Source organism: Sinorhizobium terangae (assembly GCF_029714365.1).
In the GTDB taxonomy this organism is placed as follows: domain Bacteria; phylum Pseudomonadota; class Alphaproteobacteria; order Rhizobiales; family Rhizobiaceae; genus Sinorhizobium; species Sinorhizobium terangae.
Genome location: NZ_CP121659.1, coordinates 3,467,842 through 3,525,512, shown reverse-complemented (window position 1 = coordinate 3,525,512; position 57,671 = coordinate 3,467,842). Strand labels below are relative to the sequence as shown.

The window sequence follows — 57,671 nt, the reverse complement described above, 5'->3', positions numbered from 1 at the left end:
CGCTTGGAGACCGGCGTGTAGCGCGGGCCCTTGCGCTTGGAGTCCGGAACGCGAACCTTCGGTTCGGAGAGCTTGAGCTTGTGGTTCGGGTTTGCCTCGCCGCGCGCGATCTCGTCGCGAGAAAGCTGACCGGTGGCGATCGGATCGAGGCCCTTGATGCCCTGCGCCGATTCACCGTCGGCGATCGCTTTCACTTCGAGTGGGTGCAGCTTGCAGAACTGCGCGATCTGGTCGAATGACAGCGCTGTGTTGTCAACAAGCCAGACGGCGGTTGCCTTGGGCATAAGCAGTTGCTGAGCCATGGATATAGTCCTTTTGTCCGTCCGCGCCGGTGTCGCGGGCCGTGGAGTCTACCACTGATTTCCGGGAATTGAGCGCCTCTATACCGTCACTGTCGCGAAATTGCAATTCTTTCAGTGGCGATGTCCTTTTGTCTAATTGCGGGCGGGTTTTGACCTGCTATGAATTGTGACGGAACCATGGGCGGCTAGGAGTGTCGTCCCGGAGGGGGAAAAGTGTGTGCGGTTTTCCGCCGGCCCCCGCTGTCATTAAGAAACGATCACAAACGTGATCTGGCGAGGAATGCTCAGGGAGGAAACACATGTCCGTAAAGACCTATCCGGTTCCGAAATCCGCCAAGAGCCGGACGCTGCTCGACAACGCTGACTATCTGAAGTGGTACGAGGAGAGCGTTGCCGATCCGGACAAGTTCTGGGGCAAGCATGGCAGGCGGATCGATTGGTTCAAGCCCTACACCAAGGTCAAGAACACGTCCTTCAAGGGCAAAGTCTCGATCAAGTGGTACGAGGACGGCATTACCAACGTCTCCTACAACTGCATCGACCGCCATCTGAAGACCCATGGCGAGAAGACCGCGATCATCTGGGAGGGGGACAATCCCTACATCGACAAGAAGATCACCTATAACCAGCTTTACGATCAGGTCTGCCGTCTCGCCAACGTGCTGAAGAAGCATGGTGTCAAGAAGGGCGATCGCGTCACCATCTACATGCCGATGATTCCGGAAGCGGCCTATGCGATGCTCGCCTGTGCCCGTATCGGCGCCATCCATTCGGTCGTCTTCGGCGGCTTCTCACCGGACGCGCTCGCCGGCCGCATCGTCGACTGCGAATCCACTTTCGTCATCACCTGCGATGAAGGCGTGCGTGGCGGCAAACCGGTTCCGCTCAAGGAAAACACCGACACGGCGATCGATATTGCGGCCAAGCAGCACGTGATCGTCAACAAGGTACTGGTCGTGCGCCGCACCGGCGGGAAGACGGGCTGGGCACCAGGGCGCGACCTCTGGTACCACCAGGAAATCGCGACCGTGAAGCCGGACTGCCCGCCGGTGAAGATGAAGGCCGAGGATCCGCTGTTCATCCTCTACACCTCGGGCTCGACCGGCAAACCCAAGGGCGTGCTGCACACGACCGGCGGCTATCTCGTCTATGCGTCGATGACGCATGAATATGTCTTCGACTACCGCGACGGCGATATCTACTGGTGCACGGCCGATGTCGGCTGGGTCACCGGCCATTCCTACATTGTCTACGGCCCGCTCGCCAATGCGGCGACGACGCTGATGTTCGAAGGCGTGCCCAACTTCCCGGATGCCGGCCGCTTCTGGGAGGTCATCGACAAGCACAAGGTCAACGTCTTCTACACGGCGCCGACGGCGATCCGCTCGCTGATGGGTGCCGGCGACGAGTTCGTCAAGCGCTCCTCGCGTTCGTCCGTGCGCCTGCTTGGCACCGTCGGCGAACCGATCAATCCGGAAGCCTGGGAATGGTACTACAATGTCGTCGGCGAACAGCGCTCGCCGATCGTCGATACCTGGTGGCAGACGGAAACGGGCGGCATCCTGATCACCCCGCTGCCGGGCGCGACCGATCTCAAGCCCGGTTCGGCGACCCGGCCCTTCTTCGGCGTCCAGCCGCAACTCGTCGACAACGAGGGCAATGTGCTCGAGGGTCCGGCCGACGGCAATCTCTGCATCACCGACAGCTGGCCCGGCCAGATGCGGACGGTCTATGGCGACCATGCCCGCTTCATTCAGACCTATTTCTCCACCTACAAGGGCAAGTATTTCACCGGCGACGGCTGCCGGCGCGACGAGGACGGCTACTACTGGATCACCGGCCGCGTCGATGACGTGCTCAATGTTTCCGGCCACCGCCTCGGCACGGCCGAGGTCGAGTCGGCGCTCGTCTCGCACCATCTCGTCTCGGAAGCGGCGGTCGTCGGCTATCCGCACCCGATCAAGGGACAGGGCATTTACTGCTATGTCTCATTGATGGCCGGCGAGACCGGCAACGACGATCTTCGCCAGGCCCTCGTCAAGCATGTCCGCTCGGAAATCGGACCGATCGCCACGCCGGACAAGATCCAGTTCGCACCCGGGCTGCCGAAGACTCGATCCGGCAAGATCATGCGGCGCATTCTCCGCAAGATCGCCGAGGACGACTTTGGTTCTCTGGGCGACACTTCGACGCTTGCCGATCCCGCGGTGGTCGACGACCTGATTGCCAACCGCCAGAATCAGGCGTGATTTGAGTATAAGGGGTACGGCTGCCCCTCATCCGGCCTGCCGGCCACCTTCTCCCGCTCACGGGGCGAAGGAGACTCGAGGCACCGCCCGGCGCCAAAATCCCTCTCCCCGCATGCGGGGAGAGGGCTAGGGCGAGGAGCCGCCTCGGATAATTTGAGCAGTGACGATCCGAAACGTCGGGCACCGCTTCATTAGCCGGAGTCGTATAGATATTTGACGTGCCGAGAGGCGACTCCAGCAAGCTACGATCTCCGCAGCGTCATCGAATCGCCGATGAAATGATGATTCACTCTATCGAGACATGGCGCCTCAGAAATCGATCGCCCGACCCTTGATCTCCCAATCGCCGAAGCGCGCCGGATCAAGGCCCCCGCGGCCGCCAAGCTCGGTCGGCATGACTTGTGGTTCCGCAGCGCGTCTTCTCTCCTCCGCCTCCTTCAGCGCACGAAGGGCGGCAGGCGGCAGCGGGCGCTTGGGGCGGTCGGGCGAATTGTCGTTGTCGTTCTGCATGGGATCCCGGATTTCCGTGATATTGAAGAGCGTCGGGTTTATACCCATCATATAAGCGGTTCCGTGCGAACGGAAACCCTGATTCACGTGAAACGTTCGTGAGAAACGGGCGGAACAGCCTGGATTCCATCGCCGAACGGATGACGAGACAAATATGCCTGGAGCTCATCCATGAACCTCATGCGCACCGCAATGCTGCTTGCCGTCATGACCGTCCTCTTCATGGCCGTCGGCTACGCCATCGGCGGCCGAGGCGGCATGATGATCGCCCTTGTCATTGCCGCAGGCATGAACTTCTTCTCCTACTGGAATTCCGACCGCATGGTCTTGAGCATGTACCGGGCCCAGGAAGTCGATGAACGCACCGCGCCCGAATACTACGGGATCGTCCGCGGCCTGGCGCAGAATGCCGGTTTGCCGATGCCGCGTGTCTATGTCATCGACAGTCCGCAGCCGAACGCCTTTGCCACCGGCCGCAACCCTGAGAACGCCGCGGTCGCCGCCTCCACCGGCCTCTTGCAGTCGCTTTCCTACGAGGAAGTCGCCGGCGTCATGGCGCATGAGCTTGCGCATATCCAATATCGCGACACCTTGACGATGACGCTGACGGCGACGCTTGCCGGCGCGATTTCGATGCTCGGCAACTTTGCCTTTTTCTTCGGCGGTAACCGCGACAACAACAATCCGCTCGGCTTCATCGGCGTCCTTGTCGCGATGATCGTCGCGCCGCTCGCGGCGATGCTGGTGCAGATGGCGATCAGCCGTACCCGCGAATATTCCGCTGACCGGCGCGGCGCAGAAATCTGCGGCAATCCGCTCTGGCTGTCCTCGGCACTGCAGAAAATCGCCGGTGCCGCTCACGTGATCCACAATGACGACGCCGAGCGCAACCCGGCGACCGCGCATATGTTCATCATCAATCCGCTTTCCGGCGAACGGATGGACAATCTCTTTTCGACCCATCCGAATACCGAAAATCGCGTGGCGGCGCTGGAGGAGATGGCACGTGGGATGTCGACGGGCTCGACGCCGGCGGTCCGCACTGATAATCCCGTGCGCAAATCGCGCTCTGTCCCGAAAACTGGCTGGGGTCGCGGTGGTTCCGAACCGCCCAAAGGTCCCTGGTCCTGATGCCCGAGAAAAACGATTCACGCCCGAAACGAACCCGAGCTCAGAAGGCAGCGCCGAGCCGCACCGGTGCCGCGATGGCGGAGAAGCCGGGGTTGAAGAGCCGCCAGGCGGCGGCGAAGATCCTGGCGGCCGTCGTCGACCGCAAGACCTCTCTCGACGGCATGCTCGACCAGGAGCACGGCAATCCGGTCTATCGCGAACTCAATGACGCCGATCGGGCGCTGGTGCGCGCCATCCTCAATTCGGCGCTCCGGCATCTGCCACGCATTCGGGCGGCAATCGATTCTCTGCTGCAGACGCCGCTGCCGGAAGGGGCGCGTGCGCTCGATCACGTACTGACGGTTGCCGCGGCGCAGATCCTCTATCTCGACATTCCGGATCATTCCGCCGTCGACCTTGCCGTGGAGCAGGCGCAGGGCGATCCGCGCAATCGCCGTTTCGCGAGTCTCGTCAATGCCGTTCTTCGCCGGCTCTCGCGCGAAAAGGACGCCATTCTCGACAAGATGAAAACCATTCCGGCAATGCCGGACTGGTTTTACGAAAGGCTCGTGGTACATTACGGCCGGGACGAGGCCGAGCGCATATCGGCGGCGCAAGAGATTTCGGCCGCAATCGATCTGTCGGTGAAGTCAGACCCCGACGCCTGGGCCGAGCGTCTCGCGGGCACGGTTCTTCCGACCGGTTCGGTCCGGCTTGGAACCTTCTCGGGCACCATTCCGGCTTTGCCGGGATTTTCGGAAGGGGAGTGGTGGGTCCAGGACGCGGCTGCCTCGATTCCGGCGCGCCTCTTCGGCGATCTGGCCGGCAAGAGCGTCGTCGACCTCTGCGCGGCTCCGGGCGGCAAGACGGCACAGCTGATCCTCGCCGGAGCAAACGTGACGGCGCTCGATCAGTCGTCAAGCCGCTTGCGGCGCCTGAAGACCAACCTCGCGCGGCTTGGGCTTGAGGCCCGGACGAAGGAAGTCAACATGGCTGACTTCCAACCGGAGGAACTCTTCGATGCGGCGCTGCTCGACGCTCCCTGCTCCTCTACTGGAACGACGCGCCGTCATCCGGATGTGCTCTGGACGAAGGGGCCGGAGGACGTCGAGAAGCTTGCCGGGCTGCAGGAGCGGTTGCTGCGCCACGCGCTGACCGTGGTGAAGCCCGGCGGGCTGGTGGTCTTTTCCAATTGCTCGCTCGATCCGCGCGAAGGCGAGGAGGTTGTCGCGCGCGTCGTCGGCGACGGCGAGGATTGTGAACGCGTGCCCATTGCTGCTGCCGATTGGCCGGGTCTCGGCGAGGCGATCACAGAACTCGGCGAGTTTCGCACGACGCCCGCCATGCTGCCGCTTGCAGCACCATTCGCCGGCGGGCTCGACGGTTTCTATGCCGCGGTGCTTCGCCGCAAGCGTGCCTAAAGATCAACCGATGTCGACGCAATGGCCGCCGTCAACAGGCTGTTTTGCCGCGACAATTGACGCTATCGGGCCGTCGGCCTATCAATATTTACAGGATTGATAAAAGTTTAATGGTCTTTCCGGCACCATCTGCTGGAAAGGGATTCTGGCGCGAGCCGGGCATGCGCTGCAGCGCCGCGCGTCTTTCTGGGCGCCAAGGTCGCTGTAGCACTTGGAATTGCTGCATGTCCCCTGAATCGGAGTAGATTTTAGGACGTGCAGCAGCCTCAGGCGCTTCGAAAGGGTCCGTTGCAGGCATAAGGAAACCGACGGGCGCTGATGGTGTTTTCCGGTAAGCAAAGGCTTCTTTACCTGTATCTGCGGGAGGGCTGGCGCCGATTTTCGCGCCGCATCGCGCTCGGCCGCTCGACGGCGATGCGCTTTGCCGGATCAACGCCCGATCGGCTGATCGTTGCGCCGACCGACTTGAGGGCGATCGATCCCTTCGTTGCCGAAGAGATCCTTGCGGGCCGCTTTCCGCTCGCCGGCCGCGTGCTCGATACTGAAGGTGAATCCCCCTTCGAGATCGATTTGCCGTCGCACGAGTTTGCGGTCCGGCTCCATTCCTTCGGCTGGCTCAGGCATCTGCGCGCGATCCGTGACGATGCCGGCTATGTCAGGCTCCGACAGATCGTCGACGACTGGATCGGCAGCCACGGCCGCACCATCGGCGGCATCTCCTGGGAAGCCGACGTAATCGCCCAGCGCATCATCGCCTGGCTGTCGCATTCGCCGGTGGTGCTCAGAAACGCCGAACACGGGTTCTACCGCCGCTTCCTTAAAAGCCTGGCTTTCCAGGTTCGCTACCTTCGGCACATTGCGGATACGGTCTGCGACGGCGAGGCGCGCCTGCGCGTGCGCATGGCGCTCGCCATGGCATCCGTGTCGATGCCGGCGTCCGCTTCCGCCATCCGTAAGGCCTCCCGCAATCTCGATTTGGAACTCGATCGCCAGATCCTGCCGGACGGAGCGCATTCTTCGCGCAGCCCCAGAGCGGGGCTCGAGCTTCTGCTAGATCTGCTGCCGCTCAGGCAAACCTATGTCAATCTTGGCCACGATGTGCCCTCGCGGCTTATTCCCTGCATCGACCGGATGTATCCGGCCTTGCGTTTCTTCCGCCACCAGGGCGGCGAACTCGCGCTTTTCAATGGCGCGACCTCCGTTCTGGCGCACGAACTCGCCTCGGTGCTGCGATATGACGAAACGGCCGGCGAGCCGTTTCACTCGCTGCCCCATGCAAATTATGAGCGGCTGTCGCTCGGCGAAACCGTCGTCATCATGGATACCGGGCGCCCGCTTTCGATCGACCTTTCGCGCAGTGCCCATGCGGGCTGCCTCTCCTTCGAGATGTCATCGGGCAGGAACCGCTTCGTCATCAACTCCGGCGCACCGAAGTTTGCCGGCGAGCGATTCCGCCAGATGGCCCGGGCGACCGCCGCGCATTCCACGGTGACGGTCAACGATACGTCCTCGTGCCGCTTTTCCCATTCGCGTTTCCTCGGGCCGATCATGACGTCCGGGCTCTCGGCGGTGCTGGTCGAGCGAAAGGACGAGCCGGGCCGCATCCAGTCCATCTGGGCCAGTCACGACGGCTATCTCGCCTCTTTCGGCCTGCTTCATGAACGCGATATCAGCGTCTTGAACGGAGGCCGGCTGCTTCGTGGCCGCGATCGCCTTTCGCGAGGGGATGGCGGCGATCCGGATGCCGCCAGCGCCGCCATTGCAGTCGCCCGCTTTCATATCCACCCCGCGATCGCGATGCGGCGGGCGAGCGACAGCGAGGTCTATCTCGCCGCGCCCGATGGTGAAGCCTGGCTCTTCGCCTGCCGGGATGGGGAACTGGCGATCGAGGAGGATATCTTCTTCGCCGACCCCTCGGGTGTGCGCGCCTCCTCGCAGATAACCGTCACCTTTGCCGTCGCTGCACAGCCCGAAATCCAGTGGACCCTTACCCGCGAGAGCTAGGTCCTGAGCCTAGGGCGTCGCCTATTTTCCGCTGTTGGCCGTGGCGAAGGTTTCTTCACGGGGCAAGCTATGCTAACGGGCAGCCATCCCAATCGCCGGCACCTTTCCTCCCCAAGCGTCCGGCGCCGCCAAAGGAGCATGGTTGATGGCTGTCGCCTCCAAGAAAATCCCCGCCCCGGACGAAGTCCGGATCCGCACCGCCCTCCTCTCGGTTTCCGACAAGACCGGCATCGTCGAGCTCGCGCGTGCTCTTCATGACAAGGGCGTACGCCTTGTTTCCACCGGCGGCACGCACAAGGCACTGTCGGACGCCGGGCTTCCGGTCAGCGACGTTTCTGAACTGACCGGCTTTCCGGAGGTCATGGATGGCCGCGTCAAGACGCTTCACCCCGGTGTTCATGGCGGCCTGCTCGCCATTCGCGATGATGCCGAGCACGTCGCGGCGATGGGCAAGCACGGCATCACCGCCATCGATCTCGCCGTCATCAATCTCTATCCGTTCGAGGAGGTTCGCGCCAAGGGCGGCGATTATCCGACGACGGTCGAGAACATCGACATCGGCGGTCCGGCGATGATCCGGGCTTCGGCGAAGAACCATGCCTATGTGACGATCGTCACCGATCCTGCCGACTATGCGCCGCTGCTCGAAGAAATCGCCGGCGGCACGACGCGCTATGCCTTCCGCCAGAAAATGGCCGCAAAGGCTTATGCCCGCACGGCCGCCTACGATGCCGCGATCTCCAACTGGTTCGCCGACGTTCTCGATACGCCGATGCCGCGGCATCGCGTGATTGGCGGCGTGCTCAAGGAGGAGATGCGCTACGGCGAAAACCCGCATCAGAAGGCAGGCTTCTACGTGACCGGCGAAAACCGGCCGGGGGTCGCGACCGCCACGCTGCTGCAGGGCAAGCAGCTTTCCTACAACAACATCAACGACACCGACGCCGCCTTCGAGCTCGTGGCCGAGTTCCTGCCGGAGAAGGCGCCGGCCTGCGCCATCATCAAGCACGCCAACCCCTGCGGCGTCGCGACGGCGCCGTCGCTTGCGGAAGCCTACCGCCGGGCGCTTGCCTGCGATTCCACCTCCGCCTTCGGCGGTATCATCGCGCTCAACCAGGAGCTCGATGCCGAGACGGCGGACGAGATCGTCAAGCTCTTCACGGAAGTCATCATTGCACCGTCGGTCAGCGACGAGGCGAAGGCGATCATCGCGCGCAAGCCGAACCTTCGGCTGCTCGCGACCGGCGGCTTGCCGGATCCGCGCGTGCCGGGTCTTTCCGCAAAGACGGTCGCAGGCGGCCTGCTCGTCCAGACGCGCGACAACGGCATGGTCGAGGATCTCGAACTCAAGGTCGTGACCAAGCGCGCACCGACCGCGCAGGAGCTCGAAGACATGAAATTCGCCTTCAAGGTGGCGAAGCACGTCAAGTCGAACGCCATCGTCTATGCCAAGGACGGCCAGACGGCCGGCATCGGTGCCGGTCAGATGAGCCGCGTCGATTCGGCCCGGATTGCCGCCATCAAGGCGGAGGAAGCCGCCAAGGCGCTGGGACTCGCCGAACCGCTGACCCGCGGCTCGGCTGTCGCATCGGAGGCCTTCCTGCCCTTCGCCGACGGCCTCCTGTCGGCAATCGCCGCCGGCGCCACGGCCGTCATCCAGCCGGGCGGCTCGATGCGTGACGAAGAGGTGATCGCCGCGGCAAACGAGCACAACGTTGCCATGGTCTTCACCGGCATGCGCCATTTCCGGCATTGAGTGGCTCAAGCGTCACTACGCAAGCGGGCGCAGCGCTGTAACAGTTGAGCACCCCCGCTCGCCTCTCGTCATCCTCGGGACAAGCCCGAGAATGACGGCCGAGTGGTGCGCGGACACTATTCACGCCGTTCACCCTTCGAGGTGGCAACGCCCCCGCGCCTGCCGCGCAACGGGCCTTTTTTATGCCGGGCGATGCGCCGGATAGGGTGTGCGCAGAAGGATGAAGAGACCCATGGCGAGGAAAGCGACCAGCGCCATCATGCCGATGCGCGCGGAATCGGTCATCACCGTGATCGTTGCGACGGAGGCGGGAGCGAGAAACGAAGTCGCGCGCCCGGAAAGGGCATAGAGGCCGAAATAGCGGCCGGCTTCCTCGACCGCGACGCTTCGGGCGAGGTAGGAACGGGACGAGGCCTGAACTGGCCCGAAGGCGATGCCGACCAGGAGGCCGTAGAGAATATATGCCTTCTCCGCCGTCGTGCCGAAGAGGCCGCCGGAGTCTTCTGTCGGAAGCGTCAGCAGCCCGAACAGCGTAAAGCCTGGCCCGGTCGAGACGATGCCGAGCGTGGCGATGGTGAGACAGACGAGGCTGGCAACGACAATCGTTTTCGAGCCGAGCCGTGCGTCAAGCCGACTCGCATAGAGGCAGCCTGCAATCGCAACAACGTTGAGAATCATTCCATAGAGGCCGAGTTCTATCGTCTGCCAGCCGAACATTCCGGCTGCGAAGGTGCCGCCAAGCGCGAGCAAGCCGTTAACACCGTCCTGGAAGATCATCCGCGCGATCAGAAAACGCAGGATACCTGCTCTCTCCTTTAGTTCCCGGAGTGTGCCCTCAAGTTCCTTGAGTCCACTGGCCGTCGCGTTCCACAGCGACATCGTCGCCTTCTCCGCATCCGGGGTGAACAGGAACATCGGCAGAATGAATATCAAGTACCAGACGGCCGAGATCGGTCCGGTGATGCGGGCGTCTTCCCCCTTGGACGGATCGAGGCCGAAGATCGGGTCGAGGCCCAGTGCCGTCTTGCCCGTCGCGGGATTTCCGGCAATGAGCGCTACGACGGCAATCAAGACGATCATGCCGCCGAGATAGCCGAGCCCCCAGGCAATGTTCGAGACGCGGCCCACTTCTTTTTCGCTCACCAGCCGCGTCATCATCGAATCATTGAAGACGATCGAAAATTCGGCAGCGACGGTCGCCAGAGCGAGAAAGATCGCGGGATAGAGGATGGGCGAGCCCGGGGCGGCGAACCACAGCATTGCGAGCGAGGCGATCTTGATGACGGCGAAAAAGCCGATCCAGGGCTTGCGTGGTCCGGTCGCGTCGGCGATCGCGCCAAGCACCGGCGAAAGAACCGCGATGATGATGCCGGAGACGGTAAGCGTATAGCCCCAGATCGCCTGCCCTTGCACATGGTCGGCCGTGAGCCGGGATACGAAATAGGGCGCGAAGATGAAGGTGGTGATGACGGTGAAGAAAGGCTGCGCGGCCCAGTCGAACAGCATCCAGCCGATGATGCCGAGGCGTGACGCCCCGGGCTGCTCTCTCGCTTCGGCCGTAACGTCCAATTTCCCCTCCCGGAATTTATCGGCCCTCGTCGACTGTTTGGCGAGGGCCGATAACGCGTTGAAATCGCGATTAAACCCGAAGCGGAATCAGTCCTCCGGGCGGATTGCCCGGACGGACTGTGTCATTTCGCCTTGGCGCGTGCAAGGTCGTTGAGCAGGCCGGCGGCGACAGTAATCTTGGCGAGTGTCGTCTCGCCCTTTTCGGTGAGCAGCTTCAACTGGTCGCCGACGCGAGAGACACGTTGGCGATCGCTTTCGTGCCAGGCGAGCACGGGATTGCGTTCGCCCTTCTGCTCGACGAGAGCCGCGATCGTGATGTCGCGCCTTGCGACGCCAATATCGGTGACGGCGCGCGAAAGCGCCATCGCTTCGAACTGCTCCGTGGCCGGAACCCGGTCGGCGGCGGCGAGCAGCCGGTTGATTCCGAGGTTCTCCGTCACCGTGAAATAGCTCTGCGCGGTACGGCTCAGCGTTTCCTTGGTTTCGGTGGCGATTTGCATGATCTCCGGCACCAGGGTCATCAGCGACAGTTCGGCAATTTCCTCCGCGAGCTTTGCCGGTACGCCGCTTTCGATGAAGGCCGCGGCCTTCAATCGCGCTTCTTCGGAAATCGCGGCGCGCATCGTGCCGCGCAGCTTCTGCAGGCCGTCACGCAGGCGCGAAACCGCATCCGAAACCGGGCCGCTTGCGGCGCGCGTGCGCAATGCCCTCTCGGTGACGAGGGTGAAGATGTGGCCCACTTCCTGGTAAAGCGCGTTCTGGACCGCGCCGCTGATCTTGTTGTCGAGCGCGTCGATCTCTGCGTAAATCCGCTGCAGGTCGAAGCCGTCGAGCGCCAGCACGGCCGCCTTGACGACATCGCTGGAAAGGAAGCCGGTCGCGTCCGTCAAAGTCGAAACGAAGGCGGGACCGCCGCGGTTGATCGTTTCGTTGCCGAGGACAGTCGCGATGATCTCACGGCGCAGCCGGTGCCCGCGGATGTCGCCGGCATAGGTCTTACGCATCTTTGCCGGGAAATAGCGCTCGAGCGTCGCAGTGAAATAGGGATCGTCCGGCAGATCGCCGACGATCAGCTCATCGAACAGCACCAGCTTCGCATAGGAGAGCAAAACGCCGATCTCGGGCCGTGTCAGCGGCTTGCCCGCCTGGTAACGCTCGCTCATGGCGAGCTCCGTCGGCAGCGTCTCGACCTTGCGGTTGAGATGGCCGTCGGCCTCGAGCCGCGCCATCAGCCGTGCAAGCGACGTGCGGTTCGCGAGCCCTTGCATTTCCGTGAGCGAGATCGCCAGCGATTGCTGGTAGTTGTTGCGCAGCACGAGATGCGCCACCTCGTCGGTCATCGACGCCAGAAGCGTGTTGCGCTTCGCCCTCGTCAGACGATCGTCCCGCATGGCCGAGGCAAGCGCGATCTTGATGTTGACCTCGACGTCGGAGGAGTTGACGCCGGCCGAGTTGTCGATCGCATCGGAATTGCAGCGCCCGCCAGCGAGCGAGAAGCCGATGCGCCCCTTCTGGGTGACGCCGAGATTGGCGCCCTCGCCGATGACGCGGGCACGCACTTCTTCCGCCGTGACGCGGATCGCGTCGTTGGTGCGGTCGCCGACCTCGGCGTCCGTTTCATTGCTGCCGCGCACATAGGTGCCGATGCCGCCGAACCAGAGCAGGTCGACCTGGCTCTTCAGGATGGCGTTCATGATCTCGAAGGGGGTTGCCTTCGGCTTGTCGATGCCGATTATCGCCATCGCTTCCGGCGTCAGCGTTACGGACTTCTCGGCGCGCGAGATGATCATCGCGCCCTGCGACAGCGCCTTGCGGTCGTAGTCCTGCCAGCTCGAGCGCGGCAAGGCGAACATGCGCTTGCGCTCGGCGAAGGAAAGGTCGGTATCCGGATTCGGATCGATGAAGATGTCGCGATGGTCGAAGGCGGCGATCAGCCGGATCTTCTCCGAAAGCAGCATGCCGTTGCCGAAAACGTCGCCGGACATGTCGCCGACGCCGGCGACGGTAAAGGGCGTCGTCTGGATGTCGATGTCCATTTCGCGGAAATGACGCTTGACGGCTTCCCAGGCGCCGCGGGCGGTAATTCCCATCTTCTTATGGTCGTAGCCCGCCGAGCCGCCGGACGCGAAGGCATCGTCGAGCCAGAAGCCGGCTTCCTGGGCGAGCCCGTTGGCCGTGTCCGAGAACGTTGCGGTGCCCTTGTCTGCCGCGACGACGAAGTAGGGATCGTCGCCATCGAGCCTCAGCGTATCGGCCGGCGGCACGACGTCCTGGCCGACGATGTTGTCCGTTACTGACAGCAGCGTGCGGATATAGGTCTTGTAAGCCTCGGTACCGGCCTTGAAAATTTCATCGCGCGTGCCGCCGACCGGCAGCTGCTTCGGATAGAAGCCGCCCTTGGCGCCAACCGGGACGATGACAGCATTCTTGACCTGCTGCGCCTTGACGAGACCAAGCACCTCGGTGCGGTAGTCCTGCGCCCGGTCGGACCAGCGAAGGCCGCCGCGCGCCACCTTGCCGAAGCGCAGGTGCACGCCTTCGACCTCGGTGCCATAGACGAAGATCTCGCGGAAAGGTCGAGGTTCGGGCAGGCCGTCGAGCTGCTTCGGATCGAGCTTGAAAGCAAGGACAGCGCGTGGATTTCCGTCCGCGTCCCTCTGGAAATAGTTCGTCCGGAGCGTCGACTGGACAACGTTGACGTAGCGGCGCAGGATCTGATCATCGTCGAGGCTCGGCACGGCCGAGAGCGCATCCTCGATCGCCGAAAGCAAGGCATTGCTTTTCTTCGTGCGCGCCTTCACCTCGGTCTTCGGATCCATGCGCGTCGCAAACAGCCGGAAGATATCGGCAGCGATCGCCGGGTATTTGTTCAGCGTGTCGGCGATATAGCCCTGCGAATAGGTGATGCCGGCCTGGCGCAGATAGCGCGCATAGGCGCGCAGCACCGTGACCTCGCGCGCGGTGAGTCCCGCAAGCAGGATCAGCCGGTTGAAGGTGTCGTCCTCGGTCGTGCCATTCCAGGAGGCGAGGAACGCCTCTTCGAGCGCCGCACCCGTTTTGGCGAGGTTGAGCGCATGCCCGTCCCGGTGGACGAGTTCCATGTCGTGCAGAACGACGAGCCTCGGCTCTTCTGCATGTGCGCTGACGCCGATGTCGTAGGTCTGCTCGCTGATGACGCGGAATCCGAGATTTTCGAGGAGCGGCACGCGACGCGAGAGCGAAACCGGATCCTGTGCGTGAAAGATCTTGAGTTCCAGCGTGTCCGGCCGCTCTTTCTGCTTGTGATAGAACGAGATGCGGATCGGGTCGTCGAGCTTGCAGGCGGCGATGTCGTGGAGGTCGTCATAGGCCTCCGCCGGTGTGAAGGCGGCCTGATAGGCTTCGCCAACCGCAATTTCGATGCCGTCCTTGCGAGCAAGCAGATTGAAGCGATCGGTCCAGCGGGTAACGATGCTGCGAACCGCCTCCTCGAGTTTCGCCTGAGGAACGCGCGGTGTCTTGCCGGCGTAGCGGCCAATGATGAAATGGACGCGTGCCAGCCCGCCTTCGGGGAAGGCAGGGTAATAGGCGGAAACGCGCCCGTCATAGGCGGTCTTCAGATAGTTGCCGATCTTCTCGCGCACATCCGAGTCATATTGTTCGCGCGGCACGAAGACGAGGACCGAGACGAAGCGGTCGAAATGGTCGATGCGCGGCAACACCCTGATGCGCGGCCGGTCGCTTAGTTCGTTGATCTGCTCGCAGAAGGCGGCGAGCAGGCCGACGTCGATCTGGAAAAGGTCATCGCGCGGATAGGATTCCAGCGTGTTTGCCAGCATCTTGCCGGAATGGCTCTGGGGATCGTAGCCGAAATAGTCGATGATCTTTTCGATCTTGTGCCTGAGCAACGGTATTTCCGAAGCCTGGCGGGTGTAGGCCGTCGAGGTGAAGAGGCCGACGATGCGGAGTTCCCCGACCACGTTGCCGGAGGCGTCGAAGCGCTTGACGCCGATGTAGTCCATATAGGCACGGCGGTGGACGACGGATTTCACATTGGCCTTGGTCACGATCAGGAAGTCGGGGCCGTCGAGGAAGGCGAGGATTTCCGGCGTCGTCAGCACGGCGTCCTTGCCTTGACGCAGCACGCGGACGTCGGGATTGGAGAGAAGGCCGAGGCCCCTGCCCTTGCCGCGTTCGACCTTCGCCTTCTCGCCCTTGCCGGAATAGGTATATTCTCGCATTCCGAGGAAGGTGAAATTGTTGTCCCTTAGCCAGCGAAGGAAAGCGAGCGCTTCGTCACGATCGCTCTTCTTGCGCGACGCATTATACTCTTCCAGCTCCCGCATGGCCTGGTTGAGCAGCGCCGTCATCGCCGGCCAGTCGTGGACCGCCTGGTGGACCTGATCCAGCACCTCGGCAATGCGCTTGCTTAGCGAACGCGCTTCGAGCGGTGCGAGCTTGCTCAAGTGGATCTGGATATGGCTCACCCGGTGCGCCGGATCGCTTTGCTCGTCCGGATCGAACGGCTTGATGGGCTTGCCCGGTTCCATGACCAGAATGGGATGGATCGCGAGGTGGATGTCGCGGTGCGTGCTCGTCACCTCGCCCATGATCGAATCATAGAGGAATGGCATGTTGCGTTCGGTGATGGCGATGATCGTGACGTCTATGCCACCCGGCGCAACCCCCGGCACGGCCTCGACCGAAACCTGCGGCTTGCCGCCGTCCCAGCGCGCCAGTTCCTTGCGCGCATGCGCCGCGGTCAGCGCCAGCATGTCGGCAGTGTAGAGATCGAGGTCGTCGTTGCTTGCCCCGCCGAAGAGGATCTCGGGCGCCAGCGCGTCGGCGCCGATCTTCTCCGCAGCCGCCTTGGCCGCATCGATATGCCTGTCCCGTTTTGGATTGTATTTCACGCCCATGAACTCTCTCCCCATTCGTGATAGACGAGCCTATCAGAACCATGGCCAATGGCGACCGTTTTATGCCCGATTTCGGCAAAATCGAGCCGCATTTTGGAGAAATTCACGCAGTTTCGACCTAAATCCATTTAAATCGAAGGCAATTTTACGAATATTGCTCAAAAAACCTTAGAAACGCACGAAAACGCCGAAGGCCTGTCTCGTCCCTGTCTGGCAGGCCCTGTTGACAGGCCTGTGACAGTCGGGCGATCACACTTTTGATTCGAGGAAATGGAACTGCCCGATGCCCGAAATGCCCGCACCCGGCGCCGTCATCGTCATTTCAAGCCATGTGGTTCGCGGCACGGTCGGCAACCGGGCCGCGGTCTTCGCACTGGAGACGCTCGGGCATCGCGTATGGGCCGTGCCGACGGTGATCCTGCCATGGCATCCGGGTCACGGCCGCTCGACACGGGTGACGATCGCCGACACGGACTTCCATTCGATCGTGAACGACCTCGTCAATGCACGCTGGGCTGGTGAAGTGCGCGCCGTTCTGTCGGGCTATCTCTGCTCGCCGGCCCAGGTTGACGGTGTTGCGCAACTGGTGACGGCGTTGCGCGAGCGCAGTCCCGAGCTGCTATACGCCTGCGATCCCGTCATCGGTGATGGCAACGGCCTTTATGTTTCGGCGGAGATCGCGGCCGCGGTGCGCGACCGGCTGCTGCCATTGGCGACACTTGCGACTCCCAACCGGTTCGAACTCTCGTGGCTCGTCGGGGCAGCACTTGAAACGAATACGGCGATCCTCGACGCGGCGCTCGGTCTCGGACCTTCTCGCATGCTGGTGACGTCGGCGATCCCGATGATGACGGGTGGCACGGGCAATCTTTACCTCTCCGGCAGTCATGCGCTGCTGGCCGAGCATCGACTGGTCGACAATCCGCCGAACGGCACCGGCGATCTGCTTGCCGCCGTGTTTCTGGCGCGGCTGCTCCAGGGGCTCTCCGAAGAGCGGGCGCTGCAGATGGCGACTGCCAGCGTGTTCGAGATCATCGCGCGCAGCGCCCGGCGCGGCGCCGACGAACTGACGCTCGAGCAGGACGCGTCGAGCCTGGCGACGCCCATGGCCATGGTGCAGATGCGGCGCCTCTTGCACCCGAGCCAGGTGCGGAAGAAATAGGCGCGGATATAAAAGAAACGGCTCATAAGCGCGCTTCGCCCTTCCAGGCGCGCCACGGTCGCTGTAACACTTCGACGCTTCGTTGATCCTGCAGCGCCGCGCGTCTCACTCAGACGCGCAAAGGTCGCGGTAGCACTTTGGATTGCTGCATGATTTAAGGAATCATGCAGCAGGGGCGATGGAGCAATGAACGAGTGAGTGACGCGGGGTTATCGATGGATATGCAGGGTTTTCCGGAACATCTTCTAACCGGCTACCGCAACTTCATGAGCGGTCGCTTCAGCGAGCAGCAGCAACGCTACAAGACGCTTGCCGAGAGCGGCCAGAAGCCGAAGACGATGATTATCGCCTGTTGCGATTCTCGGGCCGCACCCGAAACGATCTTCGACAGCGGTCCCGGAGAACTCTTCGTCATCCGCAACGTCGCCAACATGATGCCGCCATACGAGCCGGATGGGCACTATCACTCGACCTCCGCCGCGCTCGAATTCGCGGTTCAGTCCCTGCGCGTCAGCAACATCGTCGTCATGGGACATGGGCGCTGCGGCGGCATCAAGGCGGCGCTCGATCCCGATGCCGAACCTTTGTCTCCCGGCGATTTCATCGGGCGATGGATGAACCTGTTGAAGCCGGCCGCCGAACAGATCCAGAGCAACGATTTCATGACCCAGGCGGAGCGCCAGCGCGCGCTCGAACGTGTGTCGATCCGCAATTCGCTCGCCAACCTGCGCACCTTCCCTTGCGTCCAGATTCTGGAGGCAAAGGGCAAGCTGCAGCTGCATGGCGCCTGGTTCGACATCTCAACCGGGGAGCTCTGGGTGATGGACGCCAAGACCGGCGATTTTGCGCGGCCGGGCATGTGAATTTTCGCCCCTCATCCGGCCTGCCGGCCACCTTCTCCCCGCAAGCGGGGCGAAGGGACTTTGCCGCGTCCTCTCAATCCACTCTCCCGCTTCAAAGGGGGACGAGAGCGCTCAGTTGAACAAGCGAACGCGGCGCCGCGCGTCCCTTCTCTCCGCACGCGGGGAGAAGGTACCGGCAGGCGGATGAGGGGTAAATCGTCGTGACCTGAGGGTCTTCTCAGTAGCCGTCGATCTCGGCGCCGATGATGGCGATTGCCTGCTGATAGACGCTGGCAGCGTTCCATCCCTGGATCGCGGCATAATTGACTTCGCCGGGCTGATAGCCGCCTCCCGGCTGCCAACCATGGCCGCGCAGGAAGTTTGCCGTCGAGGCGAGTGCATCCGCCTTGGAGCGGACCATGTCGATATGGCCGTCGCCATCGCCGTCCACGCCAAATCTCAGGACGTTGACTGGCAGGAACTGGGTCTGTCCGATCTCGCCATGGGCCGCACCCCGCGCAGCCGGGCTCAGGTCGCCGCGCTCGACGAGCTGCAGGGCCGCGTAGAGCTGGTTGGTGAAGTAGTCCGAACGCCGGCAGTCATAGGCAAGCGTCGAGACGGCCGAGAGCGTGTGTTCCTTGCCCATGAACGAGCCGAAGCCGGTCTCCATGCCCCAGATCGCGATCAGCGGACCGGCCGGCACGCCGAAGCGCTGCTCGATGTTGTCGAAGAGCCTGGCGTTCTGCGCCCGCATCTTCTTGCCGCGCGAGATGATCGTCTGGCCGCCACGCTTCTGCATGAACTGATCGAGCGAGAGCTTGAAGCTCTTCTGGCCGCGGTCGGCGCGAATCGTCGCCCTGTTATAGGCAACGCCGGAGAGCGCCTGGTCGATGACCGCGGGGCTGATGCCGTTGCCGGCGGCTTGCTGCTTGAACTCGGCCACCCAGGCCTGAAAGCCGCTGCCGTCATTGCCGCATTGGGCCGCCGCCGCGGTCGAGGAAAGGATCGTCGTTGAAACGAGGGCCGCAAGCCCCGCCACTACGCACTTTGCCCTGTGCATGAAATACCCCATCTGCCCGAACTATCGCTTGTCTTCAAAAAAACGCGCCCGCTTCTGCCGGCCATATTGTTGGCCCCCGCGTCACGGGATGTCCTGTTTCACGTGAATCCGCCCAACACCGGCGGAAGAACCAATGCCAAGCCCCGCGGGGTCCGCTTGCGGACCGGGCGGGGCTTCATTCAATGCTTAAGCGGGGCCGGTCAAGCGGCCTGCTTGCGTGGCTTGACCAGGCCGCGGTTGACGAGCAATTCGGCGATCTGGATGGCGTTGAGCGCGGCGCCCTTGCGCAGGTTGTCGGAGACGACCCACAGATTGAGGCCGTTCTCGACCGTCGCGTCCTCGCGGATGCGCGAAATATAGGTCGCATCCTCACCGGCGCATTCATAGGGCGTCACGTAGCCGCCGTTCTCATGCTTGTCGACAACCAGGCAACCCGGCGCCTCGCGCAGGATCTCGCGCGCTTCGTCAGCGGTAATTTCGTTCTCAAATTCGATATTGACCGATTCCGAATGACCGATGAAGACGGGAACGCGCACGGCAGTGCAGGTCACCTTGATCTTCGGATCGAGCATCTTCTTGGTTTCGGCCAGGACCTTCCACTCTTCCTTGGTGTAGCCGTCCTCCATGAACACGTCGATGTGCGGGATGACGTTGAAGGCGATGCGCTTCGTGAACTTCTTGCTCTCGATCGGGTCGGCAACAAAGACGGCGCGGGTCTGGTTGAAGAGCTCGTCCATGCCATCCTTGCCGGCGCCGGACACCGACTGATAGGTGGAAACGACGACGCGCTTGATCGTGGCGCGGTCATGCAGCGGCTTCAACGCGACGACGAGCTGGGCCGTCGAGCAATTCGGGTTGGCGATGATATTCTTCTTCGAGAAAAGCGTGATCGCATCGGGGTTGACTTCCGGGACGATCAGCGGGACTTCGGCGTCGTAGCGCCAGGCGGAGGAATTGTCGATGACGACGCAGCCCTGCTGGCCGATCTTCGGCGAATACTTCTGCGAAACCGCGCCGCCGGCCGACATCAGGCAGATATCGGTGTCGGAAAAATCATAGGTTTCGAGGTTGGAGACCTTCAGCGTCTTGTCGCCATAGGAAACTTCGGTACCGATGGAGCGCGACGAGGCGAGCGCCACGACTTCGTCCGCGGGAAAACCGCGTTCCGAAAGGATGTTCAGCATCTCCCGGCCGACATTGCCGGTGGCGCCTGCGACTGCAATCTTGAAACCCATGATCTAAGCTCTCTTTCTGTCTCTCCTCGTCTGGTGGAGGGGGAAGCCGCGCGGAACGCCCGCGAGGTTTCCTGTCCCCGGCCGGACCGGGGAGAGAGCGGAGGGCCAGAGACGTCAGACGGTTTTCGTCGTCGTTTTGGCCGTTGTTTTGCTAGCGAGCGAGAAATGGCGAGCCTCTCCGGCAGGTACCGGCAAGATCAGCGCAGCGATGGACGGACCGTTCGGTCGCATGGCAGTTTCCTCGTTCGCCGCTGCTCATACGCGGTTTTCGGCAAGAGTCAAGCCGCGGCCCTTGTCCGCCACCATAGCTTCCCGGCCATCAGCGCCGAAAGTGCGGGAGCCGCGCCGCACTTTTGCGTGATCCCCCCCGGCGGCGCGCCCGATCGCCGCATTAGACCAAAGTCATAAGCCGAAAGCATCGCTGCCTCGCGCACTACTTTTCTGACATCTTCATACAAGGCGCACCACGTCCGGATGTTCAGGGAGGAACGTCGGATCGGGGAATGGGCGCTCCAATATGCCAATTTGGAGTGGAGGATCATCAAAATGGCAAATGTCGCAACCGTGGACGGCGCAAAAGCCGGCCCCATGACCGGTGAGGAGAGGAAAGTTATCCTCGCTTCGTCGCTCGGTACCGTCTTCGAATGGTACGATTTCTACCTTTATGGTTCGCTTGCTCTTTATATCGGCGCGACCTTCTTCAGCCAGTATCCGTCCACAACGCAGTCCATCTTCGCGTTGCTCGCTTTTGCGGCCGGCTTCCTGGTGCGCCCGTTCGGCGCGCTTGTTTTCGGCCGTCTCGGCGACCTCGTCGGCCGCAAATATACGTTCCTTGTCACCATCCTGATCATGGGTCTGTCGACCTTCCTGGTCGGTGTCCTGCCGGGTTCGGCCTCCATCGGCATCAGCGCGCCGATCATCCTGATCGGTCTGCGCCTGCTGCAGGGCCTGGCGCTTGGCGGCGAATATGGCGGTGCCGCGACCTACGTTGCTGAACACGCACCGCACGGGCGCCGTGGCTACTTCACCTCGTGGATCCAGACGACGGCAACGCTCGGTCTCTTCCTGTCGCTGGTGGTGATCCTGCTCGTGCAGTTCGCGGTCGGCAAGGAAGCCTTCGCCGAGTGGGGCTGGCGCGTGCCGTTCCTGCTTTCCTGCGTGCTTCTCGGCGTTTCCGTCTGGATCCGCCTGAAGATGAACGAATCGCCCGCCTTCAAGAAGATGAAGGAAGAGGGCAAGGGCTCGAAAGCGCCTCTGACGGAAGCCTTCGGCCAGTGGAAGAATGCCAAGATTGCCATTCTGGCACTCTTCGGTGCGGTGGTCGGCCAGGCGGTCGTCTGGTACTCGGGCCAGTTTTACGCGCTTTTCTTCCTCACGGGCGTCCTGAAGGTGGACGGCCAGTCGGCCAACCTGATGGTGGCCGCATCGCTGCTCATCGGCACTGGTTTCTTCGTCGTCTTCGGCTGGCTGTCGGACAAGATCGGTCGCAAGCCGATCATCATGGCGGGCCTGCTGCTTGCCATGCTCACCTACTTCCCGCTGTTCAAGGCGCTGACCTGGGCCGGAAACCCGGCGCTTGCCGAGGCCCAGGAGAATGTCCGCGCCACGGTTACGGCGGCTCCCGGCAACTGCAATTTCCAGTTCAACCCGACAGGCGTGCAGAAGTTCACGAGCTCGTGCGACATCGCGACTGCTTTCCTGACCAAGAACTCCGTTCCCTATGACGTCGTGAGCACTGCGGCGGCGGGAACACCGGCGACCGTCAAGATCGGCGAAACGACGATCACCAGCTACGATGCGATTGCCGCCGGCGACAAGGCGAAGGCCGAGGACGCGGCCTTCAGCAAGCAGGTCAACATGGCGCTGCAGGCCGCCGGCTACCCGCTCGTGCGCGGTGTCGCCAAGGTGCCGGATTCCAAGCTCGACGCCTTCGTCGCGGCCAATCCGGAACTGGCGCTTGACGCCGCTGCTGTCCGCGCTGGCGAAAAGGCCATGGTACCGGCCGACAAGCTGGTTGCCGACAAGCTGCTGACGAAGGAAGAAGTCGGCGGCGCCAAGGAAATGGCGGTCTATGCGATCGACAAGGGCGGCGCCTTCACGATGGTGGCCGATCCGGCCCGCGTCAACTGGACGACGATCATCGCCGTGCTGAGCGTCCTCGTCATCTATGTGACGATGGTCTACGGCCCGATCGCGGCTCTGCTGGTCGAGCTCTTCCCGACCCGTATCCGCTACACCGGCATGTCGTTGCCCTACCATATCGGCAACGGCTGGTTCGGTGGGCTGCTGCCGGCAACGGCCTTCGCGATGAGCGCGGCCCGGGGCGACATCTATTACGGCCTCTGGTATCCGATCGTCTTCGCCGGCATCACACTGGTCATCGGCCTGTTGTTCCTGCCCGAGACCAAGGACCGCGATATCCACGCCATGGACTAAATCACGATGCGGGATGCGGGCGGAGAGCCCGTTCCTCATCCCGCCGGCGAACTCTCCTGACTCCGGCGCGGTCTTCCGCGCCGGCTTTTTTATTTTTCCTTTTGCTGGGAAATCGCTCTTTTCGGCGCCGGCCAGCCGCCTGCGTCCAGCCGGAAGAGCCAGCCTTGCCGGGCAAAAACGAAGGCGACCATAATCGCGACCCAAAGACCGAGCAGCAGGCCGGCGGCGACATCGCTCGGATAGTGCGCGCCGACGATCACCCGCGAGACGCCGATCGCCAGCGCCAGGATCAGAAACACGGGCCTCAACTGCGGCATCAGCATCGCGAAGGCACCGAACAGGGCGCCGGCGGCCGTTGAATGACCCGAAGGGAAGCTTTCAAACAGCCGGTCGCTCGTGAAGGGCGTGAGGCTGTAGGCGCCGTATTCAGCGAAAAGTTCCGGGCGTGCGCGGCCGATCAGGAATTTCAGTCCATGCACCACCGTGCTTGCCGTGCCGATCGTCAGAAGAAAATAGGCGGACAGATTGCGCGCGGTTCGAGCCTTGTGCCGAAGCGCGTCCTGATGCGCCGTACGTCGGACAATGAAGGCGACGAGCAGAAGCAGGGCCGACGTGTAGATCATCCAGGCCGCGCTGCCGATATCGGTGATCTCCCGGTTGAACTCGACGATCTCGTCCGGCAGGTTCTGAGCCCAATGCGACAATTGCGGATCGAAGGGGACGAATGCGAGCACGAGCAGCAGCGTCGTCAGGAAGATCCAGGCTGTGGAAGCAAGCGGTTGATTCATATCCGACCTGTTCGGCATCCTCCTGCATGTGAAGCCGATCGCGACGAAATCAAGACCCGAATGAAAAACACCTCCGGAAGCGTCTCCGGAGGTGTTTTTGTCGAACCTCATCGGCGTGAGCCGAAGGAAGAACGTCAGGCGTCGTTGTGCCGGATCAGGCCGAAAGCGCCTTGAACTCGGCGAGGATCGCGTCGCCCATCTCGGTGGTGCCGACCTGGCGAGCGCCTTCCGCCATAATGTCGCCGGTGCGGATGCCCTTGTCGAGCACGTTGGCGATCGCCTTTTCGAGGTTGTCGGCTTCCTTCACGAGGTTGAAGGAATAGCGCAGGCACATGGCGAAGGAGGCGATCATGGCGATCGGGTTGGCAATGCCCTTGCCGGCAATGTCCGGTGCCGAGCCGTGCACGGGCTCGTAGAGCGCCTTGCGCTTGCCGGTCTTCGGATCCGGCGCGCCGAGCGAGGCGGAAGGCAGCATGCCGAGCGAACCGGTGAGCATGGCGGCGACGTCGGACAGCATGTCGCCGAAGAGGTTGTCGGTGACGATCACGTCGAACTGCTTCGGCTGGCGCACCAGCTGCATGCCGCCGGCATCCGCCAGCATATGCTCCAGTTGCACATCGGCATATTTCGCCTTGTGCGTTTCGGTCACGACCTGGTTCCAGAGCACGCCCGATTTCATCACATTGCGCTTTTCCATCGAGCAGACACGGTTGTTGCGCGTGCGGGCGAGTTCGAAGGCAACGCCGGCGATGCGCTCGATCTCGTAGGTATCGTAGACCTGCGTGTCGATGCCGCGCTTCTGGCCGTTGCCGAGGTCGATGATCTCCTTCGGCTCGCCGAAATAGACGCCGCCGGTCAGTTCGCGCACGATGAGGATATCGAGGCCTTCGACCAGCTCCGGCTTCAACGAGGAGGCGTTGGCAAGCGCCGGATAGCAGATGGCGGGCCGCAGGTTGGCGAAGAGCTCCAGATCCTTGCGCAGGCGCAGCAGACCGGCTTCCGGCCGCACCTCGTAGGGTACCGCATCCCACTTCGGTCCACCGACGGCGCCGAAGAGCACGGCATCGGCGGCAAGCGCCTTCGACATGTCCCCTTCCGAAATGGCCGCGCCATGGGCGTCATAGGCCGAGCCGCCCACAAGGCCCTCGTCCGTCGCGAAGCCGGCGCCAAGCTCGGCATTCATGTAGGCGATGATTTTGCGGACTTCCGCCATGGCTTCCGGGCCGATGCCGTCGCCGGGCAGAAGGAAGAGTTTGCGCACAGTCATGGATAGTCCTTCTCAAGGGGAAACTCGGGCGCGTTCTTAGCGCAACTTCGTATCGAGGGAAATCTTTGTAACGAAAGATTTGTGCGCGGCGCGGCGGGTTCCCCGCGAAACAGGCGTGCTCGTCCGCCTGTGAGAAGGTGTTGGGCGACACCAGTTCCGGGTCGCGCAAAGGCGAAAGAAAGTCCCATGCGCAAATTCGTTCGGGCCGTTGCGGACCTGATCCGCGCTACGATCGACGCCCTCACCTTCCGCAACCCATCACGTGGCCGCTGATGATGCCACAAAATGCGGTGTCGCGCCGCCGTTTCACGATCCATTTCCGCTTGACGGAGTAACTGCCGGACGCTCGAATGGCCGGACTCTAAACGGGGATTCCAGATGTCCGAGACGCTTCTTGTCAGTGCCTTTCTCGCCGCGCTTTCCTATGCGCTGATCCCCGGCCCCGCCTTTCTGGCGCTGCTCGGCATCGGTGCTGGCCAGGGCCGGAAGGCCGGTGCGCTGTTCATGGGCGGGCATCTCGCCGGCGACATCGTCTGGTCGACGCTGGCGCTTGTCGCGATCGTCGGTGCGCGATCGATCGGCACGGCAATCTTCGACATTCTCGGCCTGTTCTGCGGCGCCTATCTCGCCTGGATCGGCTGGACCGCCCTTCGCGCCCGGCCGAAGGGCGAGAATCGCGCCCTGCTGACGGTGGAGCGACCGCTGCGCCGCGGGCTGATTTTCGGGCTCACCAATCCCAAAGGCTATCCGGTGGCACTGGCGACCTTCACGGCGCTGCTTGCCGGTTCCGCCAATGCGCTCGAGTTCAACGCCTTGCCGATGCTGCTCGCCGTGTCGCTCATCGGGTTCCTCGTCGCCGACGTGATTTTGATCGCGATCATCGGCGCGTCCGTCGTGCGCCGCTTCTATCGCCGTCACGAACTGGCCATTGTCCGGCTTTCCGGCCTCCTGTTCATCGGTTTCGCCGCGCAGGCGGTCTGGCATGCGGCGCCCGGTCTTTTCGGGGTGCGCAAGCCTTGACGTTGATCAGGTTGCCAACCACTTCAAACGTCTCCGCCGGCACGCCGATGATCTCCTGCGTCCGCCGGTCCTGCATGCGAAAGGAATTCTCATGACTGCAAGCGCTTCGGTCAACCCTGCCCTGGTGAACTGGACCGGACACGAAGGCCTGCCGCGCTTCGATGCGGTGAAGGACGAAGATTTCGCGCCCGCCTTCGACGCGGCACTCGCAGCCCATGAAGCGGAGATCGATGCGATCGCCCATAATCCGGAAGCGCCGACCTTCGAAAACACGGTCATCGCCCTCGAAATCGCCGGAGACGAGCTTTCTCGTGTCTCGGCGCTTTTCTGGAACAAGGCCGGCGCCCATACCAACGACGTGATTCAGGCCCTCGAGCGCGAGATCGCGCCGAAGATGTCGCGGCATTATTCGAAGATCGGGATGAATCCGGCCCTGTTCAGCCGCATCGACACATTGTGGGAGAAGCGGGAAGAGCTCGGCCTCGACCTTGAGGCGATGCGTGTCCTCGAGCGCCACTGGAAGGGCTTCGTCAAATCGGGCGCCAAACTCGACAAGCCTGAGCAGGAGCGGCTTGCCGCCATCAACGAGAAACTTGCCGGCCTTGGCGCCAAGTTCGGTCAGAACGTGCTTGCCGACGAGAAGAACTGGGCCCTGTTTCTGACGAGCGAGGAGGAACTCGCCGGCCTTCCGGAGTTCCTCAAGGATGCCATGGCGGCCGCCGCCCGCGACCGAGGCGAAGACGGCAAATATGCGGTCACCCTCTCGCGCTCGATCATCGAACCGTTCCTGACCTTCTCCGACAATCGCGAGCTTCGCGAGCAGGCCTTCAGGGCATGGACGGCCCGCGGTGAAAACGGCGGTGAGACCGACAACCTCGGTATCATCGCCGAGACGCTGTCGCTCCGGGCCGAGAAGGCAAAGCTGCTCGGCTACGAGAATTTCGCGGCGCTGAAGCTCGATGACACCATGGCAAAGACTCCTGATGCCGTGAACGGGCTGCTGATGCAGGTCTGGGAAAGGGCTGTGGTGCGCGCCCGCGAGGAAGAGGCGGATCTTGCCAAGATGATCGCCGCCGAAGGCCGCAATCATGAGGTCATGCCCTGGGATTGGCGCCACTATGCGGAAAAGCTGCGCGCCGAAAAGTTCAGCTTCTCGGAAAGCGAGCTGAAGCCCTATCTCCAGCTCGAGAAGATCATCGACGCCTGCTTCGATGTTGCCCATCGCCTTTTCGGCGTGACGGCCACGGAGAAGAAGGGCGTTCCCGCCTATCATCCCGATGTGCGCGTCTTCGAGATACGCGACGCCTCCGGCAAGCTGGTGGCGCTGTTCCTCGGCGATTACTTCGCCCGTTCCTCCAAGCGTTCCGGCGCGTGGATGAGTTCATTCCAGTCGCAGCACAGGCTGAAGCTGAAGAATGGCGGCATCGGCGAAATCCCGATCGTCTACAATGTCTGCAACTTTGCGAAGCCGGCCGACGGCAAGCCGGCGCTGCTCTCGATTGACGACGCGCGCACGCTGTTCCATGAATTCGGCCATGCCCTCCACGGCATGCTCTCCAACGTCACCTACCCGTCCGTCTCCGGCACCGGCGTTTCGCGTGATTTCGTCGAGCTGCCTTCGCAGCTCTACGAGCACTGGCTGACGGTGCCGGATATCCTCAGGACCTATGCGGTGCACTATCAGACCGGCGAGCCCATGCCGCAGGCCCTGCTCGACAAGGTGCTGGCGGCGAGAACCTTCAATTCCGGCTTCGCAACCGTCGAATTCACCTCCTCGGCGCTGGTTGACATGGCCTATCACACGGCGGAAACGCTCCCCGAGCCGATGGCGCTGGAAGCGGCGACGCTGGAAAGGATCGGCATGCCGAAGTCGATTGTCATGCGCCATCGCAGCCCGCATTTTCTGCACGTCTTTTCCGGCGATGGTTATTCCGCCGGCTACTATTCCTACATGTGGTCGGAGGTGCTCGACGCCGACGCCTTCGCCGCCTTCGAGGAAACCGGGAATCCGTTCGATCCGCAGACCGCGCAGAAGCTCAAGGACAACATCTATTCGGTCGGCGGCGCCATTGATCCGGAGGATGCCTACAAGGCTTTCCGCGGTAAGCTGCCGGATCCGGACGCGATGCTGAAGAAGAAGGGGCTGGCGGCTGTAGCGCCGCCCTCGCCCGCCACTTAGATCACGATGATTTAGGTCGAATCGACCTAAATCATAAACGTGATCGATTCTAATGAGTTAGAGAGCGGGATGCGGGCGGAGAACCCTCGGACTTTCCTCGTCCCGCTCTAGTCCGCCTGCTCGACGCCGAGGACGGCGAGAAAATTGCGCATCCGCGCCACTGCCAACTCCGGCTTGTCGAGCACATTGGCGCGGTCAGCCAGCCGGAAGATGTCAGCATAGTGCAAGAGCCCGCGGGCGGACTGCAGGCCGGCCGGCAGGGTGAAATGGCGCTGGTGGCCGTTCAGCCAGGCGAGGAAGACGACGCCGGCCTTGTAGTATTGCGTCGGCGCCTCGAAGATCTTGCGCGACAAGGGCACCGTCGGCTCGATCACACTGCGGAAGGTGGTGAGATCGCCGTCTGCCAGGGCGGCAAGCGCCTTTGAAGCCGAGGGCGCCACGGCGTCGAAGATGCCGAGCAGCGCATGGCTGTATTTCTGGCCGTCCCCCTCGATCAGTTCCGCATAGTTGAAATCGTCGCCGGTGAAGCAGAGCACGCCTTCTGGAAGGCCGTTGCGCAGCGCCACTTCCTTGGCGTTGTCGAGCAACGATATCTTGATGCCTTCGACCTTGGCGCTGTTCTCGGAGATGATCGACAGTACCGTTTCCAGCGCTTCCTCGAAATTCTCCGATCCCCAGTATCCCCTTAGCTGTGGGTCGAACATGTCGCCAAGCCAGTGAAGCACCACCTTGTCCTTGGCCTGGCGCAGGATATGGCCGTAGACACGGCGGTAGTCGTCGGTCGATCGTGCAATGCGGGCGAGAGCGCGGCTCGCCATCATGATCGCCCGGCCGCCCTCACCCTCGACGAATCCGATCTGCTCCTCATAGGCGGCGATGACGTCCTCGATCGAGCGCGCCGCGTCCGGAGAAAGATGGTCGGTGCCGGCGCCGCAGGCGAGATCGGCGCCCGCAACACTCTTCGCCTCGGCAAGCGAACGGCGGATCAGCTCCTGCGCGTCGGCCCAAGCAAGCCCCATGCCGCGCTGGGCAGTGTCCATCGCCTCGGCGATGCGGAAGCCGAGGCTCCAGAGGTGATGGCGAAAGGCCATCGTCGCTTCCCAGTCGATTGCCGGCCTTCCCCAAGGATCGCTGTCACGCAGCGGATCGGAAACGACATGCGCGGCCGCATAGGCGATGCGGTTGAAAGTCGGGACACTCGTGGGCCGGGCGATCGGCGTCCCCTGGAGCCGGTAGGTTTCTAGCGAGCCGTCTTGGCGCGGCAGGAGCAGGCTGGTCATGAGCGTGAATCCTCCTCAGGTTTGCGCCATGGAATAATTTAGAACGTTCCAAATATCAAGTTCGAAAATCAGCCACCGCATCTGATTGCGATCGTTTTAGATCCCGTCAAAGGCCGGCGCCTTTCATGTGGAAGGGTCGTCATGCTACCTAAGTGTCGAAAAAACAAGCGTATTTTCCGTTTAGCGTCGCGCTGACTGGTTCCCCAGAGCCAAGTACAGGGCCGTAAAAATGTGAACAAAAGCCTCTTGACGAAATTGGAACGTTCCAATTATTAAGTGGGAGAGAGATGAAATGCAGGTCGGGAGGATATTGATGGCAAAGGAGCGGGTGACGGTTATCGACATTGCGCGCGCCGCTGGCGTGTCGAAGTCGACCGTGTCGCTCGTCCTGCAGGGCAGCTCGCTGGTCAACGAGGCGACGCGGGCCAAGGTGAACGCGGTGATCCGCGAGCTCGGCTATGTCTACAATCGCAGCGCCGCCAACCTGCGCCAGGCGACATCGAAGATCATCGGCATCGTCGTTAACGACCTGACCAACAGCTTCTTCGCGGAACTCGCCGTCGGCGTCGATGCCGTGGTGCAGTCCGCGGGTTTCGTGCAGTTCCTTGCCAACACCGGCGAGAAGAGCGAGCGCCAGCGCGAGGTCATCGCGTCGATGCGCGAGCATGGCGTGTCAGGGCTCATCATCTCGCCGGCGCGCGGAACGGAAGCCGCCGATCTCGCGCCGCTCGTCGAGAGCGGCATTCCCGTGGTGCTCGTCGTGCGCGACATCGCCGGCGCGGGCGTTTCATCGCTGATCTCGGACAATCGCGCCGGGGCGCTGGCGGCGGTCCGCCACCTGATCGCGCGCGGCCATCGCCGCATCGCCTTTCTGGGCGGCTTTGCCGATACCGCGGTCTTCGAGGCGCGCGTGCGCGGCTATCGCGATGCGCTCCGCGAGGCGGGCCTTAACGCGGGAGATGACCTTGTGATCGGCTCCGCGCCGTCGCGCGCCGGCGGCGTGACTGCGATCGAACAGGCAATGATGCTGGAGGAGCGGGCGACCGCGGCGCTCTGCTTCAACGATGCCGTCGCCTTCGGGGTCTGCGACGGGCTCAGGGCGCGGCGGCTGGAGCCGGGCGCGGATTTTGCCGTGATCGGCTTCGACGACGTCATCGAGGCGAAGACGGCGGTGCCTGCGCTCACCACGGTCTCGGTCGATCCGCAGGGCATGGGCGAGCGTGCTGCGGAATTGCTCTTGAAGCAGATCAAGGCGGGCCGGGCGGAGCCGGAGGCAATTGTCAGTCCGGTGCGGCTCGTCGTTCGCCAGAGCTGCGGTGCAGCGATCGAACGAAGATTGAAGGAGGTTTCGTCATGATTCGCTGGGGATTGATCGGTGCGAGCACGATCGCGCACGAATGGGTAATCGGCGCCATCCGCGCCGCGGGCGGAGAGGCTGTTTCGGTGATGAGCTCCAGCGAGGAGCGCGGCCAGGCCTATGCTGCGGAAAACGGCATCGCCACGGCCGTCACCAGCGTCGCGGATCTTGTCGGCGATCCGGACGTCGATGCGGTCTATATCTCCACCACCAACGAACTGCATCACGACCAGGCGCTGGCGGCAATCCGTGCCGGCAAGCACGTGCTCTGCGAGAAGCCGCTGGCGATGAACCTCAATGACGCCTGCGAAATGGTGCTCACCGCATGCGAGGCCGGTGTCGTGCTCGGTACGAACCACCACTTGCGCAATGCCGCGACCCATCGCGCCATGCGCGACGCAATCGCCGCTGGCAGGATTGGTCGGCCGATCGCCGCACGTGTCTTTCATGCCGTCTATCTGCCGCCGCATCTTCAGGGCTGGCGGCTCGACAGGCCGGAAGCGGGCGGCGGCGTCATCCTCGACATCACCGTGCATGACGCCGACACGCTGCGCTTCATCTTGAACGACGACCCGATTGAGGCCGTGGCGATCAGCCACAGTGCCGGCATGGGCAAGGAGGGGCTGGAAGACGGCGTGATGGGGGTCCTACGCTTCCGTTCAGGCGTCATCGCCCAGTTCCACGATGCTTTCACGACGAAATATGCCGAGACCGGTCTTGAAGTGCATGGCACCGAAGGCTCGCTGATCGGCCGCAACGTGATGACGCAGCGGCCGGTCGGCACCGTCTTGCTGCGCAACGAAGAGGGCGAAAGCGAACTGCCGCTCGACCACAGCAATCTCTACGAAACGGCGCTTTCCGCTTTCCATGCGGCAATCGAAGGCAAGGGCGCCCCCACCGCCACCGGCGAAGACGGCGTTTGGTCGCTGGCGACCGGCCTTGCAGTGCTCAAGGCGGCGGCGACTGGCACGGCCGCGGCAATCGAAACGGGACTTTGAACTCCATGAACAAGCATATTTCCCCGGCGGAAGCGGCAGCCCTGATACCCGACGGCGCGGTCGTGTCGGTCTCCTCCTCCAGCGGTCTCGGATGCCCGGACTTGATGCTGAAGGCGATCGGCGAGCGTTTCGATGCGACCGGCCACCCGCGTGGCCTGACGACACTGCATCCGATCGCGGCCGGCGACATGAGCGGGATCAAGGGCGTCGACTATATCGCCAAGAAGGGCTTGCTGAAGAAGATCATCGGCGGATCCTATCCTTCCGGCCCGTCGAGCGCCGAGCCGCCGCTGATCTGGCAGATGATCGGGGCCAACGAAGTGGCGGCCTACAACATTCCTTCCGGCATTCTCTTCGACATGCATCGCGAGGCGGCGGCGAAACGCCCGGGGGTCATGACCAAGGTCGGGCTCGACACCTTCGTCGATCCCTCGCGCGAAGGCTGCGCCATGAACGCGTCCGCCGCGGCCGAGCCGGTGGTGAAGAAGATCGCCTTCGAGGGCGAGGAATGGCTCTATTTCAAGGCGATCGCGCCTCAGGTGGCGATCATCCGGGCGACGACCGCCGACGAGCGCGGCAATCTTACCTACGAACACGAGGGCGCCTATCTCGGCGGGCTCGATCAGGCGCTCGCCGCCCGCAACAACGGCGGCATCGTCATTGCCCAGGTCAAGCGCATCACCAAGGAAGGCTCGCTTAAGCCCCATGACGTGCGCGTGCCGGGCGTGCTCGTCGACTATGTGGTGGTCGACCCGGACCAGAAGCAGACGACGCAGACGCATTACGATCCCGCCATCTCCGGCGAGATCTTCCGCCCGCTCGACAGCTTTCGCGTTCCCGAATTCAGCATCCAGAAGGTGATCGCCCGCCGCGTCGCGCAGGAGCTCGAAACGGGGAGTGCGGTCAATCTCGGCTTCGGCATTTCTGCCAATGTACCGCGGATCCTGCTGGAAGAAGGCCTGCACGGCGCGGTCACCTGGGTGATCGAGCAGGGGGCGGTCGGCGGCGTGCCGCTCCTCGACTTCGCCTTCGGCTGCGCGTCGAATGCCGACGCCTTCATGCCGTCGCCCTACCAGTTCACCTATTTCCAGGGCGCCGGCTTCGATGCCTCGCTGCTTTCCTTCCTGGAAATCGACCGCACCGGCTCGGTCAACGTGTCGAAGCTCAGCTTCCGGCCGCATGTGACGGCGGGCGCCGGCGGTTTTGTCGACATCACCGCGCGGGCGAGAAAGATCGTCTTCTCGGGCATGTTCAATGCCGGCGCGAAACTCTCGGTCGCCGACGGTAAGCTTGTCATCGAAAGGGAAGGCAAGCTTAAGAAACTCGTCAATGCGGTCGAACACGTCACCTTCTCCGGCCGCCGGGCGGTCGAACAGGGGCAGGATGTCACCTATGTGACCGAGCGCTGCGTGCTGAAGCTGACGCCGGAAGGCGTCGTGCTCACCGAAATCGCGCCCGGCGCGGACCTCAAAGAACATATCCTCGACCAATCCGAATTTCCGCTGATCGTGTCCGACCGGCTGAAGCAGATGGATAGCGTGCTATTCAACGAGGCGCCGCTCGGTCTGACGCTGCCGGCGAAGGCTGCGCGGAAAATTGCGGGAGGCGCGCATGGCTGACGAGCGCATTCGGATTGAGGTCGAAGGCGCGGTCGCCATCATGACCGTGTCGAGGCCCGAAAAGCTCAATGCCTTCGACATCGATATGCTGAAGGCGCTCGCTGCCGCCTGCGACGCGGTCGAGGTGAAACGTGCTGTGCGCGTCGTGATCCTGACCGGGGAGGGCAAGGCCTTTTCCGCCGGCGGCGATATCAAGGCCTGGGGTGGCATGGATGCCGCCGAATTCGGCCATGATTGGGTGCGCTTCGGCCACCGCGTCTTCGAGCGACTGGCGACGCTCCGCATGCCGGTGATTGCGGCGCTCAACGGTCATGCGCTCGGTGGCGGGCTGGAACTGGCGGCGGCCGCGGATATCCGCATCGCTGAACGCCAGGTGAAGATCGGCCTCCCCGAAACGAGCCTCGGCATGGTGCCGGGCTGGTCCGGCACGCAGCGCCTGGTCTCCCGCTTCGGCGCACAGATCGTGCGCCGCATGGTGCTCGGCGGCGAAATGTTCTCCGCGGAGGAGGCGAGGGCGGAGGGGCTGGTTGATGCCGTGGTCGAGACAGGCACCGTCATGCAGGCATCGCGGGACTATGCCGCGCGCATCGCAAGCCGCGGACCGGCGGCGCTCGAAATATCGAAACTGATGATCGCCTCGGCGAATGGCGAGGACAAGGGCGCTGCGGTCGAGGCGCTGGGGTCGATCCTTGTCGCCAAGACCGGCGATCTCAAGGAGGGCGTCGCGGCCTTCAGCGAAAAGCGCGAAGCGCGCTTCAAGGGAGAATGGTGATGACGGTTCTGGTGAAACCCAAGGCGCTCGGCGATTACAAGGTTCGCGAATTCCGGATGCTGATCGACGGCAAGTGGGTTGATGGCGCGGAAGGCAGCACGATCGAGCGGGTTGCGCCCGGCCATGGCGTCACCGTCAGCCGCTACCAGGCGGCGAAGAAGATCGATGCCGAACGCGCGATCGCTGCGGCAAGGCGTGCCTTCGATGACGGCCCGTGGCCACGCATGACCGCGTCGGAGCGGTCACTCGTCCTGCTGCGCGCCGCCGACATGATCGCCGCCCGCGCCGATGAGCTCGCCTTTCTCGATGCGATCGAATCGGGCAAGCCGATCAGCCAGGCGAAGGGCGAATTGGCAGGAGCGGCCGATATCTGGCGCTACGCCGCAGCACTCGCTCGCGATCTTTCCGGCGAAAGCTACAATACGCTCGGCGACGGCACGCTCGGCGTCGTGCTGCGCGAGGCGATCGGCGTCGTCTCGATCATCACGCCCTGGAACTTCCCCTTCCTGATCGTCAGCCAGAAGCTGCCCTTCGCGCTTGCCGCCGGCTGCACGACGGTGGTGAAACCGTCCGAGCTCACCTCGGGCTCGACGCTCGTTCTCGGTGAAATTCTTGAGGCGGCGGGTGTTCCGGCGGGTGTCGTCAATATCATCGTCGGCACGGGACCGGAGGCCGGTGCGCCGCTGACGAGCCATCCAGACGTCGACATGGTCTCGTTCACCGGTTCGACGGGTGTCGGCCGGCTGACCATGGCGAACGCCGCCCAGACTCTGAAGAAGGTCTCGCTGGAACTCGGCGGCAAGAACCCGCAGATCGTCTTCCCCGACGCCAATCTCGACGAGTTCATCGATGCCGCCGTCTTCGGCGCCTATTTCAATGCCGGCGAATGCTGCAATGCTGGCTCCCGGCTGATCCTCCATCGCGATATCGCCGACGAGGTGACGGCGCGCATCGCCAGCCTCTCGGCCAAGGTGAAGGTCGGCGATCCCCTTGACCCCGAAACGCAGGTTGGGGCGATCATCACGCCGCAGCACCTCGAAAAGATCGCCGGCTATGTTTCTTCGGCTTCCAGCGATGGCGCGACTGTCGCCCATGGCGGTGCGGCGCTCGACCTCGGCATGGGGCAGTTCATGGCGCCGACCATTCTCTCTGCCGTCAGGCCGGAAATGGCGGTCGCCCGCGAAGAGGTCTTCGGCCCGGTTCTGTCCGTCCTCACCTTCGAGACGACGGAAGAGGCGATCAAGATCGCCAACTCCATCGACTACGGACTTTCGGCCGGCGTCTGGAGCCGCGATTTCGACACCTGCCTCACGATCGGACGGCGCGTGCGCGCCGGCACGATCTGGATGAACACCTTCATGGACGGCGCCTCGGAACTGCCCTTCGGCGGCTACCGGCAGTCCGGCCTTGGCCGTGAACTCGGACGTCACGCGGTCGAGGATTACACCGAAACCAAGACGCTCAACATGCATATCGGCCAGCGCACCAACTGGTGGATGCCGCGCTGAAGCCGGATTGGGAGGAGAGCTGACATGCGGACACGGACGGCAAGCGCGAAGTGGAGCGGGAGGCGATTTTCGCACTCCCGTGCGCGCCGGCCTGTCGCGCCGGGTTCAGTCAGCCACGCTCGCCGGTTGCGTCTCGAAGGGAAGCTCGGGGCTCAGCAGCAACTGCAGTTCGTTGACGTCGGTGCTGCCGGCAATGCGGCGCAGCAGGATGCGGCCCATATGCTCGCCGGTTGCGGTCAGGTCTTCGTAGATCGTGTCGACCCGTGGCTGGATCGCGCTCAAAAGCTGCGACGTCTGCTTGGCGACGATGTCGTATTCGAGCCCAAGCGTCAGGCCGCAGTCGGTCATGCCGGTAATCGTCGCAAGCGCGCAGACCTCGCCGCCGCAGGCAAAACCGTCCGGCGGGTCCTTCTCGGCGTAGCGCCGGCGGATGCGGTCGCGGATCGCGCCCGCCGGGCTGTCGAGGTCGATGTCGGAAAGGATCTCATAGGCGCAGCCGGCCTCGCGCACTGCGGTCATGAAGCCGTGCTGGATATGGCCGGCGAAGGTGTAGCCGGCGGGTCCGCTGATCAGCGCCAGCCTGCGCCGTCCCTTGGCGATCAGCCGGCGCGTCGCTTCGTAGGCGAAGGTGAAATTGTCGTAGTCGACGAAGGGATGCGGCGTCGCGAGTTCGGTGCGGCCGTGCGTGACGAAAGGGAAGCCGTTTTCGGAGAGCAGCATGACGCGGGCATCGAGCGGCTCCGTACGCGAGAAGATCAAGCCGTCCGCCATGCTGTTGCGAATGATGTAGTTGATCGCATCGATGTTCGCCGAATTCAGGAAATTCGGCATGACGATCAGGTGATACGACGTGCCCTGCAGCGCCTTGGCGATGCCGGCCATGACGGAGGTTCCGTATCCGAGTATTTCCTCATGGGGCTCGAGCAGGACCGCAATGACGTTGGTGCGGCCGGTTTTCAAGCGTTGGGCCGCACGGTCCGGCGAGTAGCCGATATCGAGCGCCACCTGGCGAACGCGGTTGCGCGTCTCGATGGAGATTTGCGGGGCGTTGGCGAGCGCCCGCGACACCGTCGTGACGGCAAGGCCGGTAATGTCCGCTATGGTGCGCAGGGTCGGCTTGCCGCGGCCTTTTGCCGGGCCGTTGCCGGAACTGACGGGTTTGGAGCGAGCGGCCAAGGGTTCCTTCCTGCGAACGATCAAGAGCGGCTTTGTAACGTGACGCGAACCATTAGGCAATCGTATGATGAAAACGTTTTAAATGGATAGAAGGAGCCGGATTTGTTGCGTTGCACCATGTCGGTGTTGCCGTATAATCCAGCAAATTCAGTTGGTTTGGCTGGCAAAGCATCAGAAAGGGCTTGTGCGCTTGACTTGGCTGTATTTGTAACGTTTTAAATTGGCCGGGCGGCGCATGCCGCAGGCCCATTGCCGTCCGGGGAGAACGGGCGGCATCGAATAAAGCGGGAGGAGATTCCGCTTCGGTAACTTGCAAACGGGAGGATAACGATGCGCAAGTTGATGACGACGACGGCTGTTGCAGCACTGATGTTGGCGGCGACGGCCGTGCGCGCAGCAGAGAACGTGGAAGTGTTGCACTGGTGGACGTCCGGCGGCGAGGCTGCGGCACTCGACGTTCTGAAAAAGGACCTGGAAGGCAAGGGCATCGGCTGGACCGACATGCCGGTCGCCGGCGGCGGCGGCACGGAAGCCATGACCGTGCTTCGCGCCCGCGTCACCGCCGGTAACGCTCCGACGGCGGTGCAGATGCTTGGCTTCGACATTCTCGACTGGGCCAAGGAAGGCGCGCTCGGCAACCTCGACGACATCGCCGGCAAGGAAGGCTGGGACAAGGTCGTTCCGTCCGCGCTGCAGCAATTCTCGAAGTATGACGGCCACTGGATCGCCGCACCGGTCAACGTCCATTCGACGAACTGGGTCTGGATCAACAAGGCCGCCCTCGACAAGGCCGGCGGCAAGGAGCCGACGAACTGGGATGAGCTGATCGCCCTGCTCGACAAGTTCAAGGAGCAGGGCATCACGCCGGTCGCTCATGGTGGCCAGCCCTGGCAGGATGCGACGATCTTCGATGCCGTCGTGCTCTCGCTCGGCAACGACTTCTACAAGCAGGCCTTCATCGACCTCGATCCGGCAGCGCTCGGTAGCGACAAGATGAAGGAAGCCTTCGACCGCATGACGAAGCTCCGCTCCTATGTCGACGATAACTTCTCCGGCCGCGACTGGAATCTTGCTTCGGCCATGGTCATCGAGAACAAGGCCGGCCTGCAGTTCATGGGCGACTGGGCGAAGGGCGAATTCCTGAAGGCGAAGAAGGTGCCGGGCACCGATTTCGTCTGCATCCGTTTCCCGGGAACTCAAGGGTCCGTCACCTTCAACTCCGACCAGTTCGCGATGTTCAAGGTCTCGGATGACAAGGTTCCGGCCCAGCTGCAGATGGCTTCCGCCATCGAAAGCCCGACCTTCCAGTCGGCCTTCAACGTCGTCAAGGGATCCGTTCCGGCCCGTACCGACGTTCCGGACACCGACTTCGACGCCTGCGGCAAGAAGGGGATCAAGGACCTCGCCGAAGCAAACGCCAACGGCACGCTCTACGGCTCCATGGCCCACGGCCATGCCAATCCGGCCGCCGTCAAGAACGCGATCTACGACGTCGTGACCCGCCAGTTCAACGGCGAGCTCAGCTCGGAAGACGCGGTGAAGGAACTTGCCGCTGCGGTCGAGGCCGCGAAGTAAGCGACGCAAGGAGGGATTGCCCCTCATCCGCCTGCCGGCACCTTCTCCCCGCTCGCGGGGAGAAGGGACTAGGCGGCGAGCTCTAGCGTTCCCTGTCCCTTTGGGATCGGAGGCAAGCTGCGGCACCTTCGTCCCCTCTCCCCGCTGGCGAGGAGAGCGCTAGGGTGAGGGACAGATCCGCAGCACGAACGAAACGATACGGTGGTAACAAACATGGATAGCCGCACCCGGCTGCAGGAGCTTTTGCCCAAGCTCGTGCTCGCCCCCAGCTTTCTCATCGTCCTGGTGTTCGTCTATGGCTTCATAGCCTATACCGGTTTCCTGTCGATGACGGACAGCAAGATGCTGCCGTCCTACAATTTCGTCGGCCTGTTGAATTACAGCCGGCTCTGGGCGCTGCCGCACTGGTGGCGGGCGGTCAGCAACCTGGCGATCTTCGCGTCGCTCTACATCGTCATCTGCTCGGTGCTCGGCCTCGCGCTCGCCATCCTGCTCGACCAGAAGATCAGGGCGGAAGGGTTTCTTCGGCCGATCTACCTCTATCCGATGGCGCTTTCCTTCATCGTCACGGGAACGGCCTGGAAATGGTTCCTCGATCCCGGCATCGGGCTTGAGAACACGATGCATCTCTGGGGCTGGGAGAGCTTTTCCTTCAACTGGATCAAGGACCGCAACTACGCGATCTACTGCGTCGTCATCGCCGCGGTCTGGCAATCGACCGGCTTCATCATGGCGATGTTCCTCGCTGGCCTCCGCGGCGTCGACAATGAGATCATCAAGGCGGCGCAGATCGATGGGGCTGCGACCATGACCATCTATCGCCGGATCATCATTCCCCTGATGCGGCCCGTCTTCCTCTCAGCCTTCGTCGTTCTCGCGCATCTCGCGATCAAGGCCTATGACCTGATCGTCGCGCTGACGGGCGGCGGGCCGGGACAGGCGACCGAGCTACCGGCGACCTTCATGTATTCCTACACGTTTACCCGCAACCAGATGGGCATCGGCGCATCCTCGGCGATCATCATGCTGGTCATGATCTTCTCGATCATCATTCCTTACCTCTATTCCGAAATCCGGGGAGGAAAACGCTGATGCGCGCCCCCAGCCCAGACAATGTCATCTCGCACAACCGTCTCACACGGGCGTTGATCTACACAGCGCTCATCGTCTTCGCGCTCTATTCTCTGCTGCCGCTCTACGTGATGGTGGTGAATTCCCTGAAGCCGCTCGACGAGATCCGCCAGGGCGGCATGCTGAACCTGCCGCAGACCTGGACGGTCGAGCCCTGGCTTTCGGCCTGGTCGACGGCGCAGATCGGCGTCCAGCCGACGGGCCTTCGCCCCTTCTTCATCAACTCGATCCTGATGGTGGTTCCGGCCGTCGCGATCTCGACGATCGTCGGTGCGCTCAACGGTTACGTCCTGACAAAATGGCGCTTCCCGGGTGCCAACATCTTCTTCGGCATGCTGCTGCTCTCCTGCTTCATCCCGTTCCAGATCGTGCTGATCCCGATGGCGCGCATCCTCGGCGTCCTCGGCCTCGCAGGGTCGATCTGGGGACTGATCCTCGTGCATGTGGTCTATGGCATCGGCTTCACGACGCTCTATTTCCGCAACTACTACGAGGCCTTCCCGACCGAACTGGTGCGCGCAGCGCAGATCGACGGCGCCGGCTTCTTCCAGATCTTCCGGCGGATCATGCTGCCGTCCTCCGGTCCGATCATCGTCGTGTCGGTCATCTGGCAGTTCACCAATATCTGGAACGACTTCCTGTTCGGCGCCTCGTTCTCGGGTCCGTTCTCGACGCCGATGACGGTCGCGCTCAACAACCTCGTGAGCTCGTCGACAGGCGTCAAGGAATACAACGTTCACTTCGCGGGCGCGATTCTCGCCGCCCTGCCAACGCTCATCGTCTACATCGTGTCCGGCCGCTACTTCGTTCGCGGGCTGATGTCCGGTGCCGTGAAAGGATAAGCTCATGTCATTCTTGAAAATCAGCAACCTGCGCAAGTCCTACGGCTCACTGGAGATTCTCAAGGACATCAATATCGAGATCGAAAGGGGCGGGTTTCTCGTGCTCGTCGGCCCGTCTGGCTGCGGCAAGTCGACCCTCCTGAACACGATCGCGGGTCTGGAACCGATTACCGCGGGCGACATCGCCATCAACGGCCGGTCGGTCTCGGGGCTGCACCCATCGAAGCGCGACATCGCCATGGTGTTCCAGTCCTACGCGCTCTATCCGAACATGACGGTTGCCGGAAACATCGCCTTCGGCATGGAGATCCGCGGCGTGCCGAAGGAGGAGCGCGAGAAGGCGATCAAGCAGGTTGCCGACATGCTGCAGATCGGCCACCTGCTCGACCGCAAACCGAGCCAGCTCTCGGGCGGCCAGCGCCAGCGCGTTGCCATGGGCCGCGCGCTGGTGCGCAATCCGCAGGTCTTCCTCTTCGACGAGCCGCTGTCGAACCTCGACGCGAAGCTCCGCGTCGACATGCGTACCGAGATCAAGCGCCTGCACAACCGCATGAAGACGACGATCGTCTACGTGACGCATGATCAGATCGAGGCGATGACACTCGCCACGAAGATCGCCGTCCTGCGCGACGGCGTGCTGCAGCAGTTCGGAACGCCGTCCGAAATCTACAACAACCCCGCCAACATGTTTGTCGCGGACTTCATGGGATCGCCGGCGATGAACCTGCTGAAGGCCCGGATCGAGGCGGCAGGAGCGAACGTCGCGGTGACTTTGGAGCGGCCGAACAGCGAGCCCCTGAAGCTCGCGGTGCCCCATAATGGCGCGCTTTCGGCCTATGCCGGCAAGGACGTGGTGTTCGGCATTCGTCCGGAAGCCCTGACCGATCCGGACGGCGCCGACCGCAATGCGAAGTTCATCGCCGAGGGCGACTGCCTGATCGAAGTGGTAGAGCCGGCCGGCTCCGACACCTTTGCGGTCACTCGTCTCGGCGGCAAGGAGATCGTCGCGCGGCTGCGCGCCGATGCGCGTATCGCGCCGGGTCAAACGTCGCGGCTCGCCTTCAACCTCGACAAGGCGGTGTTCTTCGACCCGCAGAGTGAGATGCGGATCGCATGAGCATGGCAGGCCAACCGGATATCGTCATCGTCGGATCTGGAATCGGCGGCGCGACCGTCGCGGCGGGCCTTGCCCCGTCGGGCGCCGAGATCCTGATCCTCGAGGCGGGCGTTCACATCGAGGACCGTCCGGAAAACCGGGATCAGCGGGCGATCTTCCAGCGCGGGCATTTCCGGCCGAAAGAGACCTGGTACGAGGCGGGCGGCCTCGGCTTCAACCCGGGCAACTACTACAATGTCGGGGGCAACTCGAAATTCTACGGCGCTGTGCTCACCCGTTACCGCCGTGAGGATTTCGAGGAGATGCAGCATCTCGACGGCGTCTCCCCCGCGTGGCCGTTTCCGTACGAAGAGCTGGAGCCGTGGTATTCCAAGGCGGAGGCGCTCTATCAGGTGCGCGGCGTCCTCGGCGAAGACCCGACCGAGCCTTACCACTCAAACACCTACAGCTACGGCCCCGTTGCGGACGAGCCGCCGATCGCTAGCGTCCGCAAGCGTCTGTGGCGAAACGGCCTGCATCCCTATTCGCTGCCGCTCGGCATCGACATCGAACGCTGGCTCGCCAAAGCGAAGACGCCCTGGGACGCGCATCCGAACAGCTTTGACGGCAAGATGGATGCCGAGACCGCGGCGCTGACGACGGCGCTGGAATACCCGAATGTCAAGTTGCAGATCGGTTCGCGTGTTACCCGGCTGGCGACGGCGCCGGACGGCAAGACCATCGAGACCGTCTACTACGTCCAGGATGGCGTGGAGCGAGCCGTGTCGCCACGGCTCGTCATACTTTCCGCCGGGGCGGTGCAGTCGGCCGTGCTGCTGTTGCGCTCTGCGGATAGTCGCAACCCGACGGGGCTTGCGAACCGCTCCGATCAGGTTGGCCGCAACTTCATGAACCACAATTCAAGCGCGGTCATCGCGCTCAGCCCCTGGTATCGCAACGACTCGGTCTACCAGAAGACCTTCGGCCTCAACGATTTTTATCTCTCGGACGGAGAGGGCGGACCGCCGCTCGGCAATATCCAGCTCCTTGGGCGCGTGTCGGGCGCGATCCTGAAGGCGAACATGCCATCAATGCCGGAGTGGCTCCTGAACCAGGTGTCGGGCCACGCCATCGACTTCTACGCCATGAGCGAAGACCTGCCGTCGCCCGAAAGCCGCATCATGGTCGATGGCGACCGCGTCGTGCTCCAATGGGTGCGAACGAACTGGCAAGCCCATCTCAACCTGGTCAGCAAGCTGAAGAAGGTGTTGCGGCAGGCAGGCTTTCCGGTCGTGCTGGCGCGGGCCTTCGACAAGCGCACGCCGTCGCATCAGTGCGGCACGGTCAGGATCGGCAAGGACCCGAATGAGGCGCCGCTCGATGTCTATTGCCGGGCGTTCGATCATCCGAACCTTTTCGTCGTCGATGCCGGCTTCCTGCCGACCTCAGCTGCGGTAAACCCGGCGCTAACCGTGGCGGCGCAGGCGCTGCGCGTCGCGGATCACATTGCTAAAGAGGATCTTCGGTCATGACGGACAAGGCACGTCCCGTTGCGGTTGTCACCGGCGGCCGGCGCGGCATTGGGCGTGGCATCGCTCGCGCGCTCGCGGCAGGCGGTTTCGACATCGCCATCACGGGCATCGGTGATGCCGATGGTGTAGCACCCGTACTCGCCGCGCTCCGTACTCTCGGTGCCCGCGCGATCTTTCTTCAGGCGGATCTTGCCGACCTCGCCACCCACCAGGCGACCGTGGACTCGGTCATGGAGGCGTTCGGCAGCATCGATTGCCTCGTCAACAATGCCGGGATCGCGTCCGTCGTGCGCGGCGATTTCCTCGACCTGGAGCCTGAGAATTTCGACACGATCGTCGGCATCAACCTGCGCGGCACGGTTTTCTTCACCCAGGCGGTCCTGAAGGCGATGCTGGCCACGCAGCCCATTGCGCCCCGCTCGATCATCAACATCACCTCGGTCTCCGCGGCGATGACATCGCCGGAGCGGCTCGACTATTGCATGAGCAAGGCGGGGCTCGCGGCCTTCAGCCAGGGACTGGCGTTGAGGCTCGCCGAGACCGGTATCTCGGTCTTCGAAGTTCGGCCCGGCATCATTCGCTCGGACATGACCGCGAGCGTTTCCGGCAAATACGACGCGCTGATTGCGGACGGGCTGGTGCCTATGCGGCGATGGGGAGAGCCGGACGACATCGGCAAGATCGTCGCCGGGCTTGCCGGCGGGCAGTTCGGTTTCGCCACGGGGTCGGTCATCCAGGCCGATGGAGGACTGTCGATCAGCCGGTTGTGAGGTCGTCGCGTGGGGCGCTGCCCCTCAACCCTAACCCTCTCCCCGCAGGTGGGGAGAGGGGACGTGCCCGGCGAGATGCGATCGCTGTGAGGGGCCGCGAGTCCCTTCTCCCCGCCTGCGGGGAGAAGGTGGCGGCAGCCGGATGAGGGGCGGCCAATCGGCAAAGAGGCAATGAACTAATGATCGCGCCAAGGCGCGAACCTTGAGGACGATGTGAATGGCCTACGACTACATCATCACTGGCGCCGGCCCGGCCGGATGCGTTCTTGCCAACCGATTGAGCGAGGACCCGACGGTCAAGGTGCTGCTGCTCGAAGCCGGTGGCGGCGACTGGAACCCGCTGTTCCACATGCCCGCTGGCTTCGCCAAGATGACAAAGGGCGTCGCAAGCTGGGGCTGGCATACGGTGCCGCAGAAGCACATGAAGGGCAGGGTGCTGCGCTATACGCAGGCGAAGGTGATCGGCGGCGGCTCTTCGATCAATGCACAGCTCTATACCCGCGGCAACGCCGTCGATTACGATCTCTGGGCGCGCGAAGACGGCTGCACCGGCTGGGACTATCGGAGCGTGTTGCCCTATTTCAAGCGCGCCGAGGACAACCAGCGCTTTGCCGACGATTATCATTCCTATGGCGGGCCGCTCGGCGTTTCGATGCCGGTCTCGGCGCTGCCGATCTGCGACGCCTATATCCGCGCTGGCCAGGAACTTGGCATTCCCTACAATCACGATTTCAACGGGAAACAGCAGGCGGGTGTCGGCTTTTATCAGCTGACGCAACGCAACCGCCGCCGCTCGTCCGCCTCGCTTGCCTATCTCTCGCCGATCAAGGATCGAAAAAACCTCACGGTGCGCACCGGCGCCCGTGTCGCCCGAATCGTGCTTGAGGGTAGCCGAGCGGTCGGCGTCGAGGTGGTGACGGCCAAGGGGAGCGAAACGATCCGGGCGGACCGCGAGGTGCTCGTCGCTTCTGGCGCAATCGGCTCGCCGAAGCTGCTCCTGCAATCCGGCATCGGGCCGGCTGACCATCTGCGCGCGGTCGGCGTCGCCGTCCGCCACGATCTCCCCGGCGTCGGCGGCAACCTGCAGGACCACCTTGATCTCTTCGTTATTTCCGAGTGCACCGGCGACCACACCTATGACAATGTCGCCAAGCTGCACCGCACGTTCTGGGCGGGCCTGCAATATGTGCTCTTCCGCACCGGTCCCGTCGCCTCCTCGCTCTTCGAGACCGGCGGCTTCTGGTATGCCGATCCGGATGCGCGCTCGCCCGACATCCAGTTCCATCTCGGTCTCGGCTCCGGCATCGAGGCGGGCGTCGCGCGCCTCAAGAATGCAGGGGTGACGCTGAACTCCGCCTATCTGCATCCGCGCTCGCGCGGCACTGTCCGGCTTTCCTCCTCCGATCCGGCGGCGGCGCCGCTCATCGATCCGAACTATTGGGAGGATCCGCACGACCGCAAGATGTCGCTCGAAGGTCTCAGGATCGCCCGCGAAATCATGCAGCAGCCGGCGCTCAAGTCCTATGTGCTCGCCGAACGTTTGCCGGGTAACGATATCCGGACGGAAGAGCAGCTCTTCGAATATGGCTGCACCAACGCCAAGACCGACCACCACCCCGTCGGCACCTGCAAGATGGGCACGGACGCCATGGCTGTGGTCGATCTGGAGCTCAAGGTGCGCGGGCTCGACGGCTTGCGGGTCTGCGACAGTTCGGTGATGCCGCGCGTGCCCTCCTGCAACACCAACGGGCCGACGATCATGATGGGCGAGAAGGGGGCGGATATCATCCGCGGCCTGCCGCCGCTGCCGCCTGCGATCTTCCAGCATGAGCGCAACGACATGCGCCCGCGGGCGCGGGCCGAGGTTCGCTGAAGGAGGTGGGTGCGATGATCCGCGATTGCGTCTTCCTCGCCGGGAGCTCCGGATTTGGCCCCTCATCCCGCTGCCGCGACCTTCTCCCCGCAGGCGGGGAGAGGGTTAGGGTGAGGGGCAATCGCTGCCGTCGAACTCGCCAGCGCCTCGTAGAGGTGCATGACGCCTATCTCGACGACGCAGAACATCAAAAGACCGGCGCAAAAATCGTTGCGGCGGCGCAAGGCGGCGTCCAAGGTGTCTTCGTCTACGATCTCGAAATCCCGGACTGATTCCATGGCACCGATCGAGCCGCGCTCCTTCCTGATCTCCCTCTTCGAGGCTGCCGTGGTGGCGGCCGATCCTTACGCCGCCATCCGCGCGCATTTGCCCGAGAGGCCGAAGGGGCGCACGATCGTCATCGGCGCCGGCAAGGCGGCAAGCCAGATGGCCGCCGCCTTCGAGCGGCTCTGGGACGCGCCGCTGACGGGCGCCGTCGTCGCCCGGCACGGGCCGGTCGAGAAATGCGAGCGCATCAAGGTGTTGCAATCGGCCCATCCGGTGCCGGACGAGGCCGGGCTTGCGGCATCCTCCGCGCTTCTCAAGCTGGTCGAGGGACTCACGGCGGACGATCTGATGATCGCGCTCGTCTCCGGTGGCGGCTCGGCGCTGTTGCCCGCGCCACCCACGGGGCTGACGCTCGAAGACGAGATTGGCGTCAACCGTGCGCTGCTCGCCTCCGGCGCGCCGATCTCGGCGATGAACGTGGTCCGCAAGCATGTCTCGCGGATCAAGGGCGGGCGGCTAGCGCTTGCCGCCGCGCCGGCGCGCGTCGTGAGCCTCGTCGTCTCGGATGTTCCGGGTGACAACCCCGCCTTCGTTGCCTCGGGCCCGACCGTGCCGGATCGGTCGAGCCTTGAGGAGGCGCGCGAGATCGTCGCCCGCTACAGCATGGCCTTGCCCGAGCGCGTGATGGCGCATCTCGCGTCCGATGCCGCGCGAGCCCCCGGCCCGGGCGAACCCGCCTTTGCCGGCAACGAGGTCCATGTGATCGCCTCCGCGAGCGTTTCCCTGGAGGCGGCGGCGGCCCGCGCACGAGAATTCGGCATCGACGCCATGATCCTCTCGGATGCGATCGAGGGCGAGGCGCGCGACATCGGCCGCATGCATGCGGCGCTCGCCCGCGAGGTTGCAATGCGAGATCGACCCTTCGAAAAGCCTGTCGTGCTGCTTTCCGGCGGCGAGACGACGGTGACGATTTCCGGCAACAACTACGGCAAGGGTGGGCGCAACAGCGAGTTTCTGCTCTCGTTGGCGCTCGACATCGATGGCGTTGGCGGCATCGATGCGCTTGCCGCCGATACCGACGGCATCGACGGCTCGGAGGACAATGCCGGCGCCTTTGCCGACGGCGCGAGTGTCGCCCGCATGCGGGCGGCCGGCGCCGATCCGCGCGGCCATCTCGCCCGCCACGATGCCTGGTCGGCCTTTGCGATGAGTGGCGACCTTTTCGTGCCCGGCCCGACCGGGACGAACGTCAATGATTTTCGGGCCATATTGATCCGCTGAGTCGTTCGGCAAAGCGGATTGCCATGCTGGGACGGTGCGTGAATGCCCCTCCCCAACCCCTCCCCACAGGCGGGAGGGGCTTAACTTGCCGCACTGTTCCCCACCTCTCTTGATCGTTACGAGAGACTCGAAGCCTGGGGAATGGCAGTTGGGTACTGCAGGCGCCAAAGCCCCTCCCACCTGTGGGGAGGGGTTGGGGAGGGGCCTTATCTCACGCGTCAGTACCCTTACTTCACCCGCTTCAATGCGTCCGCGAGCATCGAGACGATCTCACCGAAATGCTTCTTTTCGACGATCAGCGGCGGCGAGAAGGCGATGATGTCGCCGGTGACGCGGATAAGGAGCCCCCTTTCGAAGCAATCGACGAAGACCTCGTAGGCACGGGCGCCGGGGGCGCCGTCGCGCGATTGCAGCTCGATGCCGGCAATGAGGCCGATGGTGCGGATGTCGATGACATGTGGCAGGCCCTTCAGCGAATGCATCGCCTCGTGCCAGTCCTCCTGCAGCTCGGCAGCGCGGGTCATCAGGCCCTCGTCGCGATAGATGTCGAGCGTAGCGATGCCGGCGGCGCAGGCGGCCGGGTGGCCGGAATAGGTGTAGCCGTGGAAAAGCTCGATCTGGCCTTCCGGACCGTGCATCAGCGCATCGTGCACCTTGCGGCTCGCAAAGACCGCGCCCATCGGGATGGCGCCGTTGGTGAGACCCTTGGCCGTGGTGACGAGATCTGGGGTGACGCCGAAATAGTCGGTTGCGAAGGCGGCGCCGAGGCGGCCGAAGCCGGTGATCACCTCGTCGAAGATCAGGAGGATGCCGTGCTTGTCGCAGATAGCGCGCAGCCGTTCGAGATAGCCCTTCGGCGGGATCAGCACGCCGGTTGAGCCGGCAACCGGTTCGACGATGCAGGCGGCGATGGTTTCGGCGCCGTGCAGTGCGACGAGCCTTTCGAGGTCGTCGGCAAGCTCGGCGCCATGTTCTGGCTGGCCCTTGACGAAAGCGTTTTTCGCTGGGTCATGGGTATGGCGCAGATGGTCAGAGCCCGGGAGTTGCGGGAAGACGCGGCGATTGTTGACGATGCCGCCGACGGAGATGCCGCCGAAGCCGACACCGTGATAACCGCGCTCGCGGCCGATCAGCCGTGTGCGCGTGCCCTGGCCGATCGAGCGCTGGTAGGCGAGCGCGATCTTCAGCGCGGTGTCGACGGATTCTGAACCGGAGCCGGTGAAGAACACGCGGTCGAGCTTGGCGCCAGCCGGGCCGGGCGCGATTTCAGCGAGCCGTTCGGCAAAATCGAAGGCGATCGGATGGCCCATCTGGAAGGAGGGGGCGAAGTCCATGGTCGAAAGCTGCCGCTCGACCGCGGCAGCGATCTGCCGGCGGCCATGGCCGGCATTGACGCACCAGAGGCCGGCGGTGCCGTCAAGGATCGTCCGGCCGTCGATGCTGGTATAGTGCATGCCCTCGGCCGAGGCGAGCAGTCGGGGCGCGGCCTTGAACTGGCGGTTGGCAGTAAAGGGCATCCAGTAGCTGTCGAGCACCGGGGCGTTGGGCTTGTTGTGGGCGTCCATGGCATCCTCCTGTCGAATTCACGATTGACGCCATGATTTGGATTGCCGAACAAGTCCTTTTCTTCGTTTGGCTAAGCCACTGTATTTTATGGAGGCGACTTGCTAGAGTTTCGATATTTCAAACAACGTCAACACGGAACCTGCGATGAGTGTCGATATCGGCAAACGCCTGCGCCATGTGCGGCTGATGCACAATCTCTCCCAGCGCGAGCTTGCCAAGAGGGCGGGCGTCACCAACTCCACCATCTCGCTAATCGAATCGAATGCCTCGAACCCGTCGGTTGGCGCCTTGAAGCGCATTCTCGACGGTATTCCGATCGGGCTTGCGGAGTTCTTTTCCTTCGAGCCGGAAAAGCCGCGCAAGGCCTTCTATGCGGCGGAGGAGCTGGTCGAGATCGGCAAGGGGCCGATCTCCTATCGCCAGGTTGGCGACAATCTTTTCGGCCGTAGCCTGCAGATATTGAAGGAGTGCTATCAGCCGGGGGCGGACACCGGCAAGGTGCCCCTGGTGCACGAGGGCGAGGAGGGCGGTATCGTGCTCTCCGGGCGGCTGGAGGTCACCGTCGATGACGAGCGGCGCGTCCTCGGGCCGGGCGACGCCTATTATTTCGAAAGCCGCCGACCGCATCGTTTTCGCTGCGTCGGGCCGGTGCCGTGCAAGGTGATCAGCGCCTGCACGCCGCCGACGTTTTGAGGTAGGGCAGTGTTGCGGGGCGGGCTGCACGTGGTGTTCGGTAAAGCTCGGGAAGGCCCCTCATCCCGCTGCCGCGACCTTCTCCCCGCAGGCGGGGAGAAGGTGTATGCCGCGCCGCCGAAGTCCCCCCGCACGCGGGGAGAGGGCTAGGGTGAGGGGCAGACTACGCCCGTTTGTTACTACTCTCACGACAGCCGCGCGCAGGCGGCGGCGATGCGGGTGAGCGCTTCCTTCAGCTCCGCTTCCGACGTCGCATAGGAGATGCGGAAGAAGGGCGAAAGGCCGAAGGCCGAGCCCGGGACGACGGCGACGTGGGCGTCGTCGAGCAGGTAGGAGCAGAAGTCCGTATCGGTTTCGATCGTCTTGCCCGATGGCGTCACCTTGCCGAGCATGCCTGCGCAGCCGGAGAAGGTATAGAAGGCGCCGTCCGGGACGCGGCAATCGAGACCTTCGATGGCGTTCAAGCCGCTGACCACGAGATCGCGGCGGCGCTGAAAGCTTGCGGTGCGTTCCTTGAGGAAATCCTGGGGGCCGTTCAGCGCCGCAACAGAGGCCGCCTGGCTGACCGAGGACGGGCAGGAGGTCGCCTGGCTCTGGACGACGGCCATCGCCTTGATGAGCTCGCGCGGGCCGCCGGCATAGCCGATCCGCCAGCCGGTCATGGCATAGGCCTTCGATACGCCGTTGACGGTGAGCGTACGGTCCTTCAGCCGAGGCTCGAGCTGGGCCGGAGTCACGAAGCGGAAGCCGTCATAGGCGATGTGCTCGTACATGTCATCGACGAGCAGCCAGACATGCGGATGCCTGAGAAGCACTTCGAGCAACGGCCGGTAATCGGCCGCGCTGTAGGCGGCGCCAGACGGGTTCGAGGGTGAGTTGAGCAACACCCAGCGCGTCTTCGGCGTGATCGCCGCTTCGAGCTTGTCGGCGGTGAGTCGGAAGCCGGAAGATGCATCGCAAGCGATCAGCACCGGATTGCCTTCGCAGATCTGGACGATGTCCGAATAGGAGGTCCAGTAGGGCGTCGGGATGATCACCTCGTCGCCGGGATTGATCGACGCCATCATGGCGTTGAAGAGAATCTGCTTGGCGCCGGTGGCGACCGTGATCTCGTCCGTCTCGTAGGCGAGACCGTTCTCGCGCTGGAACTTTTCGCGGATCGCCTTCTTCAACTCCGGCGTGCCATCGAGCGCCGTATATTTCGTCTCGCCGCGCTGGATCGCGTCCCATGCCGCTTGCTTGACATGGTCCGGCGTGTCGAAGTCCGGCTCGCCGGCGCCGAGGATGATCACCGGCTTGCCTTCGCGCTTCATGGCGTTGGCGCGAGCGCCGATCTTCAGGATTTCGGAAACGCCGATCGAGGCGATCCGCGAGGCGGGCAGAAAGCCCGCCTCCTTCACCGTTGCATTGATGGTCATGATCGATCCTATTCGAAGCCGCGAATTATTCGATGTCGAACGAAACGCCCTGCGCCAGCGGCAAAGCCTTCGAATAGTTGATCGTGTTGGTGGCCCGGCGCATGTAGGCCTTCCAGGCATCGGAGCCCGATTCACGGCCGCCGCCGGTTTCCTTCTCGCCACCGAAGGCGCCGCCGATTTCCGCGCCGGAGGTGCCGATGTTGACGTTGGCGATGCCGCAGTCAGAGCCGTCGGCCGCGAGGAAGCGTTCCGATTCCTGCATGTCGCGGGTGAAGATCGACGACGAAAGGCCGGCCGCGACCGCATTGTGGTCGGCGAGTGCGGCGTCGAAGTCGCTGTACTTCATGACATAGAGGATCGGCGCGAAGGTCTCTTCGAGAACCGGGCCCTCCTGCTTCGGCATTTCGACGAGCGCCGGCTTCACGTAGTAGCCGTGCTCATGCCCGAGTTCGACGCGCTCGCCGCCGGTGACGGCACCGCCATGGGCCTTCGCGTCGGCAATCGCCTTCTGCATATTGTCGAAGGCGGCCTTGTCGACGAGCGGACCGACAAGCGCTGTCGATTCCAGCGGGTTGCCGACGGACACCGACGTGTAGGCCTTCTTCAGGCGCGGGACGAGCTGATCGTAGACGCTTTCATGGACGAAGAGGCGGCGCAGCGTCGTGCAGCGCTGGCCGGCAGTGCCCATGGCGCCGAAGGCGATGGCGCGGAGCGCCATGTCGAGATCGGCCGACGGGCAGACGATGCCGGCATTGTTGCCGCCGAGTTCGAGGATGGCACGGGCGAAGCGCTTCGCAAGACGCGGGCCGACTTCGCGGCCCATGCGGGTCGAACCGGTGGCCGAGACGAGCGGCACCTTCGGGTGATCGACGAGCACTTCGCCGACCGTGCGGTCGCCGATCAGCACTTGCGATAGACCTTCCGGCGCATCGCCGAAGCGGGCGAGGGCACGCTCAAGGATCGCCTGCGATGCAAGCGCGGTGAGCGGCGTCTTTTCGGACGGCTTCCAGACGACGGCGTTGCCGCAGACGAGCGCCAGTGCCGCGTTCCACGACCAGACGGCGACCGGGAAGTTGAAGGCGGAGATGATGCCGACGACGCCGAGCGGATGCCAGGTTTCCATCATGCGGTGGCCCGGGCGTTCGGTGGCGATCGTGAGACCATAGAGCTGCCGGGAGAGGCCGACGGCGAAATCGCAGATGTCGATCATCTCCTGCACCTCGCCAAGGCCCTCCGACGGGATCTTGCCGGCTTCGAGCGAGACCAGACGGCCGAGGTCGGCCTTGAAGGTGCGCAGCTCCTCGCCGAGCAGACGGACGAGCTCGCCGCGCTTCGGCGCCGGCACGAGTCGCCAGGCGCGGAAGGCTTCGTTGGCCCGTTCGATCCGGGCCGCGGCTTCGGCGGCCGAAACGATCTTGAGGCTGGCGATCTGTTCGCCGGTGACCGGGCTGTAGGACGGCATTTCGCCGCTCACATAGAGTTCGCGGGCGACGCCCATCTTGTCGAGGAGGGCAGCGGCCTCTTTGGCGACGTCGACTTTCTTGGTTGCAATGTTCATCTCAACTGACTCCCGTTTTGTCTCATTTATTGGTTGCGCGGGATGCGGGCGGAAAACCGCTTCACACTTTCCTCACCCCAAGGGCTTAACCAAAACGTACGCTGCCGAGCTTTCCCGGCGATGTAAGTGTTTTCAGGCCGCGGGCCATCTCCTTCAGTTTCTCCGGCGTGTAGAAATCGTAGAAAGCCTGGTTACGCCGGCCGATTGCATGCTCCGCACTGAAGCTGCCGCCATATTGCTCGACGGCCACCGCGAAGACCCATTCGCGCAATCGCTGTTCGAAGCTCGCCTCAGCCAATAGCGGGCTATCCTTTGCCACGACGAGATTGAAATGCACGCCGCCGTCGCCGATATGGCCGAAATCGCAGACGGTGACGCCTGGGAACTTCTCCGGCATCTCGGTCTTCATATGGTCGCAGAAGGCCATGATATCACCTCTGCGGAACGAAAGGTCGAAGGCGATCAGCTTGCCGAGATGCTTTACACCTTCGGGAAGCGCGTGGCGAAGCGCCCAGATCTCGTGCGGCGGACCGACGAAGGCGTCGGCAAGCGGCGCCTCTTCCGATTCCCAGATTTCGGCGAGCACGCTTTCGAGAACGGCGTCGAGCGATTGTTCGCCCTCGCGCGGCGCCCAGGTGCGGGAGATCTCGGCGAGGATCACATAGTCGGGGACATTGCCGCCCTGGAAAGGATTCTTCAGCGACGGCACATGTGCCAGGGTCGCAGCGATCGCGTTCTTCGACATGCCTTCGAAGGCCGAAAGATAGGCGCCGAGCCGCTCTTCCATGGCGTTTAGCAGGTGCAGCACATCAGCGCCGCTTGCCGGGACGAGGAAAGCCGTTGCCGTCTGTTTCGGCACCCGCTCAAGGTTCAGCACGCATTCCGTGACGATGCCGAAGGCGCCGGTGGTTCCGATGAAGATCTGCTTCCAGTCGATGCCGGTGTTGTTCTTGCGCAGGTCGCAATCGAGGTCGAGAACGGTGCCGTTCTCGTCGGCGAGCACCACCTTCAGGCCCAGCGTATTGCGGCGCACGCCGCCGTACTTCAGGAAGCGCGAACCGCCGGTATTGGTCGCAATCATGCCGCCAAGCCGCGGATCGGAACCAAGGTCGATCGGGAAGAACAGGTCGTGTTCCTCCAGCCGCCGATTGAGGTCGGAGAGGCGAAAGCCGGCATCGACACGCACAGAGCGATTGTTTCTGTCGAGCTCTAGCTGCCTGGTCAGCCTGTCTAGACTAAGAACGATCTCCGTGCCGGTGTTGTCCGGCGTCGATCCCGACACGACGCCGGTATTGCCGGACTGCGGGATGAGCGCGAGGTCGTTTCGGACGCAATAGGCGACCGCGGCCGAGACCTCCGCCGTTGTCCCCGGGCGCAAAACGGCAGCCGCGCGGCCCTCATCGTAGCGCGCACCGGTCTCATAGGCTCGCATGTCTTCCGCACGCGCAACGACGCCCTTGTCGCCAAGGATCTTCGTCAGCGCGTCGATATGCTCTTTTCCAATCATCTCATCGTCGCTGTGTCATTCCGCTGCCATTGCGACGGAGAGCGCCTGAAGGCAGCTTTCGATTGATGCCTGTTCGATACCGGCATAGTGATCGAACTCGTTGAGGACGGCGACGCCCAGATCTGCCTCGAAGCGCTTCTGGTTCGGACTTGCGACGAACTCCTGCTGGGCGCCGTCGCCGAGGTTCGACTGGAAGATACCGGCGGCGCTGACCGGAAGGAAGTCCTCGTAGACGATTGGATCGAACTCTACGAGGCCTTCGGCGACTAGCGCGTCTATGTCGCGGCGTCCGGCGAGCTTCGTCTGCCGGCCCTTTTCTGTCAAAGAATAGCTGAAATAGCCAAGCCCCGCTTCACGGATCTCCGCCCAGCTGTCGGGGAAGGCCCCGAAGGCCTGGGCAAGGGCTGCTTCGTATTGCTTCGCGTTGGAGCCGTCGGCGGCGGGCCGCACGATCCTGCGCGATTCGTCGAGCAGCCGGTCGTAGAGGCTGCGCCCCTTGGGCGTCAGCGCGATGCCGCGCTGTTCGATCTCGCCGAAACGCGCCGTATGCGAACCGGTTTTCCACGCGCCCTCGCCGTCACGGAAGGAGACGGGTTCTTCCAGCGCCTTGAATGACGTCTGGCGAAGGAGGATCGCGCATTTGCGCGTCGGCGGGCCTTCGACGACGGCCTTCGGGGCAATGCCATATTCGGGCATCAGCGCTTGGACCTTGTCGATGTCGAGCGTGCGCGGCGTCAGATGGTTGATGTGCGGTCCCTTGAAGGAAACGACGTCGGCGATCAGCCGGTGCGCGTCGTGCAGGCGCTTGTACATGTCGGTGCTGACATTGGCCTTGTCGTGCCAGCGGAAGGTCTCCAGCACCTCCGCGACGAAGCGTTCGGCGTCGGCCTCGTCGAGCCCGCCGTCGCGCTCGGCTTTTTCGGTGAGCTCGATCGCGCCAGAGGTGAAGATCCGGCGCTCGCGAAGAATCACTTCCGCCTCGGCGCGCAGGCTCTCGTTGGCGATAAGGTCGAGCCTCAAAAGCGAGGTGAAGACGCGGAAGGGATTGCGCTTCAATGCGGCATCGCCGACCGGCCGGAACGCGGTCGAATGGACCGGTACGCCAGCGGTCGAAAGGTCGTAATAGCCGACCGGATACATGCCCATGACGGCGAATACGCGGCGCATCATCGAAAGTTCGGCCGGCGTGCCGAGGCGAATCGCCCCATGGCGCTCCTCCGAGATGCGGTCGAGCGAGCAGGTTGCCTCCAGGCGGTCCTTCAAAGTCGCGTCCGCCGCCAGCGTATCGGCATTGACCTTCGCCACCAGTTCCATGAGCGTGCCATAGGCCGGCACCTCTTCGCGGTACATGACCGACATGGCGGCGGAGAAGGCCGAGCGGATCTCGTCGGCGGATACGAAACTATTTTCTTTCACTGTGGCTCGCCTCGCGCTAAGGGTGAAGGACAAGGTCATTCTTATTTCTGATCATATCCGAACGACGCAGGCTTGGATCGCGCTGCTTCTGACTATGTTGATGCGAGGCTGGAATGAAGTTAAGCCGACGACTGGTTCCTGACGTGACGACGCTGCAGGCCTTCGAATGCGCCGCGCGCCACGGCAGCTTCACCCAGGCCGCGGCCGAGCTCAACCTCACCCAAAGCGCCGTCAGCCGGCAGATCAAGGACCTCGAAACCCAACTCGGCGTCCTGCTCTTCGAACGCGTCCGCCAACGGGTCATCCTTTCCGATGCCGGGCAGAAGTTCTTGCCGGAAGTGCGGCGGCTGCTGCATCAGACCGAGGAGTTGATGGTGCGCGCCATGGCGTCGGCGCGCGCCGACTCGACCCTCTCCATCGCATCGCTGCCGACCTTTGGCAGCCGCTGGCTGGTGCCGCGCCTGCCCGATTTTCTGAGGCGTCATCCGGGCACCGTCATCAACATAGCCTCGCGCTCGGCGCCGTTCGATTTCGATGAGCAGAATTTCGATCTGGCGATCCACTACGGCCAGCCGGTCTGGGCGCGGGCAACCTGCAGCTATCTCTGCAGCGAAGTCATCGTTCCGGTTGCCAGCCCGTCGCTCCTGAGCGCCAATCCGGTCGAGGCGCCGGAGGATATCGGCGGCGGTCCGCTCCTCCATCTCGCCACGCGTCCGAAGCTCTGGGCGCATTGGTTCGAGACAAACGGGGTGGACGGACATGGTGCCTATCGCGGCAACCGTTTCGACCAGTTCTCGATGGTCATCGAAGCGGCAACCGCAGGTCTCGGTTTTGCCCTTTTGCCTCGCTATCTGATCGAACAGGAACTCGCCGCAGGCACGCTGCGGATCGTTCTCGATCGACCGATGCAGACCGAAAACAGCTACTACCTCGCCATTCCGGAGGGCAAGCGTGAAAACCCGATCAGCCTCGCCTTCAGGGAATGGATTGCCGAACAGGTCGGTTGAGTTCGACCCGACGTGGACCGCCTGAAGCGGGATCTTCGCCGGCGGCTTAGCGTTTCGTGCCGCCATGCCGCAACGCACCAGGAAGGGGCTGACTTGACAGGAACGTTCTTCGAACCGGCGGGAGTGCGTGCAATGGTCCGCTTCCTCCCGTTCCGGGCTTGCCCAATTCGTCCGAACCTGCGCTCGCAATCCTTGCAAGCTGCTGACACTGTGGCTAAAAAATGCCATCTTCATGCATCACGCGGCCGTGAAATCCAACGTGCCGTCGGCTTTGCGATCTCCAATGCCCAAGTCCCAGGCGGCGCCCATTTCCGGCGCCTTCCCGCCTTCGGGAGGATGACGGCGGATGGGAGGGCACATGAACGTGTCTAGAAACGCGCCGACGCCGCTTGGACCATCAGGGCCGCAATCCGCCTGGCCGAACAACGAAAGCCGGGCCGAACAACATCGGTTGGAATCAGAAACCTCAGCCATGCTCCTTCAGAACAAGCCGTCTCATTCACCGCGCGACCCCGAAGCGAAACAAATCGATTATAACGATTCGATTCGCTCGACCTATTTCTCGATCGACGACCTTCGGCAATGCGGCGAGAACCTCGCCCTGAACGGCGCTTCGTCGCTGCCCGGCTTCTTTTCGTTCGATTTCCGCGCGCGGCACCGGGAAAACGAGAAGGAAATCCTCCGAGTCTATCGCGCGACGGCGGCCGACGTCGAAGCCGGCGCCTCGATCACGCCCGCGGCCGAGTGGCTGCTCGACAACCACCATGTGGTCGAGGAGGCAATCCAGGAGGTCCGGCGCGATTTTCCGCGCAGGTTCTATCGACAGTTGCCGACGCTTTCGGTGTCGGGTGTCGTCATCCCACGCACGATGGCGCTGGCCTGGCTCTATGTCGCCCACACCCACAGCATGGTTTCGCGGGAAAACATCACCGCGATGGTCGAGGGTTTCCAGCAGCATGAGACCTTCAAGATCGGCGAGTTGTGGGCGTTGCCGTCGATCCTGCGTTTCGTGCTGATCGAGAACCTGCGCCGGATCGCCATTCGGGTCGAGCGCTCGCGCGGCATGCGGCAGAAGGCGAACGACCTTGCCGACCAGATCGTGCGCCTGAACGATCCCGAAAGGTGCAGGGTACTGCTCGCGGAAGCGGAGGCGCTCTCCGCCGACAACACGTTCATCGCACAGCTTCTCTATCGCATGCGCGACGGTTCACAGACTTCGGGCGCGGTGATCGGCTGGATCGAGGAACGGCTCGAAAGGCGCGGCACGGACGTCGAGGAGGCGCTGGTTGCCGAGCAGAATCGCCTGGGTTCCGGCAACGCGACGATGAGCAACATCATCCGCAGCCTGCGCGAAATCGACGATACGGATTGGGCCGTCTGGTTCGAGAGCGTCAGCAAGATCGACGCGACGCTTCGCGAAGGCTCCGACTATGCCTCGCTCGATTTCGGCTCGCGCAACAAGTACCGCGACACGATCGAGAAACTGGCGCGCCGCTCCGGCCACAGCGAGCATGAAGTCACCCAGATCGCGATCGAAATGGTCGAGGAAGCAAGGGCGGCCGCGGCTGTCGAAGCCCCGTTGCAGGAGCCGAATGTCGGCTCCTTCCTCGTCGGCATGCGG

Annotated in this window: 42 protein-coding genes (2 of these 42 only partly in view); 26 read left to right on the top strand and 16 right to left on the bottom strand. The window is 63.3% G+C overall.

Features of this window, described 5'->3' with window-relative positions:
* On the bottom strand, nt 1–302 hold the beginning of the coding sequence (locus QA637_RS16625; protein ID WP_153440617.1) for a DUF1013 domain-containing protein. 397 nt of this gene lie to the left of the window's left edge; the window shows 302 of its 699 coding nt (coding positions 1–302); the start codon lies at nt 300–302; its stop codon lies beyond the left edge, outside the window.
* 299 nt (nt 303–601) lie between these two features.
* On the opposite strand from QA637_RS16625, the gene acs reads away from it, so the two are divergent.
* On the top strand, nt 602–2,551 hold the full coding sequence (gene acs, locus QA637_RS16620) for an acetate--CoA ligase (protein ID WP_283062379.1): 1,950 nt from the start codon (nt 602–604) through the stop codon (nt 2,549–2,551).
* Nucleotides 2,552–2,860: 309 nt separating this feature from the next.
* On the opposite strand, the gene QA637_RS16615 is transcribed toward acs, so the two are convergent.
* Entirely contained in the window at nt 2,861–3,112 is a 252-nt protein-coding gene (locus tag QA637_RS16615; RefSeq protein WP_167528291.1) for a DUF1674 domain-containing protein, read from the bottom strand.
* 120 nt (nt 3,113–3,232) lie between these two features.
* On the opposite strand from QA637_RS16615, the gene htpX reads away from it, so the two are divergent.
* From htpX to purH, 4 genes are all read left to right on the top strand, one after another.
* Complete coding sequence (gene htpX / locus QA637_RS16610; protein ID WP_153440619.1) at nt 3,233–4,192, top strand: zinc metalloprotease HtpX; 960 nt, start codon at nt 3,233–3,235, stop codon at nt 4,190–4,192.
* Complete coding sequence (locus QA637_RS16605; protein WP_153440620.1) at nt 4,192–5,592, top strand: RsmB/NOP family class I SAM-dependent RNA methyltransferase; 1,401 nt, start codon at nt 4,192–4,194, stop codon at nt 5,590–5,592. The genes htpX and QA637_RS16605 overlap by 1 nt, the downstream gene beginning before the upstream one ends.
* A 318-nt stretch (nt 5,593–5,910) precedes the next feature.
* Nucleotides 5,911–7,596: a heparinase II/III family protein gene (locus tag QA637_RS16600; RefSeq protein ID WP_153440621.1), complete on the top strand. Its 1,686-nt coding sequence runs from the start codon at nt 5,911–5,913 to the stop codon at nt 7,594–7,596.
* 145 nt (nt 7,597–7,741) lie between these two features.
* Nucleotides 7,742–9,352 (top strand): bifunctional phosphoribosylaminoimidazolecarboxamide formyltransferase/IMP cyclohydrolase, encoded by a 1,611-nt coding sequence (purH, locus tag QA637_RS16595; RefSeq protein ID WP_283062376.1) that lies wholly within the window; start codon nt 7,742–7,744, stop codon nt 9,350–9,352.
* A 180-nt stretch (nt 9,353–9,532) separates the two neighbouring features.
* On the opposite strand, the gene QA637_RS16590 is transcribed toward purH, so the two are convergent.
* Together QA637_RS16590 and QA637_RS16585 are read right to left on the bottom strand one after the other, a co-directional pair.
* On the bottom strand, nt 9,533–10,921 hold the full coding sequence (locus QA637_RS16590) for an MFS transporter (RefSeq protein ID WP_283062375.1): 1,389 nt from the start codon (nt 10,919–10,921) through the stop codon (nt 9,533–9,535).
* A 122-nt stretch (nt 10,922–11,043) separates the two neighbouring features.
* A complete protein-coding gene (locus QA637_RS16585) occupies nt 11,044–15,819 on the bottom strand; it encodes an NAD-glutamate dehydrogenase (RefSeq protein WP_283062374.1) in 4,776 nt (1,591 codons plus the stop codon).
* A 283-nt stretch (nt 15,820–16,102) separates the two neighbouring features.
* Between QA637_RS16585 and pdxY the strand changes: the two genes are divergently transcribed.
* Nucleotides 16,103–16,981, top strand: coding sequence for a pyridoxal kinase PdxY (gene pdxY, locus QA637_RS16580; protein WP_153440625.1), 879 nt, complete (start codon nt 16,103–16,105; stop codon nt 16,979–16,981).
* Between the two features lie 215 nt (nt 16,982–17,196).
* The gene (locus QA637_RS16575; RefSeq protein WP_153440626.1) at nt 17,197–17,844 is read left to right on the top strand and encodes a carbonic anhydrase; all 648 of its coding nucleotides are present in this window, start codon (nt 17,197–17,199) and stop codon (nt 17,842–17,844) included.
* Nucleotides 17,845–18,061: 217 nt separating this feature from the next.
* Here QA637_RS16575 and QA637_RS16570 read toward each other — a convergent pair whose 3' ends face one another.
* The gene (locus tag QA637_RS16570) at nt 18,062–18,883 is read right to left on the bottom strand and encodes a lytic murein transglycosylase (protein ID WP_153440627.1); all 822 of its coding nucleotides are present in this window, start codon (nt 18,881–18,883) and stop codon (nt 18,062–18,064) included.
* A 200-nt stretch (nt 18,884–19,083) separates the two neighbouring features.
* The gene (locus QA637_RS16565; RefSeq protein WP_153440628.1) at nt 19,084–20,118 is read right to left on the bottom strand and encodes an aspartate-semialdehyde dehydrogenase; all 1,035 of its coding nucleotides are present in this window, start codon (nt 20,116–20,118) and stop codon (nt 19,084–19,086) included.
* Nucleotides 20,119–20,664: 546 nt separating this feature from the next.
* Between QA637_RS16565 and QA637_RS16560 the strand changes: the two genes are divergently transcribed.
* Nucleotides 20,665–22,554: an MFS transporter gene (locus QA637_RS16560; protein ID WP_153440630.1), complete on the top strand. Its 1,890-nt coding sequence runs from the start codon at nt 20,665–20,667 to the stop codon at nt 22,552–22,554.
* Between the two features lie 89 nt (nt 22,555–22,643).
* Here the strand turns inward: QA637_RS16560 and QA637_RS16555 are convergent, their stop codons facing one another.
* Both QA637_RS16555 and leuB read right to left on the bottom strand, forming a co-directional pair.
* The gene (locus QA637_RS16555; protein ID WP_283062370.1) at nt 22,644–23,342 is read right to left on the bottom strand and encodes a phosphatase PAP2 family protein; all 699 of its coding nucleotides are present in this window, start codon (nt 23,340–23,342) and stop codon (nt 22,644–22,646) included.
* Between the two features lie 154 nt (nt 23,343–23,496).
* Entirely contained in the window at nt 23,497–24,609 is a 1,113-nt protein-coding gene (gene leuB / locus QA637_RS16550) for a 3-isopropylmalate dehydrogenase (RefSeq protein ID WP_184108629.1), read from the bottom strand.
* 378 nt (nt 24,610–24,987) lie between these two features.
* Between leuB and QA637_RS16545 the strand changes: the two genes are divergently transcribed.
* Nucleotides 24,988–25,629: a LysE family translocator gene (locus QA637_RS16545; RefSeq protein WP_283062368.1), complete on the top strand. Its 642-nt coding sequence runs from the start codon at nt 24,988–24,990 to the stop codon at nt 25,627–25,629.
* 91 nt (nt 25,630–25,720) lie between these two features.
* The gene (locus tag QA637_RS16540; protein WP_283062367.1) at nt 25,721–27,808 is read left to right on the top strand and encodes a M3 family metallopeptidase; all 2,088 of its coding nucleotides are present in this window, start codon (nt 25,721–25,723) and stop codon (nt 27,806–27,808) included.
* 107 nt (nt 27,809–27,915) lie between these two features.
* Here the strand turns inward: QA637_RS16540 and QA637_RS16535 are convergent, their stop codons facing one another.
* A complete protein-coding gene (locus tag QA637_RS16535) occupies nt 27,916–29,088 on the bottom strand; it encodes a dihydrodipicolinate synthase family protein (protein WP_283062365.1) in 1,173 nt (390 codons plus the stop codon).
* A 313-nt stretch (nt 29,089–29,401) separates the two neighbouring features.
* Between QA637_RS16535 and QA637_RS16530 the strand changes: the two genes are divergently transcribed.
* Genes QA637_RS16530 through QA637_RS16510 form a run of 5 tightly spaced genes read left to right on the top strand, consistent with a single transcriptional unit; the run spans nt 29,402 to nt 35,342 of the window.
* Nucleotides 29,402–30,445 carry a LacI family DNA-binding transcriptional regulator gene (locus tag QA637_RS16530; RefSeq protein WP_153436852.1) on the top strand — a complete coding sequence of 348 codons (1,044 nt, stop codon included), beginning with the start codon at nt 29,402–29,404 and terminating at the stop codon, nt 30,443–30,445.
* On the top strand, nt 30,442–31,443 hold the full coding sequence (locus QA637_RS16525) for a Gfo/Idh/MocA family protein (RefSeq protein ID WP_153436851.1): 1,002 nt from the start codon (nt 30,442–30,444) through the stop codon (nt 31,441–31,443). Before QA637_RS16530 ends, QA637_RS16525 begins: the two co-directional genes overlap by 4 nt.
* Nucleotides 31,444–31,448: 5 nt before the next feature.
* Nucleotides 31,449–33,062, top strand: a complete 1,614-nt coding sequence (locus QA637_RS16520; RefSeq protein WP_153436850.1) for an acyl CoA:acetate/3-ketoacid CoA transferase — start codon at nt 31,449–31,451, stop codon at nt 33,060–33,062.
* Nucleotides 33,055–33,834, top strand: coding sequence for an enoyl-CoA hydratase/isomerase family protein (locus QA637_RS16515; protein WP_153436849.1), 780 nt, complete (start codon nt 33,055–33,057; stop codon nt 33,832–33,834). The genes QA637_RS16520 and QA637_RS16515 overlap by 8 nt, the downstream gene beginning before the upstream one ends.
* The gene (locus QA637_RS16510; RefSeq protein WP_153436848.1) at nt 33,834–35,342 is read left to right on the top strand and encodes an aldehyde dehydrogenase family protein; all 1,509 of its coding nucleotides are present in this window, start codon (nt 33,834–33,836) and stop codon (nt 35,340–35,342) included. The genes QA637_RS16515 and QA637_RS16510 overlap by 1 nt, the downstream gene beginning before the upstream one ends.
* A gap of 105 nt (nt 35,343–35,447) precedes the next feature.
* On the opposite strand, the gene QA637_RS16505 is transcribed toward QA637_RS16510, so the two are convergent.
* Nucleotides 35,448–36,518, bottom strand: coding sequence for a LacI family transcriptional regulator (locus QA637_RS16505; RefSeq protein WP_153436847.1), 1,071 nt, complete (start codon nt 36,516–36,518; stop codon nt 35,448–35,450).
* 330 nt (nt 36,519–36,848) lie between these two features.
* On the opposite strand from QA637_RS16505, the gene QA637_RS16500 reads away from it, so the two are divergent.
* From QA637_RS16500 to QA637_RS16470, 7 genes are all read left to right on the top strand, one after another.
* Complete coding sequence (locus tag QA637_RS16500; RefSeq protein WP_153436846.1) at nt 36,849–38,093, top strand: ABC transporter substrate-binding protein; 1,245 nt, start codon at nt 36,849–36,851, stop codon at nt 38,091–38,093.
* 213 nt (nt 38,094–38,306) lie between these two features.
* Nucleotides 38,307–39,185: a carbohydrate ABC transporter permease gene (locus QA637_RS16495; protein WP_153436845.1), complete on the top strand. Its 879-nt coding sequence runs from the start codon at nt 38,307–38,309 to the stop codon at nt 39,183–39,185.
* Entirely contained in the window at nt 39,185–40,066 is an 882-nt protein-coding gene (locus QA637_RS16490) for a carbohydrate ABC transporter permease (RefSeq protein ID WP_153436844.1), read from the top strand. The genes QA637_RS16495 and QA637_RS16490 overlap by 1 nt, the downstream gene beginning before the upstream one ends.
* A 4-nt stretch (nt 40,067–40,070) precedes the next feature.
* Entirely contained in the window at nt 40,071–41,183 is a 1,113-nt protein-coding gene (locus QA637_RS16485) for an ABC transporter ATP-binding protein (RefSeq protein ID WP_153436843.1), read from the top strand.
* Nucleotides 41,184–41,185: 2 nt separating this feature from the next.
* Nucleotides 41,186–42,694, top strand: coding sequence for a GMC oxidoreductase (locus tag QA637_RS16480; RefSeq protein ID WP_153436842.1), 1,509 nt, complete (start codon nt 41,186–41,188; stop codon nt 42,692–42,694).
* A complete protein-coding gene (locus QA637_RS16475; RefSeq protein ID WP_153436841.1) occupies nt 42,691–43,464 on the top strand; it encodes a 3-ketoacyl-ACP reductase in 774 nt (257 codons plus the stop codon). The genes QA637_RS16480 and QA637_RS16475 overlap by 4 nt, the downstream gene beginning before the upstream one ends.
* 217 nt (nt 43,465–43,681) lie before the next feature.
* Nucleotides 43,682–45,337 carry a GMC family oxidoreductase gene (locus tag QA637_RS16470; protein WP_153436840.1) on the top strand — a complete coding sequence of 552 codons (1,656 nt, stop codon included), beginning with the start codon at nt 43,682–43,684 and terminating at the stop codon, nt 45,335–45,337.
* A 62-nt stretch (nt 45,338–45,399) separates the two neighbouring features.
* Here the strand turns inward: QA637_RS16470 and QA637_RS16465 are convergent, their stop codons facing one another.
* The gene (locus tag QA637_RS16465; protein ID WP_283062363.1) at nt 45,400–45,615 is read right to left on the bottom strand and encodes a hypothetical protein; all 216 of its coding nucleotides are present in this window, start codon (nt 45,613–45,615) and stop codon (nt 45,400–45,402) included.
* On the opposite strand from QA637_RS16465, the gene QA637_RS16460 reads away from it, so the two are divergent.
* The gene (locus tag QA637_RS16460; protein ID WP_153436839.1) at nt 45,614–46,885 is read left to right on the top strand and encodes a glycerate kinase type-2 family protein; all 1,272 of its coding nucleotides are present in this window, start codon (nt 45,614–45,616) and stop codon (nt 46,883–46,885) included. The genes QA637_RS16465 and QA637_RS16460 overlap by 2 nt on opposite strands.
* A 227-nt stretch (nt 46,886–47,112) precedes the next feature.
* Here the strand turns inward: QA637_RS16460 and aptA are convergent, their stop codons facing one another.
* Nucleotides 47,113–48,450, bottom strand: a complete 1,338-nt coding sequence (gene aptA / locus QA637_RS16455; RefSeq protein ID WP_153436838.1) for an omega-aminotransferase AptA — start codon at nt 48,448–48,450, stop codon at nt 47,113–47,115.
* 145 nt (nt 48,451–48,595) lie between these two features.
* Between aptA and QA637_RS16450 the strand changes: the two genes are divergently transcribed.
* Nucleotides 48,596–49,144 (top strand): cupin domain-containing protein, encoded by a 549-nt coding sequence (locus QA637_RS16450; protein WP_153436837.1) that lies wholly within the window; start codon nt 48,596–48,598, stop codon nt 49,142–49,144.
* Between the two features lie 185 nt (nt 49,145–49,329).
* Here the strand turns inward: QA637_RS16450 and QA637_RS16445 are convergent, their stop codons facing one another.
* The 4 genes from QA637_RS16445 to hglS all read right to left on the bottom strand — a co-directional run bounded on the left by QA637_RS16445 (nt 49,330) and on the right by hglS (nt 55,043).
* Nucleotides 49,330–50,562 (bottom strand): pyridoxal phosphate-dependent aminotransferase, encoded by a 1,233-nt coding sequence (locus QA637_RS16445; protein ID WP_153436836.1) that lies wholly within the window; start codon nt 50,560–50,562, stop codon nt 49,330–49,332.
* 25 nt (nt 50,563–50,587) lie between these two features.
* Entirely contained in the window at nt 50,588–52,120 is a 1,533-nt protein-coding gene (amaB, locus tag QA637_RS16440; RefSeq protein ID WP_283062360.1) for an L-piperidine-6-carboxylate dehydrogenase, read from the bottom strand.
* A gap of 85 nt (nt 52,121–52,205) precedes the next feature.
* A complete protein-coding gene (locus tag QA637_RS16435) occupies nt 52,206–53,627 on the bottom strand; it encodes an FAD-binding oxidoreductase (RefSeq protein ID WP_153436834.1) in 1,422 nt (473 codons plus the stop codon).
* 15 nt (nt 53,628–53,642) lie between these two features.
* Nucleotides 53,643–55,043, bottom strand: coding sequence for a 2-oxoadipate dioxygenase/decarboxylase HglS (gene hglS / locus QA637_RS16430; RefSeq protein ID WP_283062358.1), 1,401 nt, complete (start codon nt 55,041–55,043; stop codon nt 53,643–53,645).
* 113 nt (nt 55,044–55,156) lie between these two features.
* Here hglS and QA637_RS16425 point away from each other — a divergent pair, with 113 nt between their 5' ends.
* Entirely contained in the window at nt 55,157–56,050 is an 894-nt protein-coding gene (locus tag QA637_RS16425; RefSeq protein WP_153436832.1) for a LysR family transcriptional regulator, read from the top strand.
* Nucleotides 56,051–56,408: 358 nt separating this feature from the next.
* Nucleotides 56,409–57,671, top strand: partial view of a cyclic beta-(1,2)-glucan synthase gene (gene ndvB, locus QA637_RS16420; protein ID WP_153436831.1) — the beginning only. Its footprint extends 7,350 nt past the window's final position; only the first 1,263 of its 8,613 coding nucleotides appear in the window; its start codon is at nt 56,409–56,411; its stop codon lies beyond the right edge, outside the window.

Coding starts and splice junctions, on each gene's coding strand:
- acs (WP_283062379.1), top strand. CDS start 602: ATGTCCGTAAAGACCTATCCGGTTCCGAAATCCGCCAAGAGCCGGACG.
- QA637_RS16615 (WP_167528291.1), bottom strand. CDS start 3,112: ATGATGGGTATAAACCCGACGCTCTTCAATATCACGGAAATCCGGGAT.
- htpX (WP_153440619.1), top strand. CDS start 3,233: ATGAACCTCATGCGCACCGCAATGCTGCTTGCCGTCATGACCGTCCTC.
- QA637_RS16605 (WP_153440620.1), top strand. CDS start 4,192: ATGCCCGAGAAAAACGATTCACGCCCGAAACGAACCCGAGCTCAGAAG.
- QA637_RS16600 (WP_153440621.1), top strand. CDS start 5,911: ATGGTGTTTTCCGGTAAGCAAAGGCTTCTTTACCTGTATCTGCGGGAG.
- purH (WP_283062376.1), top strand. CDS start 7,742: ATGGCTGTCGCCTCCAAGAAAATCCCCGCCCCGGACGAAGTCCGGATC.
- QA637_RS16585 (WP_283062374.1), bottom strand. CDS start 15,819: ATGGGCGTGAAATACAATCCAAAACGGGACAGGCATATCGATGCGGCC.
- pdxY (WP_153440625.1), top strand. CDS start 16,103: ATGCCCGAAATGCCCGCACCCGGCGCCGTCATCGTCATTTCAAGCCAT.
- QA637_RS16575 (WP_153440626.1), top strand. CDS start 17,197: ATGGATATGCAGGGTTTTCCGGAACATCTTCTAACCGGCTACCGCAAC.
- QA637_RS16570 (WP_153440627.1), bottom strand. CDS start 18,883: ATGCACAGGGCAAAGTGCGTAGTGGCGGGGCTTGCGGCCCTCGTTTCA.
- QA637_RS16565 (WP_153440628.1), bottom strand. CDS start 20,118: ATGGGTTTCAAGATTGCAGTCGCAGGCGCCACCGGCAATGTCGGCCGG.
- QA637_RS16560 (WP_153440630.1), top strand. CDS start 20,665: ATGGCAAATGTCGCAACCGTGGACGGCGCAAAAGCCGGCCCCATGACC.
- QA637_RS16555 (WP_283062370.1), bottom strand. CDS start 23,342: ATGAATCAACCGCTTGCTTCCACAGCCTGGATCTTCCTGACGACGCTG.
- leuB (WP_184108629.1), bottom strand. CDS start 24,609: ATGACTGTGCGCAAACTCTTCCTTCTGCCCGGCGACGGCATCGGCCCG.
- QA637_RS16545 (WP_283062368.1), top strand. CDS start 24,988: ATGTCCGAGACGCTTCTTGTCAGTGCCTTTCTCGCCGCGCTTTCCTAT.
- QA637_RS16540 (WP_283062367.1), top strand. CDS start 25,721: ATGACTGCAAGCGCTTCGGTCAACCCTGCCCTGGTGAACTGGACCGGA.
- QA637_RS16535 (WP_283062365.1), bottom strand. CDS start 29,088: ATGACCAGCCTGCTCCTGCCGCGCCAAGACGGCTCGCTAGAAACCTAC.
- QA637_RS16530 (WP_153436852.1), top strand. CDS start 29,402: ATGGCAAAGGAGCGGGTGACGGTTATCGACATTGCGCGCGCCGCTGGC.
- QA637_RS16525 (WP_153436851.1), top strand. CDS start 30,442: ATGATTCGCTGGGGATTGATCGGTGCGAGCACGATCGCGCACGAATGG.
- QA637_RS16520 (WP_153436850.1), top strand. CDS start 31,449: ATGAACAAGCATATTTCCCCGGCGGAAGCGGCAGCCCTGATACCCGAC.
- QA637_RS16515 (WP_153436849.1), top strand. CDS start 33,055: ATGGCTGACGAGCGCATTCGGATTGAGGTCGAAGGCGCGGTCGCCATC.
- QA637_RS16510 (WP_153436848.1), top strand. CDS start 33,834: ATGACGGTTCTGGTGAAACCCAAGGCGCTCGGCGATTACAAGGTTCGC.
- QA637_RS16500 (WP_153436846.1), top strand. CDS start 36,849: ATGCGCAAGTTGATGACGACGACGGCTGTTGCAGCACTGATGTTGGCG.
- QA637_RS16495 (WP_153436845.1), top strand. CDS start 38,307: ATGGATAGCCGCACCCGGCTGCAGGAGCTTTTGCCCAAGCTCGTGCTC.
- QA637_RS16490 (WP_153436844.1), top strand. CDS start 39,185: ATGCGCGCCCCCAGCCCAGACAATGTCATCTCGCACAACCGTCTCACA.
- QA637_RS16485 (WP_153436843.1), top strand. CDS start 40,071: ATGTCATTCTTGAAAATCAGCAACCTGCGCAAGTCCTACGGCTCACTG.
- QA637_RS16480 (WP_153436842.1), top strand. CDS start 41,186: ATGGCAGGCCAACCGGATATCGTCATCGTCGGATCTGGAATCGGCGGC.
- QA637_RS16475 (WP_153436841.1), top strand. CDS start 42,691: ATGACGGACAAGGCACGTCCCGTTGCGGTTGTCACCGGCGGCCGGCGC.
- QA637_RS16470 (WP_153436840.1), top strand. CDS start 43,682: ATGGCCTACGACTACATCATCACTGGCGCCGGCCCGGCCGGATGCGTT.
- QA637_RS16460 (WP_153436839.1), top strand. CDS start 45,614: ATGGCACCGATCGAGCCGCGCTCCTTCCTGATCTCCCTCTTCGAGGCT.
- QA637_RS16465 (WP_283062363.1), bottom strand. CDS start 45,615: ATGGAATCAGTCCGGGATTTCGAGATCGTAGACGAAGACACCTTGGAC.
- aptA (WP_153436838.1), bottom strand. CDS start 48,450: ATGGACGCCCACAACAAGCCCAACGCCCCGGTGCTCGACAGCTACTGG.
- QA637_RS16450 (WP_153436837.1), top strand. CDS start 48,596: ATGAGTGTCGATATCGGCAAACGCCTGCGCCATGTGCGGCTGATGCAC.
- QA637_RS16445 (WP_153436836.1), bottom strand. CDS start 50,562: ATGACCATCAATGCAACGGTGAAGGAGGCGGGCTTTCTGCCCGCCTCG.
- amaB (WP_283062360.1), bottom strand. CDS start 52,120: ATGAACATTGCAACCAAGAAAGTCGACGTCGCCAAAGAGGCCGCTGCC.
- QA637_RS16435 (WP_153436834.1), bottom strand. CDS start 53,627: ATGATTGGAAAAGAGCATATCGACGCGCTGACGAAGATCCTTGGCGAC.
- QA637_RS16425 (WP_153436832.1), top strand. CDS start 55,157: ATGAAGTTAAGCCGACGACTGGTTCCTGACGTGACGACGCTGCAGGCC.